The sequence below is a fragment of the Sphaerospermopsis sp. FACHB-1194 genome (genome assembly GCF_014696235.1).
Classification (GTDB): Bacteria; Cyanobacteriota; Cyanobacteriia; order Cyanobacteriales; family Nostocaceae; genus Sphaerospermopsis; species Sphaerospermopsis kisseleviana.
Genome location: NZ_JACJPU010000006.1, coordinates 57,672 through 110,617 on the forward strand (window position 1 = coordinate 57,672; position 52,946 = coordinate 110,617).

The following is a 52,946-nucleotide window of genomic DNA, read 5'->3' on the forward strand; positions in this document are numbered from 1 at the left end:
AGCGGCGGTAGGTTCGTTGATAATCCGTAATACTTCAATACCAGCGATTTTACCAGCGTCTTTGGTTGCTTGACGTTGGGAGTCGTTGAAATAAGCAGGAACGGTGATAACTGCTTGGGTAACGGTTTCACCCAGATATTTACTAGCGTCTTCTACCAGTTTGCGGAGAACTTTAGCGGAAATTTCTTCTGGTGCAAATTGCTTACCAGCACCGGGAGAATCTAGTTTAACGTTACCACTGCTGCTGAGAACTTTATAAGAAACTTCTGTAGCTTCGTTGGTAACTTCGTCAAAACGGCGACCGATGAAACGTTTTACAGAATAAAAAGTATTTTCGGGGTTCATCACCGCTTGACGTTTAGCGATTTGACCTACTAAATTATCACCATTTTTCGCAAACGCCACAACAGATGGTGTGGTTCTAAAACCTTCAGCGTTAGCAATTACAGTGGGTTTACCACCTTCCATCACTGCTACGCAAGAGTTAGTTGTACCTAAGTCAATTCCTACTACTTTTGCCATTTTGGGTGCTGCTTCCGTATAACTACAAATGAATGGGATTATAAAGGACTAAATGTTTGAACCTTATATTTGAACCTTATGTTTGAACCTTTTGAACCAACTGATTGAAAATAAGCAGTCAGTCCAGCATGGTTGCGCTAGTCTGGGGTGAAAACCACAAGTTACGCTGATATATATACTGAACTTATGTAGCCAGTCCATGAAGGGTGGTTTCCCGAACCTCCCGAACCTTGGATGGGACGGTTTATTTTAAAGGTTGTTTTTAGTTGGTTCATGGATTGAACTGCTGTTACTCTGAATAATGTATGAGAATTAATACGTTCAGGAATTGGGGTGAACCGTAATTTCTAAGTCGTATTTGCCGTCAAAGTGGGATAATGGTGATTGGTGACTGGTGATTGGTGATTGGTGATTGGGGAGAGAATAAATAATGATGGTAAATCAGCAACAAGTAGGTCAACATAATTAAAAGTAAAATAGAAGTGTATAAAGTGGACATATCCCTGATTTCTTAAAGAAGTTGGGGATATGGATATTACGTTTTTTCAGGTTCAGTTACTTAGCAAAAGTAAAATTTTCCCAGTGGCAATTTCCCAAATCTCAATTATCCATAGTGAAAACTGACAGCATATTTTACCGACTTTTTCAAGAGTTTCCGAGTATATTTTTTGAATTAATTGGTCAGAAAACACAAACCGCAGCGGCCTATAAATTCTCATCTGTGGAAATTAAACAAACCGCTTTTCGCATAGATGGGGTTTTTCTACCAAAACAAGATGTACAAAACCCGATTTATTTCGTGGAAGTGCAGTTTCAAGACGATGCGCGAATTTATTACCGTTTATTCTCGGAAGTTTTTTTATACCTACGTCAATATCAACCTCAAAATCCTTGGAGGGGGGTTGTTATTTATCCCAGTCGCAATTTAGATACAGCAGATACTCAACATTACAGTGAATTTTTCACCAGTCAGCGTGTCAGCCGAATTTATCTAGATGAACTGGGTGAAAGTGCATCTTTACCCATTGGTATTGCTACGATAAAATTAATCATCGAAGATGAAAACAAAACAATTACCACAGCTAAAGAGTTAATCAACAGAACCAAGCAGGAAATCAATCATGACAAACAACGACAGTTATTAGAATTGGTAGAAACTATCTTGGTTTACAAGTTTCCTAGAATGAGTAGAAAGGAGATGGAAGCTATGTTTAGTCTAAGTGATTTGAAACAAACAAAGGTTTATCAAGAAGGACGTGAAGAAGGACGTGAAGAAGGACGTGAAGAAGGACGTGAAGAAGGAAGCTTGGAAGCAAAATTAGAAGCTGTTCCTAGATTATTAGCTTTAAATTTAACTGTGGAACAAATTGCCCAGGCTTTGAATTTAACAGTTGAAACTGTGCAGAAAATTGCTGAAGGGATGCAAAATTAGTAAGTAATCAGTCATCAGTAATCAGCTATTATTTGGGATTGATGAGGAATTTTAGCTGATTGCTGACTGCTGATAGCTGAATGCTAGGATAAATCGGCAATTAATTTAATAACTCTTTCCTTTACCTCATCTCTGATACGCCGAAATGTGTCAATATTCTCACCTTGAGGATCATCTAATTGCCAATCTGCAAACACTTCTCTTAATAACCATTCCTGGGGTAAATTTACCCCACAACCACATAAAGAAATCACAGTATCAAAATCTTCTGGGTTAAAGTTTGTGAAAGGTTTAGAAGTTTGACTACTAATATCAATGCCCACTTCTAACATAACTTGTACAGTAATTGGATCTACTTCACTGGCTGCTAAACCAGAACTATAAACTTCTATTTTTCCCTGTCCCAAAGTTTTAGCAAAACCTTCCGCCATTTGGGAACGACGGGAATTTTTATTACACACAAACATTACTTTTTTCATGGTTTTTTAATTGATAAACAACCAACACAGAAGACACAGACTGGAAAAATCAAACCTGATATGTTTGATAACATCTAATACCAATTCTGTATGAAGATGCACAAAATTATATAACGAACCGCAAAGAACGCAAAGGACACAAAGTGAAGAGAGTTTTAGAGAGTTTTTGGAGTGGCTAAGTTTATTTTTTCTTTCATTGGTATGCTCCTGTTTTCTCCTAAATCTTGATCAACTAATTATTAGCACTAAAAACATTAATACAACGCGGATCTGGTAATGTCGCTTTTTCCGGTTCTCTGGGAAACCATGCTGCTGTGCGTTTACAAAATTCCACCAACATCAACATTACAGGAACTTCAATTAAAACCCCTACCACCGTTGCTAGTGCTGCACCAGAATTTAAACCAAATAACATGACTGCTGTGGCGATCGCAACTTCAAAATGATTACTAGCACCAATTAAAGCTGCTGGGGCTGCATCTTCATAGGATATATTTAATTTTAATGCGGCTACATAACTAATTAAAAAAATGAAATTAGTTTGGATAAACAAAGGAACAGCTATTAATAAAATATGCAAAGGATTTTTAACAATTAATTCTCCTTTGAAAGCAAATAGCAAAACTAAAGTAATTAACAAAGCTGAAATTGCCACAGGAGAAAGATATTTTAAAAATTGTCTTTCAAACCATTGTCTACCTTTATATTTAAAAATCCAATAACGGCTATACATTCCTGCTGCTAAAGGCAAACCAACATAAATTAACACCGATAAAACAATAGTTTGCCAAGGTACTGTTAAATCATTTGCTGCTAGTAACCATCGCCCCAACGGTGCATACAAAAATAGCATAGTTAAAGAATTAACTGCTACCATTACTAATGTATGACCTTGATTTCCATAGGCAAGATATCCCCACATTAAAACCATTGCGGTACAAGGCGCAATTCCTAATAAAATCGTACCAGCTATGTAGGAATTAGCTAAACTAATTTCACTACCTCTAATTATTTCTGTACCTGTAATTAATGGTTTAAATAACCAACCTAAAAAGAACTGAGAAAATACTACCATTGTGAATGGTTTAATTAACCAATTCATGACTAAAGTGAGAATTACAGGTTTTGGCGCACGCAGGGCATTTACAGCTTGGGTAAAGTCTATTTTCACCATGATCGGGTACATCATGAAAAATAAACAAATAGCAATAGGAATGGAAACTTGATAAATACTAATAGCGTCAAGTGTGACAGCAATACCTGGAAATAAACGACCTAAACCAATTCCTACTAAGATACAAATAAACACCCAAACAGTGAGGTATTTTTCAAAAAAGCTGAGATTGCTTTTAGCCTTGATTGGAGTTATATTGTCTCCGTGATGTAGATTCATATAGTCCTCCAAAACTCTAATAAATTCACAGCAACATTACACACTCAAGGAAATTAACATCTGTCACCTGTCAACTGTCACCTGTCAACTGTCACTTAATTTCTATTCTCCATCTCCACCTTTCCAAGCAATATTTTTACTAGGTTGGGGGTTAGGTAACTTGAGAGAAACTAAAGCTGCTGCTAAGACAAAAACCATTGATGTCCACAGACAACCAACTAAACCAAATAATTGATAAACTAAACCGGATAATACTGTACCTGCAAGACGACCACCGGAGTTAGCCATATAATAGAAACCAACGTTTAAGGCTACTTTATCATCATCAGTAAATGCCAAAACCAGGTAAGAATGAACTGCGGAATTAAAGGCAAATACCACACCAAATAAAAGTAGTCCACTAATAATAACTATATTAGCAGGTAAATTGATTTGGAGAGCAAGAGCGATCGCACAAGGAACAGCAGTTAAAGTAAATGTCCAAAACTGGATAGTTTGAGATTCCGGTGGACGACCAGAACCGAATTTTTGTAATAAATTAGGTGCTAAAAATTGCACAATTCCATAGCCAATTACCCAACAAGCTAAAAACCCACCCACTTGATAAAAAGACCAACCTAAAACCTCACGTAAAAATACAGGTAAACCCACTACAAACCACACATCCCGCGAACCAAATAGAAAGAACCTAGCCGCAGATAAAATATTAATTTCCTGACTTTTAGAAAACAGTTGACTAAATTTAACCTTCTTCTTAATTTTGCCCATACCCTGGGGTAATAATAAACCAGTGAACATAATTAAAAATAGTCCACCTGCCATAATTAACAAAGCATTGACAAAACCAAATACAGATAACAAAGCACTACCAACAAAAAAACCAACGCCTTTTAAAGCATTTTTAGAACCCGTTAAAACAGCCACCCATTTAAACAAAGAAGACTGGGCATCTTGAGGAACAACCAAACGAATAGCACTTTTAGAACTCATCTTAGTTAAATCTTTAGCAATGCCTGAAAATGCCTGGGCTACCATTACATAAAAAACTGCAAACCACTGCACCCACTCAGGATTTAAAAAAGACAACATTACCAAAGAAAAAACCTGTAAACCGATACCACTATAAAGAGTAACTTTCAATCCAAATTGCGAACCTATCCAACCGCCCAAAAAATTAGTAACAATTCCAAAAACCTCATAAAACAGAAATAAAAACGCAATTTGTAAAGGTGTATAACCGATTTTATTGAAATACAATAAAACCAACATCCGCAAAGCACCATCAGTAACAGTAAACCCCCAATAAGCCAGGGTAACTAAAGCATAATTTCTTAAATTTGCACCCGAACCAGTAGTAGAAGCCATGATTAAAATCTCTAATTTTCTTTGTCTCTCTGCGACTCTGCGTCTCTGCGTGAGAAAAAATATTTAGGGTAGGAAACCCACCCTTTAAAAACCATTATTTCTGCAAACTTAAAGCTACTTTTTTAGCTAATTCCGCCATCCGGTTAGCATAACCCCATTCATTATCATACCAAGCTAAAATTTTCACCTGAGTTTCATCAACAACCATCGTAGAAAGGGCATCAATAATGGAAGAACGAGGATCATCTTTATAGTCAATTGACACTAAAGGACGTTCTTCATAACCCAAAATTCCCTTTAATGGTTCTTGTTCGGAAGCTGCTTTCAATAAACCATTAATTTCTGCTATTGTTGTGGGTCTCACAACTTCAAAAACACAATCTGTTAAGGAAGCATTCAACAAAGGAACACGCACAGCTAAACCATTCAATTTACCATTTAATTCTGGATAAATTAAACCAATAGCTGTAGCTGAACCAGTAGATGTAGGAATTAATGAAAGACTTGTTGCCCTAGCCCGACGCAAATCTTTATGAGGTGCATCAACAATAGTTTGAGTATTAGTATTATCATGAATTGTGGTAATAATTCCATGCTTAATTCCTAAGCCTTCATGAATTACTTTGACGACAGGTGCTAAACAGTTGGTAGTACAAGAAGCGGCGGTTAAAAGATGATGTTTTTCAGCTTCATAAAGGTGATCATTTACCCCCATAACAATATTTAACGCCCCTGCTTTTACAGGTGCTGCAACAATTACTTTTTGCACACCTCTTTTGAAATAAGGGTTAAGAGTTTCTGGACTTCTAAACTTTCCTGAACATTCTAAAACAATATCAACTCCAAATTCTTCCCAAGGAACTTCACCAGGTTGGGAATATTCACTAAAAGTTAAGGGTTTATTATCAATAAATACTCTGTTTTCTCCAGCTTCAACTTCTTTTTCCCACTTTCCATGTACAGAATCAAATTTGAGTAAATGCGCTGCTGTTACTGCACCACCTTTAAGTTCATTTATATGTACAAATTCTATTTCTGGCCAACTCCAAGCAGCGCGAACTGCTAAACGTCCCATGCGGCCAAAGCCATTAATTCCTACACGAATTGTCATTTTAAAATTCCTTTTGTTTACGCAATAATTCCCCAATACTTAAATCAAATTGTGATTTTCCAGCAAATACTGTTCCGGCTTTACCGTTATGTAAATGCACATAATCAATTTTGTAGGCTTCCTCTGATAAAGGTACAGAACCTACAGAATTAACTATTGTTGGTGCTTTTTGTAAATAGAAATCTACAAATTTATAAATATCTCCCTGGTTTTGATTAGACCAAATATTTACATATATAAATAAAGGTCTAGACAGTGGTTGATATTTAGATTTTTCTACTGTTTCTTGTGATGGTAAAATTGCCCCTTTACCGTTATTAACAGCTACCACTTTTAATTTATCTTGGTTTTTTTCATAGTATGCGTAGCCAAAATAACCCAAGGCGTTGGGATCTTTGTTGATGCCTTCTACTAAAACATCGTCGTCTTCGCTGGCTGTGTAGTCGTTACGGCTGGCTTTTTCTTTACCAATTATTGCTTCTGTAAAGTAGTCAAATGTACCAGATTTTTTACCAGCACCGTATAAATTCAGAGGACGATCTGGCCAAGAACTACGTATTTGATTCCATTTGGTAATTTTTCCTTCGGCCGCAGCTTCCCACATTTTTTTTAATTCTGCTACGGTAATATCTTTTGCCCAGTCATTTTGCGGATGTACGGCAATGGTTAAGGCATCGAAAGCAATGGGTAATTCTATGTATTTGATACCATTCTTATTACACATTGCCATCTCCGCTTGAGAAATTGGTCGAGAGGCATTATTTATATCTGTTTTACCATCACAGAATTTTTCAAACCCTCCCCCAGTACCGGAAATGTTTACTTGTACTTGGGTGTTGTTTTTGGTGTTGGCTGTAAATTCTTTGGCGATCGCCTGGGTAATGGGATATACTGTACTTGAACCGTCAATTTTAATGATTGATACAGTCCCGGAAGTAGCGGCTGTTGCAGTTTGTGGTGACTGCTGAATATTGCTGGAAGTGTCAGGTGTACTGGTACAACTGCTGGCTAATGCTAACATTCCCACCGCTAGGACTAATCTTTGTGCCGTTGTTTTCACTGACTTTACCTGTCTGCTTGATAATATATCTTTGTATTCATCATTTCAAAAAAATTTGATATGTCAAGTAAGAGAATAGCATAATACACAAAAATTAATCAAAAAAAATTGATGGATTGGCTACTGAAGACTAGAAAGAGGTTTTGCCAGTGTTGCTTACTCACAACAAGAACGACGGGGAGAAAGTACAGAATTACGGTGAATATCGGCTAAATACTGTTCTAAAACCTGAAATTGAGGTAAGTTGAGACTATAATAAATCCAGCGTCCTTCTTGACGGGCATTAACGAGATTTGCTTCTTTGAGATTTTTCAGGTGAAAGGATAGTTTTGATTGACTAATATCTAAAATGTCGCATAGATCACAGACACATAGTTCACGCTGACGCAGTAATTCTATTACTTTAATTCTAATAGGTTCAGATAGGGCATGAAAGCCGGCGATAATGAAGCTAGGAGTTGTAGTTGTGGGGGTGATCATTAATTTCTCAAATACTAAAGAGGATTCCTATATAAAGATAGGACACAGTATAACCAATCAAGTTATATTATAAAAGTTATACAGTCTTTTGCCACAGTTTATGATCTGCTGCTTAAATCCAGAGTGTACCCAACCTATCAACCCTGATGATAACAAATTCTGTCAAACTTGCAGAACTCCCTTAATACCATTATTAATCAATCGCTTTCGGGTTTTGCGGGTGCTATCTACTGAAGGTGGTTTTGGTAGAAATTATTTAGCGGAAGATACTCAGAAACTGAATGAAACTTGTGTTATCAAGCAATTTGCACCCAAACAATCAGGAAGTTACGCATTAAAAAAAGCGGTTGAATTATTCAACGCAGAAGCTAAACTCTTACAAGATTTAGGTGAACATCCCCAAATACCTGCGCTGTTTGCTTATTTTGAAGATAACGGTTTTCTGTATTTAGTGCAGCAGTTTATTAAAGGTGAAAATTTATTCAATGAATTAACCCAAAAAGGAACATATAACGAAACTCAAATTCAAGAATTATTACTAGATTTATTACCGGTTTTAAAATTTATTCATGAGCGTGATGTAATTCATCGAGATATTAAACCTCAGAATATCATGCGCCGAGAAAGTGATGGTAAATTGGTGTTAATTGATTTTGGAGCATCTAAAGAATTAACATCTACAGTTCACACGCAAATTGGAACAACCATAGGTTCTTACGGTTATAGTCCTTATGAACAAATTAAGGAAGGTAAAGCTTATCCAGCTAGTGATTTATTTGCTTTAGGTGTAACTTGTTTTCATCTATTCACAGGAAATTCACCTTTTGAACTTTGGGCGAAAAATGGTTTTGCATGGGTGAATGATTGGCGGAAATCTTCATCTAATTCTGTGAGTAAGGAACTGGGGATAGTTTTAGATAAGTTGTTGAAATTTGATGTTAATGAACGTTATCAATCTGCGGATGAAGTTCTTAAAGATTTAGAAGTTCCAGAGACACTTGCAACCCGTCGTAATTTTCTCAAAAATACAGGTTTAGCTATTGGTAGTATCACTACTTTAGGGTTTCTAGCATCAAAGTTAATAGGTGGAGATTCTGGTAACGGATCAACCTCAAACTCAAATTCGTCAAACTCAAATTCATTAAACTCAAATTCATCAAATTCAAATTCATCAAATTCATCAAACTCAACTTCTCTCAATACTTTTAATTTTGAAGTTGTCACCACCGACGCATCGGGAAAAATCATCAATAAACGCAAATCATCTGCAAGATATTTTACAGAAGACTTGGGAAATAATGTCACTTTGGAAATGGTGGAAATACCAGGAGGAACATTTATGATGGGTTCACCGGAAACTGAAGCAAAACGAGATTCCGATGAAAGTCCACAACATCAAGTGACTGTTTCTGGTTTTTTCATGGGGAAATATGAAGTAACACAAAAACAATATCAGGCGATTATGGGAAGTAACCCTTCCTACTTCAAAGGTGAAAACCGTCCTGTTGAAAGAGTCAGTTGGGATGATGCGCTTGCTTTCTGTAAAAAGTTAAGTCAAAAAACAGGAAAAAAATACACTTTACCTAGTGAAGCACAATGGGAGTATGCTTGTCGAGCCGGCACGACTACACCTTTTTATTTTGGTGAAAGTATTACCCCAGATTTAGTAAATTATGATGGTAATTATCCCTATGGTTCTGCTCCTCAAGGAAAGTTTCTTCAACACACTACAGATGTAGGAACTTTTCCCCCTAATGTTTTTGGTTTGTATGATATGCACGGTAATGTAAGGGAGTGGTGTTTGGATGATTATGAAGATAACTATAATAATGCACCTATAGATGGTAGTTATTTGATTAATAACGTTAAAAAAAATAAACTGCTTCGTGGAGGTTCTTGGTTATTCAATGCTAGAAACTGTCGTTCTGGTGAACGTTGGAGATACTTCCGTGATACTAAGTTTAGTGAAGTGGGTTTTCGTGTAGTTTTGATTTCTAAGACTTAGTAAACAGTCAATACTGTTCGGTTAAGGATTTTTGTAGGTTGGGTTGAACAAAGTGAAACCCAACAAACACCTGTAAATGTTGGGTTTCGTTCCTCAACCCAACCTACCCAATCTCATGGTTTTGAGCTTAACCGACAAGTATTGAGTAAACAGTTGCATTTCTGTCTTATTTTCTATTACTGTATTTGTCATAATCAGGATGTCCAGGATTTAAGGATTTACTGGATTTTTGTCATATCTATTTTCTTCAATTATTTAATAAATTAGTGATTAAGATTCTGAAAATTTGATATTTAATGATATTCACTGATTCAGATTCATTGAATGAAATTATATTCATTTATAATCAATCATCAAAAATCTTGATACAGACAATTAAAATCTGAACGATAACAAATAACTCCCCATCCTGTAAATCCTAAAATCCTGGATATCCTGATTCAGAAAATTCAAATTATCTGCGTTCATCTGCGTTCATCTGCGTTTTCCATCCTGTAAATCCTCAAATCTTAGATATACTGATTCAGACAAAAATCATCTACATTTACCAATTATCAATTCCTATTCTCATGTTAAAATTAATTCAATGTATATTCTGGAGTTACTATGGAAAGCACTCAAGCAGTGATTAACCCCACTACTCCCACAAATCAAGATATTCATACACCTAAATTTACATTACCAGATCATACACAACTACCTGATTCAGATGGTACTTTCGTGAAAAACTTCCAGGAACATCCCCAAAGTATTGTTTTAACGAGTTCCATTGAACCAATATTACAAAAAATACATCCTGATGGTAACTATTGTATTGGACAGGATAGCGGTATTTATTGGCGGTTAACAGATCCACCAGAAAAAGGTGCAGAAGCTCCAGATTGGTTTTATGTACCTAATGTACCACCAAAACTGAATGGAGACTATCGGTGCTCCTATGTGTTATGGAAAGAATTTGTAGCACCATTAATAGCTATTGAATTTGTTTCTGGGAACGGGGAAGAAGAAAGGGATAAAACTCCTCCCAGTGAAACAGCAAAAGCTGGGAAATTTTGGGTTTATGAACAAGCAATTCGCATCCCTTTCTATGGAATTTTTGAAGCGAGAAAAGCGTTACTAGAAGTTTATCGTTTAGTAGATGGAAGTTATCAAAAGATCCAACTTAATGAAAGAGGACATTTTTCGATTCCTCCTATGGGTGTGGAATTAGGTTTAATAGAAGATGACGGTGTACCTTGGGTACGTTGGTGGGATGATGGGGGGAATTTGTTGTTAACTGGTGATGAAAGAGCTATTGTTGAAAAACAAGCTCGTTTAGAAGCTGAAGAAATTGCCCAACAAGCAAAATTAGCACAGCAACAAGCAGAAGAAATTGCCCAACAAGAACGACAAAAAAAGGAGAAGTTAGCAGCTTATTTAAGGTCTTTAGGTGTTAATCCTGATGATATTTAAAAGATAGGATAAGGGGTAGACACGGGGGCGCTACCCCTACGTTAATTATACAGAAACGACTGCTTCTTGTTGATAACAAATTCCTGCTTCTTTGAATCTTTGTAAAGCTTCACCCAAGCGATCGCAATCTGCAATTAAACTAATTCTCACATATCCTTCACCACCTGGACCAAAAGCATTTCCAGGAGTAACTACTACACCTGTTTTTTGCAGTACATCTAAAGCAAAATCTGTAGAACCCATACCGACAGGACATCTTACCCACAAATACATGGTAGCTTTACTTTTAGGAATATTCCAACCTAATTTTCCTAAACCATCTATCAAGAAATCTCGACGGGTGCGGTAACGAGTTTGCACTTCTTGTAAATAAGAATCTGGTAATTCTAAAGCGGTTTCTGCTGCTGTTTGTAATGCGGAAAAAATGCCATAATCTAAGTTAGTTTTTAAGGTTCTTAAACCTTGAATAATGTGACGATTTCCGACTACAAAACCAACCCGCCAACCTGCCATGTTATAAGTTTTTGATAAGGTGTGAAATTCCACACCAATATCTTTTGCACCAGGAATTTCTAATAAACTTGTAGGTTGATAACCATCAAAAGCTAATTCTGCATAACATAAATCATGCACTAACAGAATTTCATACTTTTTAGCAAAAGCAACAATTTCTTCAAAAAATTCACGGGGTGCGGTGGCTGCGGTGGGATTACTGGGATAATTGAAATAAAGAATTTTGGCTTTTTGTGCTACTTCTTCGGGAATAGAACTTAAATCAATTAACCAGTCATTTTCTTCCTTTAAAGTGATATTGTGAATGACACCACCAGCGATAATTGGACCACGAAAATGGACGGGGTAAGATGGGGATGGTACTAAGACAATATCACCAGGATTGATATAGGCGATCGCCAAATGTCCTAAACCTTCCTTAGAACCCAACAAAGGTAAAGCTTCACTATCAGGATCTAAAACCACATTGTAACGGCGATTGTACCATTTAGTAATTGCCTTGCGGAAATTAGCAGTACCTTCAAAGGGTGGATAACCATGATTAGCAGGATTTTGTAAAGCTTGCATCGCTGCTTCTATCACCGGTTGAGGTGTTGCACCATCAGGGTTTCCCATTCCCAAATCAATCAAATCTAAACCTTGTTCTCTTGCTTTTGCTTTGAGTTCATCCAATCTAGCAAAAACATAAGGCGGTAATTTCTGTATTCTTTCTGCGGGAGTAATCCAACTTAAACTCATTCTAAAAACCTCGGAATAGGTGATTGGTGATTGGGGATTGGGGATTGGTGATTGGGGATTGGTGATTGGTGATTGGTGATGCAATGAGAGGATTGTGGATTTTCGATTATATTTCATTAACTATCCAGAATCTAAAATCTAAAATTTTTCCCCCAGTCACCAGTCACCAGTCACCAGTCAACAATCACCCATTTTTCACTTTTAATTGATTTGGTGCAGTAGTAGAAACCATTGCGGCCATTAACTGTTCTAAAGCAACGGGAAAAGGTAATCTGTGAATATCAGAATTTGGTGCTAAAGTAATTTCTGCGGCTGTTTGCAATTCAGTTAAGGTAATATTTCCTAATCCCAAATCTGCTAATGTTTTGGGTAATCCAATCTCTGCATAAAACTTTAATAACTGTTGTCTTGCTGCATCTGCAAGTTGATTACTTTGTAGCATTTCTTCCAATCGCAGTTGTACTAAAATCCCATAAGCTACTTTTTCGCCGTGAATGCTACCATGTCCGCAGATATGAGTTAAACCATTATGTACTGCATGGGCAGCTACTGTACGACATTGTGCGCCACCTAAACCACCGATGACACCGGCTAATAATACGGTAGCATCTACAACTTCTCTCCATACTTCACTACCAGGAGATTGTAAAGCTGCTGCGGATTTTTGCAGTAAAATATCTCTTAAAACTCTTGCTTGTTGGACTGCGGCAATGATTAAAGTGTCTTGTAAATGTCCACTACTTACCGATGCTTCATACCATTTGGCGATCGCATCTCCAATACCTGCAACTAATGTCCTTTGAGGTGCAGTTTGAATCAAATCATAATCCAAAATCAGTAAATCAGGACAACGGCATAAACCCACATCATACAAAAACGCCCCTGATTCAGAATATACATTAGATAAAGCCGTCCACGCTGCACAGGTAGCCGCCGAAGTAGGAATTGTGACAATTGGTAATTGTAATTGATGGGCGACTAACTTAGCTGTATCTAAAGCCTTACCACCACCTACACCAATAATGATATCTGCTTTATGTTCCTTTGCAGCTTTGCGTAAAGCCTTTAAAGTTGCTTCACAGCAGTCTGCACCATAAGAACTAGCAACCGTATCTAAATTTTCAGCTTGGAAAATCGGTTGTAAACTTTCCTGAAAAATACTGAGAGTGCGATTTCCGGCGACAATTAAAGGACGAGTTCCCAAACGGGTAATTTCCACCACTGCGGAAGGGAGTACACCCCCACCCCGAATGACTTTAGCCGGAGCGATGGTCAATGTCAATAATGTACTAGCGGTTTGAGTAGACAAGGCTGGAGTAAAAGATTGATTAGGTATCATAAATAATATGTCAAAACTTGATATTCTTCATACAATCAGACTAATGATTCAGGTTTCTGGTAGCGACATCCATAGAAAGCTATTACTAATAGGGAAAATTCCTAAGTTTTAATATCTTAATATAAAATTAATCTTGATTGTATTGTAAGTCACAAAAAAATCTCTGGTTTGGTGAAAGGCGGGTGCAGTCAGGATCACACCTAATCACCAATCACCAATCACCATTTTAAGCTTTAGCTTCTGGCAATTGTGCAAATTTATCTAAGTAAACTTCTACGGACATTTCAGGATCTGCACGAGTTACCAAAGTTCGTTCTACCTTACCCAAGTAAACTGGTATAGATATTCCTGGTTCTGGGTGGATAATGGTACGGGCGCGAATTGTCAGTTGGTTGTTTCCGCCAGCACCTAAGCGCCCATAGGAATAAAGATTACTGGCAGCTTGGCGTAAAGTTGCTTCTAATTCTTCTGGGGTAATTTCTGGTGTTGTGGCAATTACCGCCTGGTTAGAACCGTTATCATAAACTAGGGTGTATTTAACAGCACCGGGAATGACTGTCCGACTCAGAGGTACTAAAGACAGGGAAAATAAACCTGCGGTTAACACGATCATAAAGCCGGTTGTACCCACCAGCCGAAAGCGTATACCCCATTTGAGGATAAAAGCCAAAATTGTCAGGACTGCAAATGCTATGGTAGCAATTCCTGACCATTGGGTGTATTGGAGAAAATCAGCTGTTGTAGGCATAAGGTTTTAATTACGGATATACCCATTTTACTAAAAAAATGGGTCGAAAGCCTTGCCCTTCTAAGGTGGGGGGTATGTCAATAGACCTCTCCAAAATAGAATGTATTAATTTGTCATAAGTTGTAGGGGTGAAGCTTATGGTAAAACGGAAGAAAAAACAAATGCAGTTTGATTAATTAAGATTGGTTAAATGGGCGTTAGGTCTAGTTAGCAGGAGGTACAAAGTTTTCATGTAACAAGCTGACGGATAGCTGTTCCCTGTTGATAACTGATACAAAAAATTATTGCCAATTCAGGTAAGCTGAAAACAGCAGTTTTCATCCTTAAAACCATGACAGTCAAACATCCCGCAATTTTAGCCTTAGACTTTGATGGAGTGATTTGCGATGGACTAATTGAATATTTTGAAGTAGCTTGGCGTACTTATTGTCAAATTTGGTCTTCTAGTAAGAAGACATCATCAGAAAATTTAGCTCAAAGATTTTATCGTTTACGTCCTGTAATTGAAACTGGTTGGGAAATGCCTGTTTTAATTAAAGCTTTAATTAATGGTTTTACTGATGAGGAAATTTTACAAGATTGGTTAAAAATTACCCCAGCAATTTTAACAGCAGATCATCTAGAAGCTAAAGAAATCATGAAAAAACTAGATGGTTTACGGGATGAATGGATAGCAACAGATTTAGAGGGTTGGTTAAGTTTGCATAAGTTCTATCCAGGGGTGATAGAAAGATTAAAATTAACTCTTGCAAGTGGAGTACAATTATTTATTGTCACCACAAAAGAAGGGCGTTTTGTTAAGCAGTTGTTACAACAAGAAGGGGTTAATTTACCAGATACAGCGATTTTCGGTAAGGAAGTAAAACGCCCAAAATACGAGACTTTACGAGAATTAATTTCACAGGAAAAAATTAAATATGAAAATTTATGGTTTGTGGAAGATAGACTCAAAACCTTAGAGTTAGTTAAACAGCAATCTGATTTAAAGGATGTGCAACTATTTTTAGCAGATTGGGGTTATAATACTCAACCAGAACGGGAAGCAGGACAAAATGATTCTCGTATTCGGGTAATTTCACTTTCTGATTTTTCTCAAGATTTTTCTCATTGGTAAATAATTGGTAAATATTAATTATCAGGTGACAGGTGACAGTAAGAAGATAATAGTAGTTCAGAAGTCAGGAGTAAAAATAAATCTTACCAATCATCAATCACCAATCATCAATCACCAATCACCAATCACCAATCACCAATCACCAATTATGCTTGATTTAACAAAATTAGCGGGACAAATGCAAGGTTTAAGTCAGCATCTTTCCGCAGAAGTTGCTGAAAGTAACCGCCGTTTAGAGTTAGCGAAGGAACACTTAAAACAAGCTTGTAAATGTCAACAAGAGTTAATGGAACGTCAAGAAAAATGGCGCGATCGCATTCTTTTTGCTAATGCTACACCCATCGAACCTTTAGAAACTTGTATTGATATTCCTGTTCCTCCTAAAGTTCATACTGTCATCGCTACCGATGGTTCACAAATTGCCCCTAACCATCATGAAATTGCTTATTGTTACTTATTAAATATTGGCAGAGTCGTTTTACATTACGGTCAAAATAAACACCCACTTCTCGATAGTTTACCGGAAGTATTTTATAAGCCAGAAGATTTATATATCGCTCGTCAATGGGGTTTAAGAACCGAAGAATGGATGAGTAACCGCCGTACAGCTTCGGAAATTACGGTATTATCTGAATTAGCTTGTAGTGTAAAAACCGAAGTTCCAGCTTTAGCAATGGTGGATGGTTCGTTAATATACTGGTTTTTAGATCAATTACCGATGGATGCACGCGATCGCATTTTACCCCCGATTTTAGCAGCTTGGCAACAATTACAAAAAGCCGAAATTCCCATCATTGGTTATCTTAGCGCCGCCCGTAATCTTGAATCTACAAACTTTTTACGGTTGTTAGCTTGTCCCTACCCCGTCCCTGACTGTATCAGTTATTGCCCAGATCAACTAGATCATGTACCATGTAGAAAATTTGAAAACCTGAGAGATACGACTTTATGGACAACCCAGCTAAAACCAGGACAAAGGGGACCCTTATGGCGCAGTAATAACAGGATTTTACAACTTTATGAAGAACAAACAATTTATTTTTGTTATGTTCACGTAGGTACGGAAATTTCCCGGATCGAGTTTCCTGCTTGGGTAGCAAATAGTTCTCAAATGTTAGATCAAGCATTAGGCTTAATGTTAGCACAAGTACAAAAAGGATACGGTTATCCTGTAGCAATTGCGGAAGCGCATAATCAAGCTGTAGTCAGAGGTGGCGATAAAAATCATTTCTTTGCGCTTTTAGAAAGGGAAATGATTAAAGCTGGTATAAAAAATGTTGGTATTTCTTACAAAGAAGCCAGAAAACGGGGAAGTATCGCGTAAAATAATTGATAATTGATAATTGATAATTGATAATGCGTAAGTCCTATTAATTTTGAAGATTGAGATCCCCGACTTCTCTTATTATTCTATTTTGAGAAGTCAGGGATCTGAATTTCATCTATCACCTATCGCCTATCACCTATCACCTATCACCTCTTTATCTACACATTAAATCGGAATAACATTACATCCCCTTCTTTAACAATATATTCCTTTCCTTCACTTCTCACTAAACCTTTTTCCTTTGCAGCATTCATTGAACCATGAGTGACTAAATCATCATAAGCAACGGTTTCTGCACGAATAAAACCCCGTTCAAAATCAGAGTGAATCACACCTGCTGCTTGAGGTGCAGACATTCCAGCATTAATAGTCCAAGCGCGGGTTTCTTTAGGACCAGAAGTGAAATATGTCCGCAAACCTAACAGAGTATAAGTAGCACGAATTAAAGATTTTAAACCGCCTTCTTTTACACCTAAAGATTCGAGAAAATCGGCTTTATCTTCCTCTGGTAATTCTACTAATTCTGCTTCCACTTGAGCAGAAACTATGACAACTTGAGCATTTTCTGTAGATGCAACTTCTCGGACTTTTTCTACAAATTCATTACCCGTTGCTAAGTCATCTTCAGAAACATTAGCAGCGTAAATAATGGGTTTATTTGTCAGTAGTCCTAACCCTTTAATAATGGCGGATTCTTCTTCATTTAAACTTACTTGACGGACTGATTTACCTTCATTTAAAGCTGCTGCTAATTTTTCCAAAACAGTAATTTCAAATTGTGCATCTTTACTGGTGCGTGCTTGTTTACGAGTGCGTTCAATGCGTCTTTCAATTTGCGCTAAATCTGATAAACCCAGTTCTAAATTAATAGTTTCAATATCTCGCACTGGGTCCACAGAACCGGCAACATGAATGATATCATCATTTTCAAAACAACGCACCACATGAACTATGGCATCAACTTCGCGGATGTGGGATAAAAATTGATTTCCCAAACCTTCACCTTGACTTGCACCTTTTACCAAACCAGCAATATCCACAAATTCCACACGCGCAGGTATAATTTGTTCAGAATTGGCAAGTTTGGCGAGAACATTTAACCGGTCATCTGGTACTGAGACAATGCCAACATTCGGTTCAATGGTACAAAAAGGAAAGTTAGCAGCTTCAGCTTTAGCGTTAGCGACTACAGCGTTAAATAAGGTTGATTTTCCGACGTTGGGAAGTCCGACTATTCCGGCTCTTAGCATTTTAGATTTTTAGATGTTGAACTGCAATTATAGGATAATTCAAACAGGTTTCGGGATGGTTTGGGGAATGGGTCCGGGTACTGTTTGCGGTATGGGTTGGGGTATGGTTTGGGGAATAGGTCCGGGAACGGGTTCTGGTACTGGTTCTGGGAACGCAGGAGGAATGTTTGGTTGCGGGGGTGCTTCGGGTTTTGGTAGGGGTTGGGGTTCGGGTATGGAAATGGCACAGGGATAAGTCATGGTCATTTTGGCATGATGCGACTTTCCCAAGCTAGATGATACCTTAATTTATTGGCATCTTCCTAAATGGTTATACTCAAATTTTAAGGATCACGATTTTCCCACAATTCTAATAACCCAACTGTTCCTACAAAAAATGTATAAACTGCATATTTGATGGGGTTGTGATTTTTAGCAGGTGCATAAATAACGGCGATGATTCCTTCAATAAAATGCGCTGCTAGGGCAATGTGAGCAAGGATTAAAACGGGATTTAATATAGTTGGTAATTGGTGGCTAGTTGTGATTGTTTCGATGTTCCATATTTCTAATCCCATTCCCGCAGTAATTAAGGGGATGGAGATAAATTTGATGATGGTGAATAGTTTTTGTTTGCTAGATTTGATGTCTTTAAAGTTCATGTTGTTTGATTTTTTCAACTAAGAATATTCTACATTTTATCTCATTAAATTATTTATTAATTCATCAATTCTTAAAAGCTCCTGAGTAATTTGCTGTACCGTATTTAGTTCAGTTGCCGGATCAGGGGAAACGCATCTAAATTATCTTGACAAAATACCATATTAGTGAATTGAAAATAGAAACAAAGCGATACCTTCGGTAAGCTACCGCCAACGCACTTCCATTATCCCTAAAAACAGTGATACCTACGGTGAGCTTCGTTAAAGCACCTGAATCATATCTAAAATGGAGACTTTGTATTGCAAAACGATTCAACAAGATACTACTATTTTAAATTTCTCCGCTTATTTCAAAAAACCTGTTTTGGGTTTATCCCAGATTAGGTTTTAAGATAGGAAAAAGTTCAACAATATGTTCTGACTTTAATCAAGATTATCAATATTAAGTGTCTAAATCAGTTTTCAGTGACGAATACAATCAGTTTCGCAAGATGCTTATAGATGCTCGCAAAGTTGCTAATCTTACTCAAGCAGAGTTGTCAGCAAAACTAAAACGTCCACAATCTTATGTATCTAAGTATGAACGTGGTGAACGTCGTCTTGACGTAATTGAATTTTTAGAATTAGCTCAAGTTCTAGAAATAGATCCTCTAACTTTTATTGAAAATTTGCTCACATACACTAAAGGAAGGTAGTTATTCTAATTCAAATTACTGATTTTAATGCAGCTAATACTCTTATTAATAACCATTACAATACGGAGTGGAAAGAGATTGAAACTGTATTGACTGCAATGCCTTTACATATTAAAGCTTCAAGTCAAGCTAATAAAAAAGGAGAACCTATTTTTGATCCCGTAGGAACAAATTTATATATTACAAATTATCTCAATAAATCAGGGTGGAATGTATTACCAATTCCCAATCAATATAAGTTTTTTGGTAAAGAAATTGACCTGGCAAAAGCCGGATTAGTAATTGAAAATCAGTTTTCTAATTATCCATTTTTGCTTAACAACACAGCAAGAGTAGAATTTTTATTTCAGAAACAAATTTTATTGGCAGGAAACCCTATTAAATTAATAGTTATTATCACTAAATCTCAAGTATTTCCTTCTGCTAATAGTTCATTGTACTACGAACAAGCAGTTAAACAGTTACTAGCACTCGATGAAATTGCATTGTTTAAAATACCGATTAGAGTAGTTGGTTTATTTGAAAATACAAATACAATTACATCAGCTATTTGGACTGAATATGGAAAAACTACTGCTCGAAATATTGTCACACAATATCAACGTCAATACCAAATAATTCCAGGGCGGAAAAATAATCAGTATATATTTCAGTTGATATGATAAATATACAAATATATATTTAGTCATTTTGATGATTTATTTTTAAATATTCTTTATTGACTCCATAATTGAAGTTCGATTTGTTCAACTTTTTCTGTTTGCTCACTTGTTTTATTTTGCAACTTGTTTTTTTTGGTATTGCCATTCAATTTTGGATCTGTAGGAACTTGTTCATTTCTCAGAACTGCTGCAAAAGCAGCTTCTTCATAGAATAATCTATCTTCCATCTCTTGTAAGTGATATTCTTCAGGATAAATTTTAGCTTGGCTTCGTTCTGAAGGTCTATTTCCTATTTGTAAATCAAACCTAAATTTTTCAATAGGTTCTCCAGTTTTTTCCACATAATCACGGAGAGTTTTTAAATTGGGGAAATATCCATTTTCATTTGGTTTACCACTGAGACGACGTAGAGCAACTTCATGATATTTTGGTTCAATCTCTGTCCCGATAAAATGACGTTCATAATCTCTAGCTACTACTGCTACAGTACCAGTACCCATGTAAGGATCTAATACAATATCATTTTTATCAGTTGTGGCTAATATAATTCTAGCTACCAAGTCTTCTGGAAACTGACAGGGGTGTATAGTTTGTTCTTCATGGTTATGTTTAACATTACGAAAAAGCCAAATATCACCAGGATTTTTACCATCTGGATGACATGAAAGTTCACCCTTACGACTTCCACGATAATGTTTTTTGTTTTGATATTTTTGGGGAACTCTAATAGCATCTAAATTAAATTTATAATTATCAGATTTACTAAACCAGAGAATTGTTTCATGTCTACAAGAAAATTTTTTTTGTGCGTGTAGACCATGCTGTCTAGCCCATATAATACGATTACGAGGAATTAAATTACAAGATTCAATAATAGGAAAAAACCGAATATCCAAAGGAATCAACATTCCTTTATCAGCAAAAGCTCCAACTTGCCAAAATAAAGAACCTGTTTTTTTAAGAATCCTAGCACATTCTTTTAATACTAATGTCTGTTCTTCTAAATAAATGTTCAGGGCTTGTTTTGATTCATATTCTTTACCTAAATTATAGGGAGGTGAAGATACAACTAAATCTACACTTTCGTCTGGTAATTTACATAGCATTTGTAAGCATTCTTCTAAAAGAATTGTATCTATGGGTATGTTATTTAACTTAATCTTCACTTTCGTACTTACCTCATAAATAAGCATATAAATCCATAATAACTTATTTTACGTTATTAGTAAAGTGTCATTTTGTGATTTTGAAGGTGAGTCTATCCAGACCCACCCTAACCTAAATTATACCAAAGCTGCTTCTCCTTACTAACTACCCTACCCTCATCCTCAAAACCGGCAATTTGCTCACATTAACAACATACTTTTTACATCTTCTAAAGACATTGAAACACTATCTTTATCTTCTTCCTTAGCATCTCTCAAATCTCGTAAATCTTCCAAATCTTCTAACAATTCCTTAATCTTCAAAAATTCCTCATAAGGTAAAACAGCAAATTGTTTTTCACCATTTTTTATTAAAAACTCAGGATGTAATTCAATCATTTTTTTAACTCCTATTACTCATAAGCTTTACTACGATGCTTAACCCTATACACGATTATAGTTTGTTCTTCTAATTCAAACAAAACTCGATAATCACCAACTCTTAAACGATATTCTGGAGTAAAATTTGTTAAGTGCTTCATATCTCCTTGTAAATCTTCTTGCATTGCTTCAATTTTATTGATAATGCGTTCTCTGTCATTTACAGAAATTTTCTGTAAATCTTTAATCGCTTTGGGTTTAAATTCTATTTGGTACTGCACATATTTTAACCTTTTTCAAAACATTAAGGTGAGTTCATCACAGACCCACCTTAACCTAAATTATACTAACAAAGTTTTCCTTTATTAAGCCACAGCAAACTCTGTAAACTTCCGAGTTTCTGGATCATGAAAAGCTAAAACAATATCTTCTTTTGGTACACCTTCCCTTAATAATTCATTTGCAATACCTTCCTCTGTCCAGTCTTCTTCAATGTAAATTTTATTGTTTTTAATTCTTACATGAACATGAGTTGATTTGAGTCTTTTATCTTCTTTCCAATCAACTGTTAACCAAAGATAATGATCATGGTTTTCATCAAATACTAAACAGGTTTCAGAATTATAATCAGGTGATTGATGAACTAATTGATCATATTCTGTAAGGATTTTCTTGATTAATTCTCGGTATTTTATGATTTTATCCATGATACAATTTCCTCCTTTTTATCATTAAAAACAATAAAATTCATTTGATGGCGTTGAATTAATGCTTGAATTGATTTCCTTTGAAAGAAAGTATTAAAGACTGAATTTTTTATTCCTAAATAAAGTTCATAATCTTTGTGAGAAAGTTCGAGAAAGTCACGATAGAGAAGATATTAACCTAAAGCATTTTGAAAATCATTCATTGGTGAAGGATTGATAAAACTTTTGATTTCAACAACAATTCTCCGGTTTTTTTGTTCTGCTAATAAAGTTTTTTCTGCTAATAAATCAGCATAAAGGTTATCATCTTCATATTCAAGTGTATAAGAATCAGCTAAAATTGTCCAACCATCTTTGATTAAAGCATTTTTAACTACATCGTGGTAGATGTCTTTCGCTGGCATTTTTACCCTGTATGTTAAGTAGTTATTTTGGCTAGTTAATATAATTATACTAATTTATTTAATAGGCGATCGCACTTCATTCTACTTATATTAAACAGCGATACCTTCGGTAAGCTACCGCTAACGCAGTTCCATGATCCCTGAAAAAAGCGATACCTTCCGTAAGCTACCGTGATCGCTCTCTCATCCTACCTACATCAAACAGCGATCTTGACCTCTCCCCCAACCCCTCTCCTGCAAGGAGAGGGGAGTAAATCTTCCTCCCCCTTCCCTCGTAGAGAAGGGGTTTGGGATGTTGGAGGAATGCGATCCTACTTAAAATTACAATAAATATATTGACACATAAATTACATCTGTGATATACCTGATTCTATCATATCTAATTTAATCAAATCTACTAGGGGGTATTTAATGTCAAATTTTGGATATTACTCTATTAAAAATGCTCTCAGCAAAGCTTTAGAATCTTTGCCAGATTGGAAAAGTTTAAACCCCTTTGAGAAAGGACAGCAAATTGATAAATCTTTTAAATCTCTCTTGAAAGATTTAATGGAACAATTTAAAATGAAGCCTGGTGTTGATTATGTTGATAATTTAGGCGATACTGAACCAATTACAGATTTTGTTGCTTTGTCACCAAAGGCAGATGATTTAATTCAAGGATTGTTAACTGGTAAAGTAGTAGCTATTTCAGAACATAGTAGAATTAGCAAATTAGGTAATCAATTTACTGTTAAAGCTCATTTTCGTGATCTGAGAAAGTCAGCTTAAATAATATTTATTCAATTTGTTGTCTGATATTTTAGACAATGCAAAACAAACTATATTCCAACAACTTAACAGGTAACATCAATGTTTGCAGAAAAGCCGAAATATTTTGAAGATGGAAATTTTATCTACGAGTGTAAATCTTCTCCTGATAATTTAAATAGTCCTATTAATCAAGGTAGTCTCAGAAAATGGATTAATGACTTAAAGAAGGTCTTAAAAAGAAGACAACCTACCGGCTTTCGTTATATATTTCCTGTGAATCGGTTAGATGAAAATAACAAAAGTCTTTTAGAACAACTGAAAACAGAATTTCCCAAGATAGATATACAATATTATGATTGTGATTCAGTTGATAGACTTGTAAAATCCCTGGAAAAAGTCAATAGTTTACCTGAATTAGTTGAATATATTAAACAAGCATAGGAATTAATATTTATGTCTCAATCTCTTCATTTTGCAAAACTTAAATCTTTTACTGAAGAGTTTACCAAAGATAGAAAACATGATGATATTTTACAAGAGTTAAAGAAAACTTTGGAGAAAGAAGAAACCGAAAATATTGATGAAACACTAGACAGTAAATTTACTGAAGATATAGAGACTGAATCTGTTATGATAAATGCCTCTATACCCGAAGTAAGTAAATTACTCACACGTGAATCAGAAATTTTATTACACCCTAAATCACAACATTACTTTGTTAATGAAACAATATGGGAGGTTATAAAAGAAGTTATTTTTAAAGAATCTAAACAAGTTGAACAAAAGGAAGATTTTTTTAGCATAGCAGAAGACTATGTAAAACTTAAAGAATATTTTGACAAAAAAATGTTAGTTTTTGAGGCTTCATAAATTTAGATAGTGGCACAGGCTTCTAGCCTGTGAACCTGCTAAAATCAACCCTGTGAAAATCCAAAAATCAACCCTGTGAAAATTTAAAAATCAAGCCTATAAAGTATTTTTAATTCTTTTTAGTGGATAACAGGCAGGATGCCTGTTCCACAATTCAAAATTAAATTATTTTAACTAAAATTCCTCCCATAAAAAACGATAATCTTCAGGAGTTTCTACTAAATTAGCTTTAACCGGATTTTCCCGAATATAATTCCAAGTATTCACAAACTCTTGATGATTTCTCATTATCCGATCATATCTTTCATCTTGCCACACAATGCCAATATGCTTCATAACTTTGGGAATTTGCTTAGAACTATAACTTTTAATGCTATGTACAATAATGCTTAAAGACCAATATTCATTTTCTGATTTAGATAAAGGCTGCATTAACCAATGAACATGATCTGGCATAATTGCTAAAGCAAAAGTACGATATCTAATTTGATTTTGATTTTGATTTTGACTAGCATCAAAAAATAAACAACAGTTTAAAACTGTTTGCCTTGCTTCATTATTTAATTCTAACTTATCCCAAGTTTTAAAAGTGACAAAATAAACAGATCCCGCTAATTCCCAATGGGGTAAACATCTTTTTTTGATGTCTAGTTCTGGATTATTTTCCACAGGTAAAAGTTTAGATTTTTCTATTTCCATAGTTTTCAGATGATGTTGTTCATGATATTTACAGTATATCTAAAGTCACATAATTATAGTTAATTAAGTTAAGTGGCACAGGCTTCCAGCCTGTGAAAATGTGAAAATCAGACCTGTGAAATGATTAAGTTTAATTCTTGTAAGTAGAGGTTCTTCGGTACTTTTTATGGAGAACCCAGTTCAAAATCATTGAAAGCCTTATTGTGTCGGCATTTCATTGAAAATATTGGGGCATAATCGTTTATGACCTTTACCCCGTAAGGGTTTTGTTGTTATCAATCTTCGATTACCATAAAATCTACGCAAGAACCTAAGTAGATAACAGGCAAGATGCCTGTTCCACAGTATTTTACTATATATTTCAGGTGAGTCCCTTCCTCAATTCATAGATTTATGATTGTTTTTCCTGTTCCTCAACTAACAAAAATTCATGTAATTCATTGATGGAAATAGGAGATTTATAAACATTATCTTCTGATTTATAAACATTTTCAAAAGATTCAATTGCTTCCTTTAATTTATTAACTGCATCTTCTTGAGTATCTCCCTGTCCAACAATACCATTTTCTAAACACAACCCCACCCAATAACCGGAACTTTGTCTGAGAACAACTGTGTAAAAGTTCATTTTTGTTTCCCTATAGATTAAATTTAGGATCAAGAGAAAGTATTAAGCAATAGCAAACTCTGTAAACTTCCGAGTTTCAGGATCATGAAAAGCCAAAACAATATCCTCTTTTGGTACACCTTCCCTTAATAACTCCGTTGCTATTCCTTCCTCAGTCCAATCTTCCTCAATATAAATCTTCTCATTTTTAATTCTCACATAAACCGAAATTGCTTTCACTCTTTTACGATTTTTCCAACCAATATTAAACCAAAGATATTGACTTCTTTGATCATCAAACATTAACACCTCATCTATATCAGGATCAGGTACTTGTGCCGAAATTCTTTCATATTCAGTGAGGATTTGTTTGATTATATTTTGATAATGGTTTAATTTGTCAACTATTAAAATATTTTTTATTTCTGTTAATGATACTTCTGTTAAACATACTGAAAGATTATCTTTCTCATTAGCATCTTGTATATTTTCCAAATATGCTAATAATTCCTCAATCTTCAAAAATTCCTCATAAGGTAAAACAGCAAATTGCTTTTGACCATTTTTTGTTAAAAACTCAGGATGCAGTTCTATCATTTTTTCACCTCTTTATATCCATAAGATTTTATAAACTAATCATCTGCTAAAGTTTCCAACTCATCAGAAATCAAATTTTGCCAATCTTCATCACAATGGGAATGTAAATGAATTGATGCTACTAATAATTCTGAAAATATTTTACCCTTTTGGCGATCGCTTAACTCAGAAAGTTGTAATTGATTAACTAAAGAAAGAACATTTTGGCATTCTTCCTGTAATTCCAGGAGTAACTGGTTCAATGTAGAATTTTCACTGCTGATTTTTTGATTTGCGAGTTTCATTAGTTTTTACCTAACCTTTTTAACGCTTGTTTGATACCTTGTTCAAAAGCTATAATTTCCTTTTCCCAATGGTTAATTAAACCTGTGTCTGGAAATTCTTTCTCTAATTCTAGCCTAATTTTTTCTTGGTGTTCAGCAATACGAGATTCCAAAGATGATATTGCTTTCTTAAAATGACTCTTCCCCATACAATATAACTTATAAAGTCCAGGTGAGTCTATCAAGACCCACCCTAACCTACATGATATCAAAAAAAGCCTGTTATTATTAAGCCACAGCAAACTCTGTAAACTTCCGAGTTTCAGGATCATGAAATGCTAAAACAATATCTTCTTTTGGTACACCTTCCCTTAATAACTCATTTGCAATACCTTCCTCTGTCCAGTCTTCTTCAATGTAAATTTTATTGTTTTTAATTCTTACATGAACATGAGTTGATTTGAGTCTTTTATCTTCTTTCCAATCAACTGTTAACCAAAGATAATGATCATGGTTTTCATCAAATACTAAACAGGTTTCAGAATTATAATCAGGTGATTGATTAACTAATTGATCATATTCTGTAAGGATTTTCTTGATTAATTCTCGGTATTTTATGATTTTATCCATGATACAATTTCCTCCTTTTTATCATTAAAAACAATAAAATTCATTTGATGGCGTTGAATTACTGCTTGAATTGATTTCCTTTGAAAGAAAGTATTAAAGACTGAATTTTTTATTCCTAAATAAAGTTCATAATCTTTGTGAGAAAGTTCGAGAAAGTCACGATAGAGAAGATATTAACCTAAAGCATTTTGAAAATCATTCATTGGTGAAGGATTGATAAAACTTTTGATTTCAACAACAATTCTCCGGTTTTTTTGTTCTGCTAATAAAGTTTTTTCTGCTAATAAATCAGCATAAAGGTTATCATCTTCATATTCAAGTGTATAAGAATCAGCTAAAATTGTCCAACCATCTTTGATTAAAGCATTTTTAACTACATCGTGGTAGATATCTTTCGCTGGCATTTTTACCCTGTATGTTAAGTAGTTATTTTGGCTAGTTAATATAATTATACTAATTTATTTAATAGGCGATCGCACTTCATTCTACTTATATTAAACAGCGATCGCTCTTCCATTATCCCTGAACACAGTGATACCTATGGTGAGCTTCGCTATCTCTCTCACAAACCATAACCAAACAGCGATCGCCTTAATTAATTCTGGTAATATTGTATTTCTGCGGTATTAGTTTCTGAAGACAATTTTAGTTTATGATCACCTTGTCTTGATTTGTCAGGAGGTTAAATAGGTTGTCGTCTGATGAGCTAGAATATATGTAGATTGTTGAATCTGATATTATTGATGATACAGTCGAGGTAGGTAGTGGTTGTGAGTGGAGAGGTACAGGAAGCGAACCGCAATGGGATAATCCCAAATCAACTAAGGCTTATGATCATATTATCCGTCATCATGGTGCAAAGTTAAAACCTAGTAATTTACAGGGTAGAGCATCTAGTAAAAATCAAGATCAAGGACAATGGTTAAATGATCAAGATTGGTTGAAATTGGAAAAGTTAATTCCCAAGTATTATGGAAATTATACTATTAAATTTAATCGTCCCATTGGTAGAGTATATCATACTGATGGCAGTGTTACAGAAAACGTAATTTATGCTCTAATTGGGAGAAATCCAGATGGTACAATTAAATATGCTTATCCGATAGTAAAGCCTAAATAAAATTAATAAAATTAATAAAATTAAGGAGTAATAATAATGAATAAAGTTGAGCAATTTAAAATCAGATTAGCAGAACGAAATTTAGAAAATTTTGCTGATCCTCCTGACGATCCTTTAGGAGAATTATCGCCTTTTGAATTAGGGTTAAGAATGTTCTGTTATGAATATGATCATAAAGTGATTGTAGAAATAGGGGAAACAAAATTTAATGTATTTTTTGACCCAGATATTTGTATGTTATTAGAGGAGAGATTAGCTGAACACATAGGAGATTTACACAGGGGTAAAACTATTCGTTTGGACTTTGTTGAAAGTTATTGGATCATGATTAAATTTGTACCTGTTGGTAATGAAATTAGTTGTTATTTAAGGGAGGTTGGTTATTCAACTGAGGAAAGATTAGTGATGTTGAATAAACAGCAAGTTGTGGATGAATTAAGGCGGTTTTTAACTGAATTGATGGATATGGCTGCTAATTTGGGTTATGTTAGTTTGGAGGATAAGGAGGAATTTATTAAACCTGCTTTTAGTGATTCCAAGGTTTTGGTATAGCGATCGCACTTCATTCTACCTACATCAAACAGCGATCGCTCTTTCATTATCCCTGAAAATAGCGATACCTACGGTAAGCTATCTCTTCGAGTCCCGTCAGGGATACGCTAACGCACCTGAACCATACCCAAAATGGCGATCGCATCCCATAATTTCCAAAAAGCAATGTATACTTTTATCCTGCGAGACTTTATATACCCTAACTATTTTCACTATTTTGCACATTAATCTGTAAATACTCTTTATTTGATATATAAGTTTCTACATTTTTTAATATTTCTCTTAAATAACAAATAACTCTTTTTTGAATCTTCAATAACTCATCAGCAGTAGCATCTCTACCAACTTCCTCAAATGACTTAAAACCATGTCCTAAATCATTTCTATTAGTTTTAATTGTCAGTAGATCAATCCCATCTCTAGTTTTGCTCTTATTAGTTTGGTATGAAAAACCATAAATTTTGGCAGTATTTCTTATTTCTTGTGCATCTACATTACCTGAAAATAGTCTTTTCTTATTTTCTTTCTTCACCAGAGCATCAAAGGTAACTGATACAATATCAACCGAAATATTTCTAAGATTTATCAAAAGAGAATCTGTTGATTGAATATCTTTATCCCTGACATGATTAATAACAATCTTTTTAATTTCTTCTCTCACGTCATCGAAAGAAACTCTTTGAGTTTTTAATTCATCAAAAATTGTTTCAATTGCATTACGCATTGTAGCTTCTACTAGGTTGTAGAGTAACAAATATCCTGTCGCTTTAAGAGTCTTTTCTAAATCATCATCTATTGGTTTTGTTTTGATATTGTTAGAATTACCCATACTTAATTGAATTGAACCTTGATCTAGGTTTTTTAAGAAGTAAAAATATTTACTAACTTCTTTGGCGCGTTCATCAAAATTTTGAAATAATGTACTTTTCATGAATTACCTAAAAGCTGATCACGAACATATTCAATACGACGAATGACTTTATTTTGAGAACTACTAGCATCAGATTTAGTTAATTTTTTAAAATCATCAGAATCTAAAAAAGCAGTAGATTTTGGCACTAAATTGGGATTTTCTCTTAACGCCAAAGCAATACCTACTGTAATAGATTCAAACTTAATTCTAGTTGTAGGTTCATAGCAGTCCTTAGTTTTTCGATAAATATGTAAAGAATTGGAGCAATATTTTTCTATAAATTCTAACATCACATAAAATTCATTTCTCATATCATTTATTTTTTGTAAATCAGATTTATTTTCCTGCTTTAAATATTCATCCAAAAATTCATGAACTTTGTTATCAAACTTGCCATAATTTTGATAATTATTTAAAAAGGCAAAAAAACGTAATACATATTCTTGTGGATCTCTTTTGTTAATTTCAGTGTCAGTAAAGGAACATAAATCTCTAAACAGTTGATTTTTTGAAAGTTCTTCAATTAAATCAAGACACTTTCCTGGTTGACCTCCTCTACGTTTCTCCATTGCGTTTAATTCAAGACTTCCAGTATTAATTCTCTCGAAAAGATCCCTTCTAATCTCTTCATCTGCTTCTTCTGTTAATTGAATCATTCTAATAGTAGTTCTGTTAAAACGTCGTTGGCGTGGTAGTGGTAAATCTTGAAAAGTAAACCCATTCAGATGTTGTAATTTTTTAAGATTCTGTAATTGTAGTTGGTTTTTAATAAACTTAGATAAAGTACGAATACGTTGCGTACCATCTATAATTTCTAAACGGGCTAAATCCTCTGATCCTGATATATCCGCAACAAAAATATAAGGTATTGGTAAGCCTAACATTAGAGATTCTATAAATTTTGATTGTTTATCTTCATCCCAAGACATTTCTCTTTGATAATCTGGAATAAAAATTTCATTTTCACCTTCCTCTTTTCCATCTAAATATTTTTGAACAATTATCTCAATGGGGTATTCTAAAGTGTTGTAGTCAACACGCTTTGTTTTTTCACGGATTTCTTGTTCCGCATTTTCTTTGCGTTGATCTGTAATTTCTATTTGAGTTACCATATTTGACAATTTATTTTTGTTAATGTTTACAATTAGAGTTTTTTGATTGAGTGAATTAATTACATTTTACCACTGAAATAGGTGAATTTAGCTAGAGTAAAAAATCTTAATAATTGATGATTGAATATCAACGTCTTAAAATCAAGGTGAGTCCATCAAGACCCACCCTAACCTAAATTACACCAAAGCCGCCTGTTCCTCCTTACTAATTACCCTACCCTCATCCTCAAAACCAACAATTTGATCAAAATTCAAATAACGATACAAATTATCCGCAAAAGGATGGATTTTCTCACCCACAATATCCAAATATTCCTGCACATTAGGAATACGCCCCAACAACGCACAAACTGCCGCTAATTCTGCCGATCCTAAATACACTTGTGCGCCATTTCCCATGCGATTATTGAAGTTACGAGTAGAGGTAGAAAACACAGTAGTATTATCTTCCACTCTCGCCTGATTTCCCATACACAAACTGCATCCAGGAATCTCAGTTCTCGCTTTTGCACCTACGAAAACATCATACACACCTTCTACCTTTAATTGGTGTTCATCCATTCTTGTAGGTGGTGCGATCCATAACCGCGCTTTTACCTCTCCTGCACCTTCTAAAACCTTGGCAGTTGCCCGATAATGTCCGATATTTGTCATACAAGAACCTACGAAAACTTCCTGTACTGGATCATTCGCAACTTCCGATAATAACTTAACATTATCCGGGTCATTGGGAGCAGCAACAATTGGTTCTTTGATTTCATTCAAATCAATTTCAATTATTTCTGCATATTCCGCATCTCCATCGGCTGATAATAACACAGGGTTGGCTAACCATGCTTCCATTTTTGCTACTCTTCTCATGATGGTTCGCGCATCAGAATAACCCCGTGCTACCATATTTTTTAACAGGGCAATATTTGACCGCAAATATTCGGCAATGGTTTCTTCACTCAATTTAATTGTACATCCAGCACAAGAACGTTCTGCGGAAGCATCTGTTAATTCAAATGCTTGTTCTACTTTTAAATTGGGTAAACCTTCAATTTCCATGATCCGTCCAGAAAAAACATTTTTCTTGTTCTTTTTCTCGACGGTTAATAATCCTTTTTGGATGGCAACATAAGGAATAGCGTTAACAATATCTCTCAAAGTTATTCCTGGTTGCAATTCTCCTTTAAATCTCACTAAAACTGATTCTGGCATATCTAAAGGCATTACACCCAATGCACCTGCAAACGCAACTAACCCAGAACCCGCAGGAAAGGATATACCCAAAGGAAAGCGCGTGTGAGAATCTCCTCCTGTTCCCACTGTATCCGGTAATAACATCCGGTTTAACCAGGAGTGAATGATACCATCACCAGGACGCAAAGCTACACCACCACGAGAGGAGATGAAGTCTGGTAATTCTTGATGGGTTTTAATATCCACTGGTTTGGGATATGCTGCGGTATGGCAGAAACTCTGCATTACTAAGTCTGCACTGAAACCTAAACAAGCAAGTTCTTTTAACTCGTCTCTTGTCATCGGTCCTGTAGTGTCCTGAGAACCGACTGTAGTCATAATTGGTTCGCAAGATGTCCCCGGACGTACACCGGGTAAACCACAAGCCTTCCCGACCATTTTTTGCGCCAATGAGAAGCCTTTTCCGGTGTCTGCTGGTTGTTGGGGACGAATAAATAATTTGCTGGGTTCTAAACCCAAAGCTTGACGGGTTTTGTCGGTGAGGGTACGTCCAATTAATAGGGGAATGCGTCCACCAGCGCGAACTTCGTCTAAAATGGTGTCAGGTTTGAGGGTGAAGGTGGCAATCACTTCTCCTGCTTTGGTAATTTGTCCTTTGTAGGGGTAAATTGTGATTACGTCACCGGTTTCCATTTTGGTAACATCGCATTGTATGGGTAATGCACCTGCATCTTCGGCTGTGTTAAAAAAGATAGGTGCGATCGCCCCACCTAAAATATAACCTCCGGCTCGTTTATTGGGAACAAAGGGAATATCATTACCTAAATGCCATAATACAGAATTGATTGCAGACTTACGAGATGAACCGGTACCGACTACATCACCGACGTAAGCAACAGGATGTCCTTTTTTCTTCAAGTCTGCAATGGTTTCTAAACTTCCCGGTTGACGGGTTTCTAACATTGCTAAAGCGTGAAGGGGAATATCAGGACGGGTGGTAGCGTGGGTTGCGGGTGATAAGTCATCGGTGTTAGTTTCTCCAGGAACTTTGAAAACCGTAACGGTGATAGCTTCGGGGAGTGTGGGACGAGAAGTAAACCATTCTGCTGCTGCCCAAGAGTCTACCACTTTTTTGGCGTATTTGTTGGTTTTTGCTAGTTCTAATACATCATGAAACGCATCATAAACCAATAAAATTTTACTTAATGCTGTGGCGGCGCTTTCTGCTACAGAGGAACTGAGTAAATCAATTAATGATTGTACGTTATAACCGCCTACCATTGTACCTAGTAATTCTACTGCTTCTAGGGGAGAAACTAGGGGACTGGTAATTTCTCCTTTTGCAATAGCTGTGAGAAAACCTGCTTTAACGTAAGCTGCTTGATCTACTCCGGGGGGTATGCGATCGCGTAATAAATTTAATAATACCTCTTCTTCGCCTTTAGGTGGATTTTTGAGTAATTCACATAATTCTGATGTTTGTTTTGCGTCTAAAGGAAGGGGGGGAATACCTAATTGGGCGCGTTCTTGGGTATGTTGTTGATATTCTGCTAACATGATTTAGCTTTTCTCCTGCTATGTCTTGTTTTCTTTATTTTATTGTAAAAGAATTGTTACAGGAGTTACTGGTAAACGAATTTGTCAGATATAAACAGTTTATAGTTTATAATCAGATTATTAAAAATTTTACTAAATTTAACTTTTATGTCAGCCAGGGATACTTACCATGAAGCAATTAAAAATGCCTTAATCAAAGATGGTTGGATGATTATTCGTGATCCTTATACTATTAAATATGAGGAGATCCAATTATTTGCCGACTTATTAGCTGATAGAACTTTAGAAATTGAACGCAATGGACAACAGATTATTGTGGAAGTGAAGAGTTTTATCAGTCGTTCACCCATGCGTGAATTGGAAACAGCTTTAGGGCAATATATTATTTATCGTACCTTATTAAAGGTCATTCTTCCTGAAGCTAAAATTTATTTAGGAGTAAGTCGTGGTATTTATAAATCTTTCTTTTTACAAAAAGCGATTTCGTTTATTATAGAAGAAAATGGTTTAAGATTAATAGTTGTTGATTTGAATAAGGAGGAAATAATTCAATGGAGAAATTAAATCTATATCGCAATGTGATCAAGAAAATTCTCACAGAATATGAACAATTAGCATCACAAACACCTAATCCTGAAGGTGTTGATAGTATATTAGCATTTGATGAACAAAGAGATCAATATCTTTGGTTTCAAACAGGTTGGCAGAATGATCATAAAATTAGAGGTATTACTGTTTATGTGAGAATTAAAAATGAGAAAATTTACATTGAGGAAGATTGGACAGAAGAAGGTATTGCAACTGAGTTATTAAGGGAAGGTGTACCAAAGGAAGATATTGTTTTAGCTTTTCATGATCCTGAAACTCGGAAGTTTACAGAATTTGCTGTGGCTTAGGTTTTAATAATGTAGGTTATGATAGTGACACACAATATTTTTAATGAGTAATATCAACTGCGGTAGCAATATAAGTGAGTAGTAAAACTTGCTTGACAACCAATAAAAACATGATTGATTGTAATTTTTGTAAAACACTAAAGTGAGGTAATTATGAAAGTTGTTTGGAATTGTTTTTTAAAACTCTTTATTATCTTTTTTATGCTTTCTACATCGTTGATTATAATAGGTTTAGATTTTTATTATTACATAATTGGATTACTGATTATGTTAATAATATTTTCTTTGCGTTTATGTTTGGTTCATGATTGTAAAACTGGATGGGAAAACGGCAAAGATATATTCAAATCTTATATTAGTTTTGGTATAATAATTGTACGTAAAAATTGGGATTTTTGGACTAGCTTGTTAACATCAGAATTAATATAAAAATCTAGGACTTACGCACTGTACAAACTCACCATCATCTGCATGAACGAAAATCCGTCGTTTCAGGCTTTTGGCGATTAACTTCCGATCAATAGCGAACTGCTTGCAGCAGTGCTTCGCTATCGCTCAAAAATCATCAAAAAATCATGTTAAAGTACCCGAAACCCATACCCCATATTTGGTTGATCCTGTCAATGCGTAAGTCCTAAAATCATAAAAAGGTAGATGTATCTTTATCTACGCTTTTAAAAAAAAATATAAGAAATATTAAATTTTTATGATATGTGGCAATTAATTTTTGTTAATCGAGGTATAATACTTTATTGTCAAAATCAAATTTTTAACTTGTAAATCTAATGAGTAATGGGTTAATACAGTTAACATCTGCTGAAATTAGACATAAAATAAATCATCAGAAACTTTTTGGAGTAGATGATTTGTTTGAGTATCTTTTTAATTTCTGCAAAATCTGTTTAACAGCAGATCAAAAGCAAATTGAGAATTTTAGCTACTATGATTTAACACCATCAGTTTTACTTTATGGTGTTCCTAATACTGGTAAAACAACGCTATGTTATTCATTGTTTGATAAGTTAAAACGAGAAGTTACCCCTGAGATTAACTTTTATTATATTGATATAGGACGGATGCTTGATCCAGCTTTAGGTCAGTCTTCACGTAATATAGGAGATATTTTTGATGATTTAAAAAGTAAATGCAAAAAAGATTCTTCTGTATTTTTATTATTAGATGAATTAGATACTTTTTGTATGAGTAGAAGTAGAACTCAAGAACATGATGCTATCAGAAGAGCTATGACAACTCTCATGCTAGAATTAGATAAACTTCATCCTAGTAAAGATAACAAACTTTTGATTTTTGGAATTACCAATATTCCACAGTCAATTGATACAGCAGTTGTGAGGCGATTCTCTTTAAAAAAAGAGATGCAGACACAAATGGATGTAACTTCTTTTAACAATTATTTAGAAGTTTTGGGTGATACAATTAAATATTCTCCTGCTCTAGAAATCAAAAAACAGCTATATGATCTTTATCAACAAAGAAATTTAACTGCGGGGGATGTAAAGAATTTTTACAAAGAGATTTATATTGATTTTTTATGCAAAAATGTGGAACAAAGTCTAATTGAAAAGAAAATCATAGAACTCTTTTCACAAGGGTTTTCAACTTCTGAACATCTTGCAGCAACCAAAAAGGAGCTAATTGGTAATGACTGATCAAACTGATGAAGATAAGATGATGGAAAGACTACTCATTCATAAAAATATGATTGGCTGGTTGATTAAAAAACTGAAAGCAGAAGGAATTGAATGTCAAAGAACTACTGGTAATGATCCTAATGGAGATATATTATTGATTAATCCTGAAGATGAACCGAGAGTACAAGAAATGATTCGGAAAATACAACAAGAGTATAATCAATAATTACCTTATGAAATATATTGAAATAAAAGCCCGAAAAACAACTCTTTATCCAGGGGATGTAAAAGCAATTATATCCAAAGGTTGTGTCAGTGGAGTATTAACCACAGGTAGAATTTCAGATAATGCCAAAAAACTTTTAGATCAAGCTGGTATTGCTTGGGCTGAAAATATCGAAGAAAGACAATTTTTAGAATCTGAAGCGGAGGAATTTGAATAATGTTAGACATTAAGTTTTACAGCAAAAATGGTGAATTACCCATTACCATTGATTTCCAGCCTGAATTTTCTGAAAGACTTGCTAAATCAGATTTTTCAGAAATAGGAACATCCCGCAAACAAAAAATCAATATAGAAGATGGAGAAGCAGATGATATTGAAGTAGTTGATTTGGATAAGGGTAAAATCAGTAATCGAACAAGATTAATAGATTTTTTTAAAGAAGCAATTGTTGAAGAAAGTATAGCTATGCTAGAGAAATTAGGTGAAGGTGATACTCTACCCTCAAAAGAGGAATATAAGCAACAAACTTATACTCTGAGAAAGTTTCAGCAAATACTAAAAGTGTTAGAAAATTCTCAATATTCTTATCTACAAAGAGTTACTTAAAGTTATCGTTAACTTTTGGTGGTGATAAATAATGGTGCGTTAATTTAACGCACCTTAACACTAATATAAAAAATAATCCCATCCTGTAAATCCTTAAATCCTGGACATCCTGATATGGCTACGCCACGCTACGCTATCAGACAATATGCTATAATCAACCTAATGATTTAGGAGTAAAATCAATGCTACAAATCAATAAAAACTACGTATTAGATCAAAATCAAAAACCAATAGCGGTACAAATTCCTATTACCGAATTTGAACAAATAGAAGAAATCTTAGAAAACTATGGATTAGCAAAACTCATGGAAGAAGTAGAAACTGATGAAATTCTCTCTAAAAATGAAGCTATCCAATATTTAAACTCACTGAAAAATAACAATGTGGAAAGTTGAATACACCAAAAAATTTCTAAAAGAATTAGCTTCTTTACCTCAAGATATACAATCTCGAATAGAAGCAATTGTTTTTACTGAATTAGAAATAGAAAACCCCTTTGAATTAGCTTATCTTGGTAAAATGAAAGGTTACAAAGATAAATATAAAATTAGAGTAGGAGATTATAGAATCGGTTTAACTCTTAATCAAGAAACTCAAACTATTTTATGTCAACGAGTTGCACATCGTAGCGAGATATACAAAATATTTCCTTAAAACAAGAACTCAAAACTTATCAAGAGGGTTAAAACAATGGAAGATGAATTAAGAGACGAATATGATTTAAAAAGTCTCAAAGTTAGGAAGATGGGAGCAAAACGTAAAAGTTTTGGTAATACAGTCATCAAACTAGATGCAGATGTAGCAGAAATTTTTCCTACTGCTGAATCAGTTAATGAAGCACTGAGATTTTTAATTAGAATCACCAGAGAAAATCAAGTTACATTATAAATTAAATTCGGTAGGTTGGGTTGAAAAAACCCAACTTTTTTAAATCCTGAAAATCCTTAAATCCTGGACATCCTGATTCTGACAACCAAAATCAAGTCTGAAAACCCAATATTGTCATCAATTCCATCAAAGAAATAGTTAGATCCCAGACTTCTGGAAAAAGTCAGGGATCTGATGATAGTCGAAAGTTGTCTAGGAATTAACAGAAATCAACCAAACCAGTTAGAAGGTTGAAAACCTGGTTGAATTGTTTCACAAAGGTGTTGACTAATAAACTCTGCTTTTGCTTGCATGATTGAAAAAATCCCTTGGTGAATCAAGTTTTGTAGATGTAATTTTTGTTCTAAAGGATTACGGGATAACTTGTGATTGAAAAAACTCTCTTTGGGATTTTCAGCTAATAATATTTGACTCTCAGAAACTCGACTATCAACACCAGGAAGACGATCAATTACAAAAGAAATTAGCTCTTGACGTAAATCAGGAACTGCAAAAACCTGTTGATAAGGTTGGTAGGGGTATGTATGCAAAACACTTTCAATTTCACTAATAACAGATTGCTGTGTTAACTTAACTACGGTTTTCATTTGTTCTTATCTCCTTTTCCATGCAAATAAATGATTGGTGCAACAAAACATTTATCTCAATAGCAATTTGGTAATGATAAGCAGTGATCACCCTTTCCCACACCATACCCGACACCCCCAATTCAAGATTTAATCTTGGCAAGATATCAGATGATTCAAAGTTGATGATATTTAGTTGTAATTTATACCTATTTAAAGATGTTATTTTCAAATAGGAATCCAGCTACTGCTTAATTACCGATGTTAGAGCTATACAAATATAATTATTTCATATTTACGCTATTTTGGTGAAAAACTACACAAAACGCAGCATAAACTATTAGGGATCAATTTTATTTACCTTTATTTACAAAAAATTTTGTTAATTATGCTTAACCTGAAAGTAAAGTTAAACTCACAATAAGATTTACATTACCTCTGATATTATTTCTATATGAAGCTGCTCCTAATTATGCCCCCGTCTGTGGGCTTATTTTGTCTTTCCCCAGAATTATATTCTGAGGGAAAAATTAAAGTGTAATTTACATATTAAAAAAATCTTAAAAAGTCCACATCTTCCATCAATAGATGTTGCAGTTGCTGATCAATTTCAGCAGCAGCAGCTAATCCCGAAACCATTGCTCCTTCTACCAAATTTCCGCCACACCAATCACCACAACAAACTAAAGGTAAAGGAGTATTGGCAGATAAACAAGGTATATCTAAAGGAGTACGAGGAAAAGCATAACGCCAACGATGTACTTGCATCCATTGAGGATTTTCTAACCAGGGAAGTGCTAAATTTTCTGCTGCTTTTTGCAACATATCATTACCAACAGGTTGTAAATCTTGGGTTTCTAGATGTTGTTGAGCGAACTTGGCGCTACTTTGTAACACAAAATGCGGTGGTTGTGATTGGGGACGCTTGCTACTATCGAATCCAATCCATGCTAAATCAGCATGATCATTAAAAGTTAAAGCTTTCCAATGGGGTAAGGGTTGAGAGTTGGGGGAAAATCCCGCCATGACACTAATACAAGGGTAAAACTCAACAGAATGCAAACTATCGAAAAAATCAGCACCCAATAAACTTTTACCCAAAGGCGCTAATAAATCTCCAGCTTGGGGTGCAGGAATAGCAACTATTAAACCCTTGGCGTTTAATTGTTCATTATTGTCTAAAGTAAGACACCAAGCATTTTCTTTGGTAAGATTAATCTTGATCACACGCTGATTAAATAAAATCTCTAAACCAGGAGTGAGAAATTTAGCAATACTGCTCATTCCCTCTGGTGCAACATAACGCGGACTACAGTTTGCTGGTTGAGATATACCTTCAGTGATGGAAAATTCATAAACTATATCTGTCCAGATTTTCAGAATTTGCCGATTTTGCAATAAATCCACAAATTTACTGAATAATTCACCCTTAGGTTTTAGATAACAAGCACCATGATCAGCCCAAGTTCCCTGTAAACGCCGAGTAGCAACCCTTCCCCCCACACCACGAGATTTTTCCACCACTAAAACCCCATAACCAGCTTGACGTAACCGCTGGGCGCAAACTAAACCAGATATACCCGCACCAATAACCGCAATATCAGTAAGATGAGAATTTGACATATTTCACAATTCAACCTTGACAATAACTATTAAAAGCTAATAGTAGAATAGGGTACAGACTAGCAGCATGGAAGGGAGGATGGGAAATTGGATGAACTAAGGGCGGTACTAGAGTTAGCCACCGAAGAAGAACTACAAGACTTAACAGCTATTCTGTTTAGTCGCAAATTTAATCCCCTAGATTATGTTCACACACCCGAACCCATCGTAGTGCAAAGCCAAGATCGTCAAGCTTGGTTAGATGCAATAGAAAACCGCTTTCGCTTTTTAGCGGCTGATGGGATCACGGTATTACGGGGGCGCACTGATCAAGTAACTTACCGACAAGCATTAATTCAAGTATGTAAATATTTGAAAATTCCTTATTATGACGATTTAGCAACCATTGATTTAGAAGCAGAGGTATTTTTGCATCTTTTAGGAAAGGTGTGGAAAAAATTGCCAAAACAAGAACAACAAAAAATTGCCACTAAAATACAACGTCAGTTATTATCATCAGAGGAGCAAAAACCATTACCTCTGTCATTACAAAAAGATCCTTTAGGATTAATTTTCAAAGGTGGTAGTGCTTTAGCTGTAACTTCCGTGATTCAGCCTTATGTACTTCAACAAATTGCCCGTCAATTTGCCATTCATTTAGCTACCTATCAAGTAGCCAAAGAAGCCGCAATTACAGGTACACAAGTAGCCAGCAAACAGTTTCAAAGCTATGTCACAGCACAAATGGCGCGAAGGGGAATGACTGTAAGTGCAGCCCGATATAGTGCAGTTCGCACAGTATTTGCTGTTGTCGGACCAATGATGTGGGCTTGGTTTTTTGCTGATTTAGGTTGGAGAGCGATCGCTACTAACTATGGTCGCATTATTCCTACTATTTTCACCCTCGCGCAAATTCGTCTCACCCGTGCAGAATGTTGGGAGTTAGCTTGAACAAGGCTTTTTATCATCCTGATTTTAGTTTGCAACCTGCGTGGAACAGTCTTCAATTTGGGTTGCTTGTTTTCCCTGTCAATCCATTTTTGGGGGCTGTAACTATTTGTTTGGCATCATTAATAACTTGGGCGAAAAAATACCGCACCATTAGCCAAAAACCCCTACACAAAGGATTTGCAATTTTAAGTTTATTGTTGTTGATAACTACCGGGTTTGCCTCTCATAAATTAGAGGCTTTCCTGGGTTTATTCAACTTATTACCTTATTTTTTTGTATTTGCCGGATTAACTTCCCTAATTCAAACACCTGCTCAATTATGGCGAATAGCTTGGATTATGATCATAGGTTCTTTACCTGTGGTAATTATCGGTTTTGGACAATTATTTTTAGGTTGGAGTTTTAAAATACAATTTCTTTGGGTGTTAATAGATTTGACAATTGCCCCCGGAGGAGATCCACCCGGACGTATGGCTTCTGTGTTCATGCACGCCAATACTTTAGCCGCTTATTTGGTGACAATTTTTATTTTGGGTTTGGGTTTATGGCTAGACAATTATCAAAAACTCCAACAAAAAATCCCACAGAAAATCACAACTAATTACCATCCCATTATTTTCTTAACAATAACAGTAATTGCTAATTTCTTAGCTTTGATTTTAACCAACTCTAGAAATGCTTGGGGAATAGCGATTATTACCTGTTTAGCTTATGCTTTATATCAAGGTTGGCGGTTAGTTGTCGCTGGTTTTTTGAGTATTGCCACTAGCATATTGTTAGCAGCTTTTGCACCAGAAGCGATCGCTCAATTTTTCCGTCGTTTCGTTCCTTATTTTATCTGGGCGCGGTTAAATGATCAAATGTACCCTGATCGACCAGTAGCATTAATGCGAAAAACTCAATGGGAATTTGCTTGGAATTTAACACAACAACATCCCTTTACAGGTTGGGGTTTACGCAGTTTTAGCGGACTTTATAAAACCAAAATGCAGATAGACTTAGGTCATCCCCACAACTTATTTTTAATGTTATCAGCAGAAACCGGTTTAATTACCACTTTGTTATTTTGTGGGTTACTAATTTGGATTTTAATTACTTCTAGTCAAATTCTATGGAAATCAGAATCTTTAGAACCAGAAAACAGAATCATCTTTTTTAGTTATTTATTAGCCTTTATCGGTTGGATAATATTTAATACAGTCGATGTCACAACATTTGATTTACGGTTAAGTACATTATTTTGGGTATTTTTAGCTGCCCTATGCGGTGTATGTTATCAGTATAAGTCACGTCATCATACCAATTCTATGTGAGGTTGCGCTATATTTCCGTAGGGGCAATTCATGAATTGCCCCTACCATGTATAATTTGTTGTAATTTGAAAACAATCGTTACAATACTTAATTTAATCGTGTAAATATTTACTATCTTCCATCCAATGAACATAACTAATTTGTTGACACATACAAGCTTGAAGATAGCGGAATTTATCTAACATTTTATTACCCCATTCTTGAGGAACAGATACAAGTTGTAAAATTAGATAAGCGATGAGACTGGCATAAATTTGTATGCCAATACCATTAACATTTTTGGTAATTAATTTATCTAGTTTTAGGTGCATCTTTAAGAATTTCCATAATAATTCAACTCCCCAACGTAAACGGTAAATATCCCTGATTTCATCATCTGTAACTGCTGCCTCTCCATCTGACGGTAAATTCGTGACTAAGCGAAATTCAGTTTTAGTTTCTAAATCACAAAAATTAACTACCCTATAAGCGGGAGCATCACTCGCTGAACCGATTTTGACTAATCCAGTTCCCGATTCAAATTCTAGTTTCCAATTATTCTTAATTCGCACTACAAAATATTTGTCTTTTTGCACTAATTCCTGCATAAAATTTAGTCCCGCAAAACCTCTATCCATTACCCCAACAGCATCTTGCGGTAAATTAGACATCATTGATGAACCAAATTTATAATCATGATTATGTCCAAAATTTATCAAATTATCTTCTGGACTTCCTGTTGACAGATTGAGGGAACTAAAAAGTTTTACTTGATGATGTCCTAAAACCCATAGTAACTTACTTGTTAAGGTAATTACTGTAGAATCAATTGGACAAATGGCGTATTTATCATGTAACTTTTTGTGAGCTTTTTTCTGGACTAATTTATTCAATTGATGATAAATCTTTTGGAAGATTTCTTGATTTCTGTGTGTGTTAGCCTTGGAAAAAGTCGAAATCCTTACATCAATCCCTGTATTGTTTAATCTTTTAAATAAGTCCCTCATACTTGTTAAACTATTATCCAAGGCATAACCCAACCAACACTCAACTTAAAGACGGGTGTTCAAAACCGGATAATCATTTTTTGGCAAGGATTTGAGGATGTCTTTGACAATCTTGGGAAATGAATTTATAATCATGATCAAATCAATATTTTGATATAGCTTGCTCAAATTTTAATATATTTTGGGCTATTTTTATCACAGATTTCTTAACATTCAACACTTCTGGACTAAACCATATGAATAGTAACGTATTAGAATTTACCATTTATAAGCTGATAGCCCCCAATAACTCCAAGGATAAAGAATTAAGTGAATTATTTATTTCTTGGACTACTCAATTGACTTTCGATCAAAAAATAGCTGTAACCCTATTCCTAACATATATCAAGGAGAATTTTGAATATCTTTCAAATGATGCTAATGAAGCACTTGAAAGTTATTGGAATAACTCCAAGATAATCAATTACTGATTTTATGATGATATTTTTTGGTATGCGATCGCTTTTGGGGATGTGGAGAGCGATCGCTTTTTGGGATGAGGAAGGTGCGATCGCTTTTTAGGGATGTGGAGGTGCGATCGCTTGTTGAGGATGTGGGAATGGGCGATCGCTTTTTAGGGATGTAGGAATCGCTTTTTGTGATGTGGGAGGGCGATCGCTTTTTGGGGATGTGGAGGGCGATCACTTTTGGGGTGTGGAGGGGCGATCGCTTTTTTGGGATGTGGAGGAGCGATCGCTTTTGGGGTGTGGAGGGGCGATCGCTTTTTTGGGATGTGGAGGAGCGATCGCTTTTTGGGGATGTGGAGAATCGAGAACTAATCATCTCTATTTCCACGAGTTAAATAACGGACTTCTTCCAATAAAATATTAAATCGCTGATCGCTTTCAGCTTGTCTTTGTTTGATCAATTCCATTTCACGCTGATTTTGAGCAGCTACTTGTAGCAATGCTTGAGCTGTTACTCTCAACCCATCTATGCTATCTTTAACTTCAGTTATACTTTCCCTAACTTCAGTCACACTTTCTCGCAACTCAGTCACACTTTCTCGCAACTCAGTCACACTGGAAGCCAAATCATCAAGCATTTCATCATTCCACCGTTGTACACTCATAGTATGTTCTTAATATTGCAATTAAACTAATATTCTAATTATACCAAAGATATCGCTTGTTTGGGAATGTGAGAGGGCGATCGCTTGTTGGGGATGTGGGAATGCGATCGTCCCAGTGCTGACTTGTCAGTTCGCTCTCAATGGAGAAATTTTTGGAATTAAATTAATCTGTTAAAATTGGTTCAGGTAAACAACTCCAAATGTAAAATCAATGAAAATTAAAGCTATTATTTATCCTGCCCAAGAAGGGGGTTACTGGGCTGAAGTACCTGCACTTCCTGGTTGTATAACAGAAGGGGATACAATGGAAGAATTAATTAATAATCTTCAAGATGCTATACAAGGTTGGCTAGAAGTAGCAAATGAAATTCAAAAACCAGATCCAATCTCACAAGTGATTGAAATTGCAGTATGAAATCAATTTCTGGGAAAAAATTATGTAAAATTGTTGAGAACAAAGGTTGGATTATCAAAAAAATTACAGGCAGTCACCATATTTATGAAAAACCTGATGAAAGTAAAATTATTTCTATTCCTGTACAATCAAGATTTAAAACTTGGGACTTTAAAATCAATCATGAAGATAGCTGAATTGGTAGAAGATGATTTGTAATTAATCTTTGTTGTGTAGGCTATAACATACGTTAGTCTTAGAGGGCGTTTGAAAACTTTACCGAAGGCGATCGCTGTTTGGGAATGTGGAGGGCGATCACTTTTGGGGATGTGGGAGGGCGATCGCTGTTACAATTAAAGAGATTTTGGAGGGTATGAAGCGATGATAGTTACAGCAATTAGACCCGTAACAATCGAAGAGTTTTTGCAATTACCAGAAACAGAACCTGCTTCCGAATTTATTAATGGACAGATCATACAAAAACCGATGCCTCAAGGGGAACATAGTCAACTTCAGATTGACCTCTGCGAAAGAATTAATCAAATTGCCAAACCTCAAAAAATCGCCAAAGCCTTTCCCGAACTACGCTGTGTTTTTGGTGGATTAGCGATCGTTCCTGACATAGCTGTATTTCGTTGGGAGCGAATTCCTCGATTGTCGTCAGGACGGATTGCCAATCGTTTTGAAATTTATCCCGATTGGGCGATTGAAATTCTCTCGCCCGATCAAAAATATAAACAAGTCCTAGCCAAACTATTACACTGTGCCGAGTATGGGACGGAATTGGGATGGTTGCTAGATGCTGAAGATGAAAGCATTTTAGTTGTAGATAGCGATCGCCGAGTGAGGGAATTTAAAAATAGTGATCGTCTGCCTGTTCTTACAGGGATTTCATTAGAGCTAAACGTTCAAGAAGTCTTTAGCTGGTTGATTTTTTGACAGGATTGCTTTTGGGGATGTGGGGAGGGCGATCGCTTTTTGGGATGTGGGAGGGCGATCACTTTTTGGGATGTGGGGAGGGCGATCGCGAAGCACGACCTAAAAATCATTTGCTAAAATAGAAGTAACTTAAAGTTACAGGAAAAACAAATAAATGATCACTTTAGAAATGGCGATCGCTAAAATTAAACAATTACCTCTTGAACAGCGCAATGAAGTAATTAAATTTATCGAGTTCTTAGAATTTAAAGCAGGAAACATTGATCTTGCTTCCCAAGAAACAAAAACTACAAAAAATTACCCACTGAGAGGAAAACCTATTACCATTGCTAATGATTTTGATGAACCTTTGCCGGAACTTTGGGAAGCATTAGCAGAATGATTTTACTAGATACCCATATTTGGCTATGGTTACTTCACGATCCTAGTCAATTATCACAAGCAGCATAAGCAGCTATTGAAAGTGAAGAATCTCAAAATGGCTTATTAGTTTCCGCTATTTCTGTTTGGGAAGTAGCAGTTAAATCTAGTGTCGGTAAATTAGTTTTGCCTTTACCCATTGATGAATGGTATCAGTTAGCGCAAACTCATTCAGGTATAATCATAGAACCTTTATCACCCATAGATGCAATTGCCAGTACACAGTTACCAGACAATTTTCACAAAGATCCAGCAGACAGAATTTTAGTTGCTATTGCTAGACGTTATGAAATTCCCCTTGTTACCTGTGATGCCAAAATTTTAAATTATCCCCATGTAAAAACGATTTGGTAAATATGCGATCGCTGTTTGGGATGTGGAGGAAGTGCGATCGCTTGTTGAGGATGTGGGAATGGGCGATCGCTTTTGGGATGTGGGGGGGTGATCGCTTTTTGGGGTGTGGGAGTGCGATCGCTTTTGGGATGTGGGGGGGCGATCGCTTTTTGGGGATGTGGAGAATCGAGAACTAATCATCTCTATTTCCACGAGTTAAATAACGGACTTCCTCCAATAAAATATTAAATCGCTGATCGCTTTCAGCTTGTCTTTGTTTGATCAATTCCATTTCACGCTGATTTTGAGCAGCTACTTGTAGCAATGCTTGAGCCGTTACTCTCAACCCATCTATGCTATCTTTAACTTCAGTTATACTTTCCCTAACTTCAGTTATACTTTCTCGCAACTCAGTCACACTGGAAGCCAAATCATCAAGCATTTCATCATTCCACCGTTGTACAGTCATAGTATGTTCTTAATATTGCAATTAAACTAATATTCTAATTATACCAAAGATATCGCTTGTTTGGGAATGTGAGAGGGCGATCGCTGTTTGAGAATGTGGGAGTGCGATAGCGAAGCGCTCCGTAGGAATCGCTTTTGGGGAAGTGAGAAGTGCAATCGCTTTTTGAGAATGTGGAGGAGTGCGATCGCTTTTGGGATGTGAGAGGGTGTTTGAAAAGTTTTGGATCGTGATTTTAGGCACTTCATGATCCCCCCTAACCCCCCTTAAAAAGGGGGGAACTAGAGTCAAAGTCCCCCTTTTCAAGGGGAATTTAGGGGGATCTAGAAATAGTTGATACACCATCAGCGACTTTTAAAACATCCTCTGATGCTTTCAGGAATGGTAAAGGAAATAAACTGAGGTATAATAGAACTAACAAGCAAATAAAGACTAGGAAAATAGATATGATTACAGTAGAATTTCAAACCACTATTGAAAATGGGATGATCAAAATTCCCGAACAGTACCAACAACAGTTAAAACAACCCAATATAGTTAAAGTCACTCTTCAACAAGACACTTCTGAACAGTCTGGAAATTACCTCCAATATTTATTAGAACATCCGTTAAATATAGAAAAATTAACTCCAATGAAACGAGAAGAAATTTACGAAAACGAATAAAAAAATGACATTTTTAGATTCAAATATCTGGATATATGCACTTAATCAGAGTCAAGATATCCGAAAACATCAAATTGCTAACCATCTAGCCACACAAACAGGACTTTATTTAAGTACCCAGGTAATCAATGAAGTTTGTGTAAACTTAATCAAAAAAGGAAATTTTTCTGAAAATCAAATTCAAAATCTTATTCAAGGTTTTGATCAAATTCATCATATCATTGAACTTGATTTGAATATATTGTTAACAGCATCCACATTAAGAACAAAATATTTATTCTCATTTTGGGATAGTTTAATTATCGCCAGCGCACTATCAGTTAATGTGAATCAACTCTATTCAGAGGATATGCAACACGGTTTTACAGTGGAAGGATTACAAATTATTAATCCTTTTCTCTAAGCGATCGCTTTTTGGGATGTGGGAGGGCGATCGCGAAGCACGACCTAAAAATCATTTGCTAAAATAGAAGTAACTTAAAGTTACAGGAAAAACAAATAAATGATCACTTTAGAAATGGCGATCGCTAAAATTAAACAATTACCTCTTGAACAGCGCAATGAAGTAATTAAATTTATCGAGTTCTTAGAATTTAAAGCAGGAAACATTAGACATGATATAATACAAAAATAAATCATTTTATAAGTATTTAATAATGATTGAAAGTTTATATCTTGATACCAGTGTTATTGGCTATCTTACAATTAGACCAAGCACTAATCTAATTACTGCTTCAAATTCAGTAATTACACAAAATTGGTGGGATACTCGTCGGCAAAATTTTACTCTATATATCTCGGAAGTAGTTTTAGAAGAATTAGCGAGAGGAGATCAAGAAATAGCTACTAAAAGACTAGAGCTAATAAGTGAATTACCATTATTAGCAATCAATGAAGCAGTGGAAGAATTAGCCCAGCAATTTCTGATAAAAAGCAATCTTCCTCCTAAAGCATCTGATGATGCTTTGCATATTGCCTTAGCCACTGTTTATAAAGTAGATTATTTGTTAACATGGAACTGTAAACATATCGCTAACGCACAAATCCAGAAAAAACTCTCACAAATTAGTATTCAATCTGGATATGAACTACCAACAATTTGTACACCCTATGAACTTATGGGAGATTAACAATGTGGAAAGATGAAGTATTAGAAGAAATTTACAAAATTCGAGAAGAACACGCTAAATCTTTTAATTATGATTTGCATGAAATTTGTCAAGATTTAAGGAAAAAACAGGTAGCTAAAAACAGAAAAATTATTACTCAACCTCTCATCAAATCACTATCCTAAACTAAGTTTTGGTATTGAGGGGGCGATAGCGCAAGTGCTGACTTGTCAGTTCGCTTTTTGGGGATGTGGGGAGGTGCGATCGCTTTTTAGGGATGTAGGAATCGCTTTTTGTGATGTGGGAGGGCGATCGCTTTTTGGGGTGTGGGAGGGCGATAGCGAAGCGCTCCGTAGGAATCGCTTTTTGGAGATGTGGGAGGGCGATCGCTTTTTGGGATGTAAGGGGCGATCGCAAAACTTCAAAAAGAACGATACCATTAAATTAAAATAAGTCAAACTAATTAAGTACAGCCATGAAAACATCAGCATTCCAGAAAGCTATTGAGTCAGTCGAAATTTTATCAATAGAAGATCAAGAAATATTACTTAACCTTCTGCAAAAAAGACTGCACGAAGCAAAAAGAACCAAACTATCTCAAGAAATTACAGAAGTTCGTCAGGAATTTTATGAAGGAAACTTTCAATTTGGTTCAGTTAATCAATTCTTAGGAGAACTTGATCAACCATGAACATCGCTTGGACTCCTAAATCATTGCGTTCTTTTAAACGTCTAATCCGAAAATATCCAAATCTTCGACCTCTGATTGAACAAACTTTATTGCAATTAGCTGAAGATCCTTTTTATCCTAGTTTACGTACTCACAAACTAAAAGGTGAGTTAGCTAATGTCTGGTCTTGTTCAATTGACTATAATTATCGTATTTTGTTTGAATTTGTTGAAAATACTGAAGACCAACAAGAAGCTATTTTGTTGCTCAATTTGGGAACTCATGATGAAGTATATTGATACGAAAGTGCGATAGCGAAGCCCACTGAAGGTATCGCTTTTAGGAGATGTGAGAGGGCGATCGCTTTTGGGGATGTGAAGGGGTGATCGCTTTTGGGATGTGGAAGGTGCGATAGCGAAGCGCTCCGTAGGAATCGCTTTTAGGAGCATCAGAAGTAACTGAATTTCACCTAGCACTTGGTCAATGTCTCAATTACCGTTCAGCTTTGAAATTGACTGAACCTGAGCGGATGCTGTATTTAGCTATTCCCGTAGATGTTTATAATGAGTTTTTTAGTGAAGATTTATTCAGAGAATAATTACTGAGTATGAACTAAAATTACTAATTTTTAACCCAGAACAAGAGGAGATTGTGATATGGAGAGACTAAATTACAAAGAAATAGTCCAAAAAATTCTGGAAAATCATGTAAAAAATAGCTTCCATAGTCAGACAGAAGTTAAATTAATATTTGATACAGAGCGTGATAGATATCAAGTTCTTAATCTTGGTTGGCAAGATTTAACGCGAATATTTGGATGTATTATTTATATAGAAATTAAAGACGGTAAAATTTGGATTGAACGCGATGGAACGGAAATAGGAATTGCTAATGAATTAGTAGAAGTTGGAGTTCCTAAACAAGATATAGTTTTAGCATTTAAAGCTCCATACAAACGGAAATTTACTGAGTTTGCAGCTATTTGAATCTTATGTAATTCAGGTATTTAATGGTGATCGCTTGTGATTATGGGCGATCGCTTTTTGAGAATGTGGAGGAGTGCGATCGCTTGTTGGGAATGCGATCACTCATCTACCATCTATGATTTGTAGGGGTTTAGCAATACTAACACCTTGCATTTTTGGTAAAAATAGGTTTATAATTAATTATATGTAATTATCTTCAAAAAGAAAATAATGCTAACTACATACACTGCCAAATATACAAAAGTTAATAGCGGCTATATGGGACAACTGATTGAATGGCAAGAAGTTATTACTGAAGGAGAAACCTTAGAAGAATGTAGAATTATGTTACAAGATGCTCTCAAAGAAATGATCATTGCTTATCGTCAACAAAATAAAGAAATTCCCACAGGAAGCTCTTTACTTGAACAAATTCCGGTAGAAGTTTGATTATGTCAGTAAAACGAAAAGATTTAATTAAATATTTAGAAGAAAACGGATATTATTTATTACGGGAAGGTGGAAATCATTCGATTTATACTAATGATCTAAAAACTATTCCTGTCAAAAGACATCGCACAATTGATCGCATTACGGCAAATGCAATTTGCAAACAAGCAGATTTATTACCTAAGTTTTAAATATTACCGGATCTCTCATGGGACGCTTTGCTATTCAGAGAATAGTAGGTATCGCCTTTAGCGATCGCTGTTTGGGGGATGTGGGGGTGCGATCGCTTTGATAATGAGGGTTTTGCAGGTGCGATCGCTTTTTGGGATGTGGAGGGGCGATAGCGAATCGCTGCTGCAAGCAGTTCGCTTTTTTTGGATGTGAGAGAGCGATACCTACGGTAAGCTACCGCTAACACCAATAGCTCATCAAAACTTTTGCAATTATAATTGTTAACAACCCAGTAAGTTATATTCGCAGCTATGAATAACGCATTACAATATATTTGTGATTCAGAAGGGCCAACAGTTTCCGTAGTTGTACCCATTGCCCTTTGGCAAGAAATAATGGCTGAGAGAGAAACCGCTTATCTATTAAGCAGTTCAGCCATGAAAGCAAGATTACTTGCAGCTAGAAAACGTCAAGAAGGAATTTCTTTGGAAGCAGCCTGTGAAAAACTTGGAATTTGATATGGATGCTTTTGAGGACTTAGCTTGGTGGATCGAAACTGATCGTAAAAAAGCATTAAAAATCATTAAACTAATTCGTGAAGTACAACGTAATCCATTTGAAGGCACAGGACAACCTGAAGCCCTAAAACACGATCTATCTGGCTGCTGGTCAAGGCGAATAGATCAAGAACATCGTCCAATACTATTCGGTTAACGAAATTTTATACTTAAACAACCTATTGTATAAAAACAACAAATTGTTGAAGATGTTGGGTTTCGTTCCTCAACCCAACCTTGTATCTTAGAGGAGGTTGCATCTTGCCCGCTAAACTGATGTGGAAATGCTTTAACCTGCCATTTCCTCTAATACCTGCCTGATAGTATCCGTTGGTACTTCGTCTGTCACTTTAACTGCACCTATTTGGGTAGGTAACACAAACTGCACTTTCCCAGATTTGACTTTTTTATCTAATTGCAAAGCATCAATAATCGCTGCAATATCTAAACCTGCTGGTAATTTTGTCGGTAAACCTGCTTTTTTAATCAGTGCATTTTGACGTTCTGTGTCGGCTTTTTGCCAAAGTCCCAATTTTACAGCAATTTCCCCTGCTGCTATCATGCCAATACCCACAGCTTCACCATGTTTCAACAAGCGATAATTGGTTAAACTTTCCACCGCATGGCCGATAGTATGACCATAATTCAAAATTGCCCGCAGTCCAGATTCTTTTTCATCTTGACTGACAACATCTGCCTTCGCTTGACAAGAATGAGTTAATATGTAATTTATCAGGTCGGATTTTACATAGCGGAGTTGGTCAAGGTGCTTACTCGCTTCCAATTGAGTAAACAATTCAGCGTCCCAAATTACGCCGTACTTGATCACTTCCGCCATTCCCGCCCGAAATTCGGCTACTGGTAAGGTTTTCAGGACTTCAGGATCTATTAATACTAAACTGGGTTGGTGAAATGCACCGATCAAGTTTTTACCTTGAGGATGGTTAACGCCGGTTTTACCACCTACAGATGAATCTACCATTGCTAATAAGCTGGTAGGAACTTGGACAACATTAATTCCTCTTAACCAAGTAGCAGCAGCAAACCCAGTCATATCACCAACCACACCACCACCTAAAGCGACCATCGTTGAGGAACGTTCTAACCGATGTTCTAAGGCCACATCATAGATTTTTTGGATGGAGTTTAAAGTTTTGTAGCGTTCTCCAGGGGGGAGGTTGTAGTGAAC

78 protein-coding genes and 4 pseudogenes (2 of these 82 cut by a window edge) are annotated in these 52,946 nt (G+C 35.5%); 43 read left to right on the plus strand and 39 right to left on the minus strand.

The features are described from left to right. Together dnaK and H6F45_RS26920 are read right to left on the minus strand one after the other, a co-directional pair. Window positions 1-522 carry the start of a molecular chaperone DnaK gene (gene dnaK, locus H6F45_RS05410; RefSeq protein ID WP_096571762.1) on the minus strand. 1,389 nt of this gene lie to the left of the window's left edge, so the window shows 522 of its 1,911 coding nt (coding positions 1-522); its start codon is at window positions 520-522; its stop codon lies beyond the left edge, outside the window. A gap of 364 nt (window positions 523-886) precedes the next feature. Then, on the minus strand, window positions 887-1,021 hold the full coding sequence (locus H6F45_RS26920; RefSeq protein WP_265586209.1) for a hypothetical protein: 135 nt from the start codon (window positions 1,019-1,021) through the stop codon (window positions 887-889). A 114-nt stretch (window positions 1,022-1,135) separates the two neighbouring features. Here H6F45_RS26920 and H6F45_RS05415 point away from each other — a divergent pair, with 114 nt between their 5' ends. Further along, on the plus strand, window positions 1,136-1,954 hold the full coding sequence (locus H6F45_RS05415) for an Rpn family recombination-promoting nuclease/putative transposase (RefSeq protein WP_190346681.1): 819 nt from the start codon (window positions 1,136-1,138) through the stop codon (window positions 1,952-1,954). 83 nt (window positions 1,955-2,037) lie between these two features. On the opposite strand, the gene arsC is transcribed toward H6F45_RS05415, so the two are convergent. The 6 genes from arsC to H6F45_RS05445 form a co-directional block, all read right to left on the minus strand. Next, on the minus strand, window positions 2,038-2,433 hold the full coding sequence (gene arsC / locus H6F45_RS05420; RefSeq protein WP_236103952.1) for an arsenate reductase, glutathione/glutaredoxin type: 396 nt from the start codon (window positions 2,431-2,433) through the stop codon (window positions 2,038-2,040). A 232-nt stretch (window positions 2,434-2,665) separates the two neighbouring features. After that, complete coding sequence (gene arsB / locus H6F45_RS05425; RefSeq protein WP_137666018.1) at window positions 2,666-3,826, minus strand: ACR3 family arsenite efflux transporter; 1,161 nt, start codon at window positions 3,824-3,826, stop codon at window positions 2,666-2,668. A gap of 102 nt (window positions 3,827-3,928) precedes the next feature. Continuing rightward, window positions 3,929-5,191 (minus strand): organoarsenical effux MFS transporter ArsJ, encoded by a 1,263-nt coding sequence (gene arsJ / locus H6F45_RS05430; protein WP_137666017.1) that lies wholly within the window; start codon window positions 5,189-5,191, stop codon window positions 3,929-3,931. A 94-nt stretch (window positions 5,192-5,285) separates the two neighbouring features. Continuing rightward, window positions 5,286-6,302, minus strand: a complete 1,017-nt coding sequence (locus H6F45_RS05435) for an ArsJ-associated glyceraldehyde-3-phosphate dehydrogenase (RefSeq protein ID WP_190346682.1) — start codon at window positions 6,300-6,302, stop codon at window positions 5,286-5,288. A 1-nt stretch (window position 6,303) separates the two neighbouring features. Next, on the minus strand, window positions 6,304-7,362 hold the full coding sequence (locus H6F45_RS05440) for a PstS family phosphate ABC transporter substrate-binding protein (protein ID WP_190346683.1): 1,059 nt from the start codon (window positions 7,360-7,362) through the stop codon (window positions 6,304-6,306). A 156-nt stretch (window positions 7,363-7,518) separates the two neighbouring features. Beyond that, window positions 7,519-7,842, minus strand: a complete 324-nt coding sequence (locus H6F45_RS05445) for a metalloregulator ArsR/SmtB family transcription factor (protein WP_190346684.1) — start codon at window positions 7,840-7,842, stop codon at window positions 7,519-7,521. Window positions 7,843-7,942: 100 nt separating this feature from the next. Between H6F45_RS05445 and H6F45_RS05450 the strand changes: the two genes are divergently transcribed. Next, complete coding sequence (locus tag H6F45_RS05450) at window positions 7,943-9,847, plus strand: SUMF1/EgtB/PvdO family nonheme iron enzyme (protein ID WP_190346685.1); 1,905 nt, start codon at window positions 7,943-7,945, stop codon at window positions 9,845-9,847. Window positions 9,848-10,453: 606 nt separating this feature from the next. After that, the gene (locus H6F45_RS05455; RefSeq protein WP_190346686.1) at window positions 10,454-11,299 is read left to right on the plus strand and encodes a Uma2 family endonuclease; all 846 of its coding nucleotides are present in this window, start codon (window positions 10,454-10,456) and stop codon (window positions 11,297-11,299) included. A 45-nt stretch (window positions 11,300-11,344) separates the two neighbouring features. On the opposite strand, the gene H6F45_RS05460 is transcribed toward H6F45_RS05455, so the two are convergent. Then, entirely contained in the window at window positions 11,345-12,550 is a 1,206-nt protein-coding gene (locus H6F45_RS05460; RefSeq protein WP_190346687.1) for an aspartate aminotransferase, read from the minus strand. A 65-nt stretch (window positions 12,551-12,615) separates the two neighbouring features. Here H6F45_RS05460 and H6F45_RS05465 point away from each other — a divergent pair, with 65 nt between their 5' ends. Further along, complete coding sequence (locus H6F45_RS05465) at window positions 12,616-12,759, plus strand: hypothetical protein (RefSeq protein WP_190346688.1); 144 nt, start codon at window positions 12,616-12,618, stop codon at window positions 12,757-12,759. On the opposite strand, the gene H6F45_RS05470 is transcribed toward H6F45_RS05465, so the two are convergent. Together H6F45_RS05470 and H6F45_RS05475 are read right to left on the minus strand one after the other, a co-directional pair. Further along, a complete protein-coding gene (locus tag H6F45_RS05470; protein ID WP_190346726.1) occupies window positions 12,735-13,886 on the minus strand; it encodes an iron-containing alcohol dehydrogenase family protein in 1,152 nt (383 codons plus the stop codon). The two genes, H6F45_RS05465 and H6F45_RS05470, sit on opposite strands and share 25 nt — an antisense overlap. 229 nt (window positions 13,887-14,115) lie before the next feature. Next, window positions 14,116-14,637: a Ycf51 family protein gene (locus tag H6F45_RS05475; RefSeq protein WP_096571754.1), complete on the minus strand. Its 522-nt coding sequence runs from the start codon at window positions 14,635-14,637 to the stop codon at window positions 14,116-14,118. Window positions 14,638-14,968: 331 nt separating this feature from the next. Between H6F45_RS05475 and H6F45_RS05480 the strand changes: the two genes are divergently transcribed. Together H6F45_RS05480 and H6F45_RS05485 are read left to right on the plus strand one after the other, a co-directional pair. Beyond that, entirely contained in the window at window positions 14,969-15,751 is a 783-nt protein-coding gene (locus H6F45_RS05480) for an HAD hydrolase-like protein (protein ID WP_137666010.1), read from the plus strand. Between the two features lie 148 nt (window positions 15,752-15,899). After that, complete coding sequence (locus H6F45_RS05485; RefSeq protein ID WP_096571752.1) at window positions 15,900-17,075, plus strand: DNA double-strand break repair nuclease NurA; 1,176 nt, start codon at window positions 15,900-15,902, stop codon at window positions 17,073-17,075. Window positions 17,076-17,236: 161 nt separating this feature from the next. Here H6F45_RS05485 and ychF read toward each other — a convergent pair whose 3' ends face one another. From ychF to H6F45_RS05500, 3 genes are all read right to left on the minus strand, one after another. After that, the gene (gene ychF / locus H6F45_RS05490) at window positions 17,237-18,328 is read right to left on the minus strand and encodes a redox-regulated ATPase YchF (RefSeq protein WP_096571751.1); all 1,092 of its coding nucleotides are present in this window, start codon (window positions 18,326-18,328) and stop codon (window positions 17,237-17,239) included. Between the two features lie 39 nt (window positions 18,329-18,367). Continuing rightward, the gene (locus tag H6F45_RS05495) at window positions 18,368-18,568 is read right to left on the minus strand and encodes a hypothetical protein (RefSeq protein ID WP_190346727.1); all 201 of its coding nucleotides are present in this window, start codon (window positions 18,566-18,568) and stop codon (window positions 18,368-18,370) included. 83 nt (window positions 18,569-18,651) lie between these two features. Further along, window positions 18,652-18,969 (minus strand): hypothetical protein, encoded by a 318-nt coding sequence (locus H6F45_RS05500; RefSeq protein WP_190346689.1) that lies wholly within the window; start codon window positions 18,967-18,969, stop codon window positions 18,652-18,654. Between the two features lie 446 nt (window positions 18,970-19,415). On the opposite strand from H6F45_RS05500, the gene H6F45_RS05505 reads away from it, so the two are divergent. After that, window positions 19,416-19,664: a helix-turn-helix transcriptional regulator gene (locus H6F45_RS05505; RefSeq protein ID WP_347237707.1), complete on the plus strand. Its 249-nt coding sequence runs from the start codon at window positions 19,416-19,418 to the stop codon at window positions 19,662-19,664. A gap of 98 nt (window positions 19,665-19,762) precedes the next feature. After that, the gene (locus tag H6F45_RS05510) at window positions 19,763-20,326 is read left to right on the plus strand and encodes a restriction endonuclease (protein ID WP_096571747.1); all 564 of its coding nucleotides are present in this window, start codon (window positions 19,763-19,765) and stop codon (window positions 20,324-20,326) included. Window positions 20,327-20,379: 53 nt separating this feature from the next. Here the strand turns inward: H6F45_RS05510 and H6F45_RS05515 are convergent, their stop codons facing one another. The 5 genes and pseudogenes from H6F45_RS05515 to H6F45_RS05535 all read right to left on the minus strand — a co-directional run bounded on the left by H6F45_RS05515 (window position 20,380) and on the right by H6F45_RS05535 (window position 22,963). Beyond that, a complete protein-coding gene (locus H6F45_RS05515; RefSeq protein WP_201277676.1) occupies window positions 20,380-21,492 on the minus strand; it encodes a site-specific DNA-methyltransferase in 1,113 nt (370 codons plus the stop codon). Between the two features lie 180 nt (window positions 21,493-21,672). Continuing rightward, window positions 21,673-21,870, minus strand: coding sequence for a prevent-host-death family protein (locus H6F45_RS05520; RefSeq protein WP_096571745.1), 198 nt, complete (start codon window positions 21,868-21,870; stop codon window positions 21,673-21,675). 14 nt (window positions 21,871-21,884) lie between these two features. Next, complete coding sequence (locus H6F45_RS05525; protein ID WP_190346691.1) at window positions 21,885-22,133, minus strand: type II toxin-antitoxin system RelE/ParE family toxin; 249 nt, start codon at window positions 22,131-22,133, stop codon at window positions 21,885-21,887. Window positions 22,134-22,217: 84 nt separating this feature from the next. Next, window positions 22,218-22,559: a XisI protein gene (locus H6F45_RS05530; protein WP_096571743.1), complete on the minus strand. Its 342-nt coding sequence runs from the start codon at window positions 22,557-22,559 to the stop codon at window positions 22,218-22,220. Then, window positions 22,544-22,963 (minus strand): annotated as a pseudogene (locus H6F45_RS05535) (XisH family protein). Before H6F45_RS05535 ends, H6F45_RS05530 begins: the two are co-directional and overlap by 16 nt. Before the next feature lie 411 nt (window positions 22,964-23,374). Between H6F45_RS05535 and H6F45_RS05540 the strand changes: the two are divergent. The 3 genes from H6F45_RS05540 to H6F45_RS05550 all read left to right on the plus strand — a co-directional run bounded on the left by H6F45_RS05540 (window position 23,375) and on the right by H6F45_RS05550 (window position 24,586). Further along, a complete protein-coding gene (locus H6F45_RS05540; protein WP_096571742.1) occupies window positions 23,375-23,734 on the plus strand; it encodes a hypothetical protein in 360 nt (119 codons plus the stop codon). Between the two features lie 81 nt (window positions 23,735-23,815). Further along, window positions 23,816-24,157 carry a hypothetical protein gene (locus tag H6F45_RS05545; RefSeq protein ID WP_096571741.1) on the plus strand — a complete coding sequence of 114 codons (342 nt, stop codon included), beginning with the start codon at window positions 23,816-23,818 and terminating at the stop codon, window positions 24,155-24,157. Window positions 24,158-24,169: 12 nt separating this feature from the next. Then, entirely contained in the window at window positions 24,170-24,586 is a 417-nt protein-coding gene (locus tag H6F45_RS05550) for a hypothetical protein (RefSeq protein WP_096571740.1), read from the plus strand. A gap of 174 nt (window positions 24,587-24,760) precedes the next feature. Here the strand turns inward: H6F45_RS05550 and H6F45_RS05555 are convergent, their stop codons facing one another. The 7 genes and pseudogenes from H6F45_RS05555 to H6F45_RS05585 all read right to left on the minus strand — a co-directional run bounded on the left by H6F45_RS05555 (window position 24,761) and on the right by H6F45_RS05585 (window position 27,786). Continuing rightward, on the minus strand, window positions 24,761-25,285 hold the full coding sequence (locus H6F45_RS05555) for a transposase (RefSeq protein WP_096571739.1): 525 nt from the start codon (window positions 25,283-25,285) through the stop codon (window positions 24,761-24,763). Between the two features lie 391 nt (window positions 25,286-25,676). Further along, the gene (locus H6F45_RS05560; RefSeq protein ID WP_190346692.1) at window positions 25,677-25,913 is read right to left on the minus strand and encodes a type II toxin-antitoxin system HicB family antitoxin; all 237 of its coding nucleotides are present in this window, start codon (window positions 25,911-25,913) and stop codon (window positions 25,677-25,679) included. Window positions 25,914-25,955: 42 nt separating this feature from the next. Then, on the minus strand, window positions 25,956-26,300 hold the full coding sequence (locus H6F45_RS05565) for a XisI protein (protein WP_347237708.1): 345 nt from the start codon (window positions 26,298-26,300) through the stop codon (window positions 25,956-25,958). Window positions 26,301-26,524: 224 nt separating this feature from the next. Continuing rightward, complete coding sequence (locus tag H6F45_RS05570; protein ID WP_190346693.1) at window positions 26,525-26,773, minus strand: hypothetical protein; 249 nt, start codon at window positions 26,771-26,773, stop codon at window positions 26,525-26,527. After that, window positions 26,773-26,925, minus strand: coding sequence for a hypothetical protein (locus H6F45_RS05575; protein ID WP_242052558.1), 153 nt, complete (start codon window positions 26,923-26,925; stop codon window positions 26,773-26,775). The genes H6F45_RS05570 and H6F45_RS05575 overlap by 1 nt, the downstream gene beginning before the upstream one ends. A 115-nt stretch (window positions 26,926-27,040) precedes the next feature. After that, window positions 27,041-27,382 (minus strand): XisI protein, encoded by a 342-nt coding sequence (locus H6F45_RS05580; protein ID WP_137669229.1) that lies wholly within the window; start codon window positions 27,380-27,382, stop codon window positions 27,041-27,043. Then, a pseudogene (locus tag H6F45_RS05585) lies at window positions 27,367-27,786 on the minus strand (XisH family protein). Before H6F45_RS05585 ends, H6F45_RS05580 begins: the two are co-directional and overlap by 16 nt. 752 nt (window positions 27,787-28,538) lie before the next feature. On the opposite strand from H6F45_RS05585, the gene H6F45_RS05590 reads away from it, so the two are divergent. Further along, complete coding sequence (locus tag H6F45_RS05590; protein ID WP_137669227.1) at window positions 28,539-29,054, plus strand: hypothetical protein; 516 nt, start codon at window positions 28,539-28,541, stop codon at window positions 29,052-29,054. Window positions 29,055-29,253: 199 nt separating this feature from the next. Here H6F45_RS05590 and H6F45_RS05595 read toward each other — a convergent pair whose 3' ends face one another. From H6F45_RS05595 to acnB, 3 genes are all read right to left on the minus strand, one after another. Beyond that, on the minus strand, window positions 29,254-29,985 hold the full coding sequence (locus H6F45_RS05595) for an MAE_28990/MAE_18760 family HEPN-like nuclease (protein ID WP_190346695.1): 732 nt from the start codon (window positions 29,983-29,985) through the stop codon (window positions 29,254-29,256). Beyond that, window positions 29,982-31,079 carry a DUF262 domain-containing protein gene (locus H6F45_RS05600; RefSeq protein ID WP_190346696.1) on the minus strand — a complete coding sequence of 366 codons (1,098 nt, stop codon included), beginning with the start codon at window positions 31,077-31,079 and terminating at the stop codon, window positions 29,982-29,984. Before H6F45_RS05600 ends, H6F45_RS05595 begins: the two co-directional genes overlap by 4 nt. A gap of 177 nt (window positions 31,080-31,256) precedes the next feature. Further along, window positions 31,257-33,821 (minus strand): bifunctional aconitate hydratase 2/2-methylisocitrate dehydratase, encoded by a 2,565-nt coding sequence (gene acnB / locus H6F45_RS05605; RefSeq protein ID WP_190346697.1) that lies wholly within the window; start codon window positions 33,819-33,821, stop codon window positions 31,257-31,259. A gap of 147 nt (window positions 33,822-33,968) precedes the next feature. Between acnB and H6F45_RS05610 the strand changes: the two genes are divergently transcribed. From H6F45_RS05610 to H6F45_RS05650, 9 genes are all read left to right on the plus strand, one after another. Further along, a complete protein-coding gene (locus H6F45_RS05610) occupies window positions 33,969-34,385 on the plus strand; it encodes a XisH family protein (protein WP_137666305.1) in 417 nt (138 codons plus the stop codon). Next, entirely contained in the window at window positions 34,373-34,717 is a 345-nt protein-coding gene (locus tag H6F45_RS05615) for a XisI protein (RefSeq protein WP_137666304.1), read from the plus strand. Before H6F45_RS05610 ends, H6F45_RS05615 begins: the two co-directional genes overlap by 13 nt. A gap of 785 nt (window positions 34,718-35,502) precedes the next feature. Then, window positions 35,503-36,387 carry an ATP-binding protein gene (locus H6F45_RS05620; protein ID WP_137666303.1) on the plus strand — a complete coding sequence of 295 codons (885 nt, stop codon included), beginning with the start codon at window positions 35,503-35,505 and terminating at the stop codon, window positions 36,385-36,387. Continuing rightward, window positions 36,380-36,595 (plus strand): hypothetical protein, encoded by a 216-nt coding sequence (locus H6F45_RS05625; RefSeq protein WP_137666302.1) that lies wholly within the window; start codon window positions 36,380-36,382, stop codon window positions 36,593-36,595. Before H6F45_RS05620 ends, H6F45_RS05625 begins: the two co-directional genes overlap by 8 nt. 7 nt (window positions 36,596-36,602) lie before the next feature. Further along, a complete protein-coding gene (locus tag H6F45_RS05630) occupies window positions 36,603-36,812 on the plus strand; it encodes a hypothetical protein (protein ID WP_168359197.1) in 210 nt (69 codons plus the stop codon). Further along, window positions 36,812-37,201 carry a hypothetical protein gene (locus tag H6F45_RS05635; protein ID WP_190346698.1) on the plus strand — a complete coding sequence of 130 codons (390 nt, stop codon included), beginning with the start codon at window positions 36,812-36,814 and terminating at the stop codon, window positions 37,199-37,201. Before H6F45_RS05630 ends, H6F45_RS05635 begins: the two co-directional genes overlap by 1 nt. Window positions 37,202-37,383: 182 nt before the next feature. Then, entirely contained in the window at window positions 37,384-37,596 is a 213-nt protein-coding gene (locus H6F45_RS05640; RefSeq protein WP_190346699.1) for a hypothetical protein, read from the plus strand. Continuing rightward, window positions 37,583-37,855 carry a type II toxin-antitoxin system RelE/ParE family toxin gene (locus tag H6F45_RS05645; RefSeq protein WP_190346700.1) on the plus strand — a complete coding sequence of 91 codons (273 nt, stop codon included), beginning with the start codon at window positions 37,583-37,585 and terminating at the stop codon, window positions 37,853-37,855. Before H6F45_RS05640 ends, H6F45_RS05645 begins: the two co-directional genes overlap by 14 nt. 36 nt (window positions 37,856-37,891) lie before the next feature. Then, on the plus strand, window positions 37,892-38,089 hold the full coding sequence (locus tag H6F45_RS05650) for a hypothetical protein (protein ID WP_190346701.1): 198 nt from the start codon (window positions 37,892-37,894) through the stop codon (window positions 38,087-38,089). 209 nt (window positions 38,090-38,298) lie between these two features. Here the strand turns inward: H6F45_RS05650 and H6F45_RS05655 are convergent, their stop codons facing one another. Next, complete coding sequence (locus H6F45_RS05655; RefSeq protein ID WP_190346702.1) at window positions 38,299-38,676, minus strand: hypothetical protein; 378 nt, start codon at window positions 38,674-38,676, stop codon at window positions 38,299-38,301. A 528-nt stretch (window positions 38,677-39,204) separates the two neighbouring features. Continuing rightward, the gene (locus tag H6F45_RS05660; RefSeq protein ID WP_137666296.1) at window positions 39,205-40,278 is read right to left on the minus strand and encodes an FAD-dependent oxidoreductase; all 1,074 of its coding nucleotides are present in this window, start codon (window positions 40,276-40,278) and stop codon (window positions 39,205-39,207) included. 87 nt (window positions 40,279-40,365) lie between these two features. On the opposite strand from H6F45_RS05660, the gene H6F45_RS05665 reads away from it, so the two are divergent. Together H6F45_RS05665 and H6F45_RS05670 are read left to right on the plus strand one after the other, a co-directional pair. Beyond that, the gene (locus H6F45_RS05665) at window positions 40,366-41,208 is read left to right on the plus strand and encodes a YaaW family protein (protein WP_137666295.1); all 843 of its coding nucleotides are present in this window, start codon (window positions 40,366-40,368) and stop codon (window positions 41,206-41,208) included. Further along, window positions 41,190-42,521: an O-antigen ligase family protein gene (locus H6F45_RS05670; protein WP_190346703.1), complete on the plus strand. Its 1,332-nt coding sequence runs from the start codon at window positions 41,190-41,192 to the stop codon at window positions 42,519-42,521. The genes H6F45_RS05665 and H6F45_RS05670 overlap by 19 nt, the downstream gene beginning before the upstream one ends. A 92-nt stretch (window positions 42,522-42,613) precedes the next feature. Here H6F45_RS05670 and H6F45_RS05675 read toward each other — a convergent pair. The 3 genes and pseudogenes from H6F45_RS05675 to H6F45_RS05685 form a co-directional block, all read right to left on the minus strand. Beyond that, window positions 42,614-43,642 (minus strand): annotated as a pseudogene (locus tag H6F45_RS05675) (IS4 family transposase). Between the two features lie 324 nt (window positions 43,643-43,966). Next, a complete protein-coding gene (locus H6F45_RS05680) occupies window positions 43,967-44,329 on the minus strand; it encodes a hypothetical protein (RefSeq protein ID WP_190346704.1) in 363 nt (120 codons plus the stop codon). After that, window positions 44,322-44,618, minus strand: a complete 297-nt coding sequence (locus H6F45_RS05685; RefSeq protein ID WP_028091146.1) for a hypothetical protein — start codon at window positions 44,616-44,618, stop codon at window positions 44,322-44,324. Before H6F45_RS05685 ends, H6F45_RS05680 begins: the two co-directional genes overlap by 8 nt. A gap of 211 nt (window positions 44,619-44,829) precedes the next feature. Here H6F45_RS05685 and H6F45_RS05690 point away from each other — a divergent pair, with 211 nt between their 5' ends. The 6 genes from H6F45_RS05690 to H6F45_RS26385 all read left to right on the plus strand — a co-directional run bounded on the left by H6F45_RS05690 (window position 44,830) and on the right by H6F45_RS26385 (window position 46,725). Next, window positions 44,830-45,033 (plus strand): type II toxin-antitoxin system HicB family antitoxin, encoded by a 204-nt coding sequence (locus tag H6F45_RS05690; protein ID WP_028091145.1) that lies wholly within the window; start codon window positions 44,830-44,832, stop codon window positions 45,031-45,033. Then, window positions 45,030-45,209 carry a type II toxin-antitoxin system HicA family toxin gene (locus H6F45_RS05695; protein ID WP_242052559.1) on the plus strand — a complete coding sequence of 60 codons (180 nt, stop codon included), beginning with the start codon at window positions 45,030-45,032 and terminating at the stop codon, window positions 45,207-45,209. Before H6F45_RS05690 ends, H6F45_RS05695 begins: the two co-directional genes overlap by 4 nt. Window positions 45,210-45,393: 184 nt before the next feature. Beyond that, a complete protein-coding gene (locus tag H6F45_RS05700) occupies window positions 45,394-45,951 on the plus strand; it encodes a Uma2 family endonuclease (protein ID WP_137666291.1) in 558 nt (185 codons plus the stop codon). After that, window positions 45,948-46,073, plus strand: a complete 126-nt coding sequence (locus tag H6F45_RS26925; RefSeq protein ID WP_268932391.1) for a hypothetical protein — start codon at window positions 45,948-45,950, stop codon at window positions 46,071-46,073. Before H6F45_RS05700 ends, H6F45_RS26925 begins: the two co-directional genes overlap by 4 nt. 32 nt (window positions 46,074-46,105) lie before the next feature. After that, window positions 46,106-46,333 carry a DUF2281 domain-containing protein gene (locus tag H6F45_RS05705; protein ID WP_137666290.1) on the plus strand — a complete coding sequence of 76 codons (228 nt, stop codon included), beginning with the start codon at window positions 46,106-46,108 and terminating at the stop codon, window positions 46,331-46,333. A gap of 116 nt (window positions 46,334-46,449) precedes the next feature. Then, the gene (locus H6F45_RS26385; RefSeq protein ID WP_347237709.1) at window positions 46,450-46,725 is read left to right on the plus strand and encodes a type II toxin-antitoxin system VapC family toxin; all 276 of its coding nucleotides are present in this window, start codon (window positions 46,450-46,452) and stop codon (window positions 46,723-46,725) included. On the opposite strand, the gene H6F45_RS05715 is transcribed toward H6F45_RS26385, so the two are convergent. From H6F45_RS05715 to H6F45_RS05725, 3 genes are read right to left on the minus strand one after another with little or no spacing between them, the layout of a single operon-like run. Further along, on the minus strand, window positions 46,693-46,905 hold the full coding sequence (locus H6F45_RS05715; protein WP_190346705.1) for a hypothetical protein: 213 nt from the start codon (window positions 46,903-46,905) through the stop codon (window positions 46,693-46,695). The two genes, H6F45_RS26385 and H6F45_RS05715, sit on opposite strands and share 33 nt — an antisense overlap. After that, on the minus strand, window positions 46,898-47,173 hold the full coding sequence (locus tag H6F45_RS05720; protein ID WP_137666287.1) for a hypothetical protein: 276 nt from the start codon (window positions 47,171-47,173) through the stop codon (window positions 46,898-46,900). Before H6F45_RS05720 ends, H6F45_RS05715 begins: the two co-directional genes overlap by 8 nt. Window positions 47,174-47,194: 21 nt before the next feature. Then, entirely contained in the window at window positions 47,195-47,413 is a 219-nt protein-coding gene (locus H6F45_RS05725) for a hypothetical protein (protein ID WP_190346706.1), read from the minus strand. A 203-nt stretch (window positions 47,414-47,616) separates the two neighbouring features. On the opposite strand from H6F45_RS05725, the gene H6F45_RS05730 reads away from it, so the two are divergent. From H6F45_RS05730 to H6F45_RS05780, 12 genes and pseudogenes are all read left to right on the plus strand, one after another. Continuing rightward, window positions 47,617-47,835 carry a hypothetical protein gene (locus tag H6F45_RS05730; protein WP_096571719.1) on the plus strand — a complete coding sequence of 73 codons (219 nt, stop codon included), beginning with the start codon at window positions 47,617-47,619 and terminating at the stop codon, window positions 47,833-47,835. A gap of 4 nt (window positions 47,836-47,839) precedes the next feature. Next, the gene (locus H6F45_RS05735; protein ID WP_190346707.1) at window positions 47,840-48,238 is read left to right on the plus strand and encodes a PIN domain-containing protein; all 399 of its coding nucleotides are present in this window, start codon (window positions 47,840-47,842) and stop codon (window positions 48,236-48,238) included. 99 nt (window positions 48,239-48,337) lie between these two features. Further along, window positions 48,338-48,469, plus strand: coding sequence for a hypothetical protein (locus H6F45_RS26930; protein WP_265586230.1), 132 nt, complete (start codon window positions 48,338-48,340; stop codon window positions 48,467-48,469). A gap of 22 nt (window positions 48,470-48,491) precedes the next feature. Then, on the plus strand, window positions 48,492-48,965 hold the full coding sequence (locus H6F45_RS05740; RefSeq protein WP_137666284.1) for a type II toxin-antitoxin system VapC family toxin: 474 nt from the start codon (window positions 48,492-48,494) through the stop codon (window positions 48,963-48,965). Between the two features lie 2 nt (window positions 48,966-48,967). Continuing rightward, window positions 48,968-49,129: a hypothetical protein gene (locus H6F45_RS05745; protein WP_190346708.1), complete on the plus strand. Its 162-nt coding sequence runs from the start codon at window positions 48,968-48,970 to the stop codon at window positions 49,127-49,129. A 34-nt stretch (window positions 49,130-49,163) separates the two neighbouring features. Continuing rightward, on the plus strand, window positions 49,164-49,397 hold the full coding sequence (locus H6F45_RS05750) for a hypothetical protein (protein ID WP_190346709.1): 234 nt from the start codon (window positions 49,164-49,166) through the stop codon (window positions 49,395-49,397). Between the two features lie 22 nt (window positions 49,398-49,419). Further along, window positions 49,420-49,635: a hypothetical protein gene (locus H6F45_RS05755; protein WP_027400994.1), complete on the plus strand. Its 216-nt coding sequence runs from the start codon at window positions 49,420-49,422 to the stop codon at window positions 49,633-49,635. Further along, complete coding sequence (locus H6F45_RS05760) at window positions 49,632-49,913, plus strand: type II toxin-antitoxin system mRNA interferase toxin, RelE/StbE family (protein WP_137666283.1); 282 nt, start codon at window positions 49,632-49,634, stop codon at window positions 49,911-49,913. The genes H6F45_RS05755 and H6F45_RS05760 overlap by 4 nt, the downstream gene beginning before the upstream one ends. A gap of 194 nt (window positions 49,914-50,107) precedes the next feature. Then, window positions 50,108-50,212, plus strand: a pseudogene (locus H6F45_RS26390) (element excision factor XisH family protein); the annotation flags it as partial. Window positions 50,213-50,270: 58 nt separating this feature from the next. Further along, window positions 50,271-50,600: a XisI protein gene (locus tag H6F45_RS05770; protein WP_190346710.1), complete on the plus strand. Its 330-nt coding sequence runs from the start codon at window positions 50,271-50,273 to the stop codon at window positions 50,598-50,600. 210 nt (window positions 50,601-50,810) lie between these two features. Continuing rightward, window positions 50,811-51,029, plus strand: coding sequence for a type II toxin-antitoxin system HicB family antitoxin (locus H6F45_RS05775; RefSeq protein ID WP_002765634.1), 219 nt, complete (start codon window positions 50,811-50,813; stop codon window positions 51,027-51,029). Between the two features lie 2 nt (window positions 51,030-51,031). After that, window positions 51,032-51,220, plus strand: a complete 189-nt coding sequence (locus H6F45_RS05780; RefSeq protein ID WP_002765632.1) for a type II toxin-antitoxin system HicA family toxin — start codon at window positions 51,032-51,034, stop codon at window positions 51,218-51,220. Here the strand turns inward: H6F45_RS05780 and H6F45_RS05785 are convergent. Next, window positions 51,217-51,450 (minus strand): hypothetical protein, encoded by a 234-nt coding sequence (locus H6F45_RS05785; protein ID WP_190346711.1) that lies wholly within the window; start codon window positions 51,448-51,450, stop codon window positions 51,217-51,219. The two genes, H6F45_RS05780 and H6F45_RS05785, sit on opposite strands and share 4 nt — an antisense overlap. Before the next feature lie 61 nt (window positions 51,451-51,511). On the opposite strand from H6F45_RS05785, the gene H6F45_RS05790 reads away from it, so the two are divergent. Beyond that, a complete protein-coding gene (locus tag H6F45_RS05790) occupies window positions 51,512-51,718 on the plus strand; it encodes a prevent-host-death protein (RefSeq protein WP_190346712.1) in 207 nt (68 codons plus the stop codon). Then, window positions 51,699-51,914 (plus strand): Txe/YoeB family addiction module toxin, encoded by a 216-nt coding sequence (locus tag H6F45_RS05795; protein WP_322743365.1) that lies wholly within the window; start codon window positions 51,699-51,701, stop codon window positions 51,912-51,914. The genes H6F45_RS05790 and H6F45_RS05795 overlap by 20 nt, the downstream gene beginning before the upstream one ends. Before the next feature lie 132 nt (window positions 51,915-52,046). On the opposite strand, the gene aroB is transcribed toward H6F45_RS05795, so the two are convergent. Continuing rightward, window positions 52,047-52,946: the 3' portion of a 3-dehydroquinate synthase gene (aroB, locus tag H6F45_RS05800; protein WP_190346713.1), read on the minus strand. 198 nt of this gene lie beyond the right edge of the window; the window shows 900 of its 1,098 coding nt (coding positions 199-1,098); its start codon lies beyond the right edge, outside the window; its stop codon occupies window positions 52,047-52,049.

What these genes read in the sequence shown, in the direction of transcription:
- H6F45_RS05690 (WP_028091145.1), top strand. Translation starts at nt 44,830, where the DNA reads ATGAAAATTAAAGCTATTATTTATCCTGCCCAAGAAGGGGGTTACTGG.
- H6F45_RS05545 (WP_096571741.1), top strand. Translation starts at nt 23,816, where the DNA reads ATGTTTGCAGAAAAGCCGAAATATTTTGAAGATGGAAATTTTATCTAC.
- H6F45_RS05495 (WP_190346727.1), bottom strand. Translation starts at nt 18,568, where the DNA reads ATGACTTATCCCTGTGCCATTTCCATACCCGAACCCCAACCCCTACCA.
- H6F45_RS05580 (WP_137669229.1), bottom strand. Translation starts at nt 27,382, where the DNA reads ATGGATAAAATCATAAAATACCGAGAATTAATCAAGAAAATCCTTACA.
- H6F45_RS05670 (WP_190346703.1), top strand. Translation starts at nt 41,190, where the DNA reads ATGTTGGGAGTTAGCTTGAACAAGGCTTTTTATCATCCTGATTTTAGT.
- H6F45_RS05455 (WP_190346686.1), top strand. Translation starts at nt 10,454, where the DNA reads ATGGAAAGCACTCAAGCAGTGATTAACCCCACTACTCCCACAAATCAA.
- H6F45_RS05730 (WP_096571719.1), top strand. Translation starts at nt 47,617, where the DNA reads ATGATTACAGTAGAATTTCAAACCACTATTGAAAATGGGATGATCAAA.
- H6F45_RS05600 (WP_190346696.1), bottom strand. Translation starts at nt 31,079, where the DNA reads ATGGTAACTCAAATAGAAATTACAGATCAACGCAAAGAAAATGCGGAA.
- H6F45_RS05745 (WP_190346708.1), top strand. Translation starts at nt 48,968, where the DNA reads ATGTGGAAAGATGAAGTATTAGAAGAAATTTACAAAATTCGAGAAGAA.
- H6F45_RS26930 (WP_265586230.1), top strand. Translation starts at nt 48,338, where the DNA reads ATGATCACTTTAGAAATGGCGATCGCTAAAATTAAACAATTACCTCTT.
- H6F45_RS05570 (WP_190346693.1), bottom strand. Translation starts at nt 26,773, where the DNA reads ATGAAACTCGCAAATCAAAAAATCAGCAGTGAAAATTCTACATTGAAC.
- H6F45_RS05740 (WP_137666284.1), top strand. Translation starts at nt 48,492, where the DNA reads ATGATTGAAAGTTTATATCTTGATACCAGTGTTATTGGCTATCTTACA.
- H6F45_RS05485 (WP_096571752.1), top strand. Translation starts at nt 15,900, where the DNA reads ATGCTTGATTTAACAAAATTAGCGGGACAAATGCAAGGTTTAAGTCAG.
- H6F45_RS05635 (WP_190346698.1), top strand. Translation starts at nt 36,812, where the DNA reads ATGTTAGACATTAAGTTTTACAGCAAAAATGGTGAATTACCCATTACC.
- H6F45_RS05760 (WP_137666283.1), top strand. Translation starts at nt 49,632, where the DNA reads ATGAACATCGCTTGGACTCCTAAATCATTGCGTTCTTTTAAACGTCTA.
- H6F45_RS05620 (WP_137666303.1), top strand. Translation starts at nt 35,503, where the DNA reads ATGAGTAATGGGTTAATACAGTTAACATCTGCTGAAATTAGACATAAA.
- H6F45_RS05550 (WP_096571740.1), top strand. Translation starts at nt 24,170, where the DNA reads ATGTCTCAATCTCTTCATTTTGCAAAACTTAAATCTTTTACTGAAGAG.
- H6F45_RS05460 (WP_190346687.1), bottom strand. Translation starts at nt 12,550, where the DNA reads ATGAGTTTAAGTTGGATTACTCCCGCAGAAAGAATACAGAAATTACCG.
- H6F45_RS05790 (WP_190346712.1), top strand. Translation starts at nt 51,512, where the DNA reads ATGAATAACGCATTACAATATATTTGTGATTCAGAAGGGCCAACAGTT.
- arsJ (WP_137666017.1), bottom strand. Translation starts at nt 5,191, where the DNA reads ATGGCTTCTACTACTGGTTCGGGTGCAAATTTAAGAAATTATGCTTTA.
- H6F45_RS05695 (WP_242052559.1), top strand. Translation starts at nt 45,030, where the DNA reads ATGAAATCAATTTCTGGGAAAAAATTATGTAAAATTGTTGAGAACAAA.
- H6F45_RS05555 (WP_096571739.1), bottom strand. Translation starts at nt 25,285, where the DNA reads ATGGAAATAGAAAAATCTAAACTTTTACCTGTGGAAAATAATCCAGAA.
- acnB (WP_190346697.1), bottom strand. Translation starts at nt 33,821, where the DNA reads ATGTTAGCAGAATATCAACAACATACCCAAGAACGCGCCCAATTAGGT.
- H6F45_RS05595 (WP_190346695.1), bottom strand. Translation starts at nt 29,985, where the DNA reads ATGAAAAGTACATTATTTCAAAATTTTGATGAACGCGCCAAAGAAGTT.
- H6F45_RS05445 (WP_190346684.1), bottom strand. Translation starts at nt 7,842, where the DNA reads ATGATCACCCCCACAACTACAACTCCTAGCTTCATTATCGCCGGCTTT.
- H6F45_RS05475 (WP_096571754.1), bottom strand. Translation starts at nt 14,637, where the DNA reads ATGCCTACAACAGCTGATTTTCTCCAATACACCCAATGGTCAGGAATT.
- H6F45_RS05715 (WP_190346705.1), bottom strand. Translation starts at nt 46,905, where the DNA reads ATGATTAGTTCTCGATTCTCCACATCCCCAAAAAGCGATCGCCCCCCC.
- H6F45_RS05540 (WP_096571742.1), top strand. Translation starts at nt 23,375, where the DNA reads ATGTCAAATTTTGGATATTACTCTATTAAAAATGCTCTCAGCAAAGCT.
- H6F45_RS05625 (WP_137666302.1), top strand. Translation starts at nt 36,380, where the DNA reads ATGACTGATCAAACTGATGAAGATAAGATGATGGAAAGACTACTCATT.
- H6F45_RS05655 (WP_190346702.1), bottom strand. Translation starts at nt 38,676, where the DNA reads ATGAAAACCGTAGTTAAGTTAACACAGCAATCTGTTATTAGTGAAATT.
- H6F45_RS26920 (WP_265586209.1), bottom strand. Translation starts at nt 1,021, where the DNA reads ATGTCCACTTTATACACTTCTATTTTACTTTTAATTATGTTGACCTAC.
- H6F45_RS05480 (WP_137666010.1), top strand. Translation starts at nt 14,969, where the DNA reads ATGACAGTCAAACATCCCGCAATTTTAGCCTTAGACTTTGATGGAGTG.
- H6F45_RS05660 (WP_137666296.1), bottom strand. Translation starts at nt 40,278, where the DNA reads ATGTCAAATTCTCATCTTACTGATATTGCGGTTATTGGTGCGGGTATA.
- H6F45_RS05610 (WP_137666305.1), top strand. Translation starts at nt 33,969, where the DNA reads ATGTCAGCCAGGGATACTTACCATGAAGCAATTAAAAATGCCTTAATC.
- H6F45_RS05685 (WP_028091146.1), bottom strand. Translation starts at nt 44,618, where the DNA reads ATGAGTGTACAACGGTGGAATGATGAAATGCTTGATGATTTGGCTTCC.
- H6F45_RS05560 (WP_190346692.1), bottom strand. Translation starts at nt 25,913, where the DNA reads ATGAACTTTTACACAGTTGTTCTCAGACAAAGTTCCGGTTATTGGGTG.
- H6F45_RS05775 (WP_002765634.1), top strand. Translation starts at nt 50,811, where the DNA reads ATGCTAACTACATACACTGCCAAATATACAAAAGTTAATAGCGGCTAT.
- H6F45_RS05650 (WP_190346701.1), top strand. Translation starts at nt 37,892, where the DNA reads ATGGAAGATGAATTAAGAGACGAATATGATTTAAAAAGTCTCAAAGTT.
- H6F45_RS05630 (WP_168359197.1), top strand. Translation starts at nt 36,603, where the DNA reads ATGAAATATATTGAAATAAAAGCCCGAAAAACAACTCTTTATCCAGGG.
- H6F45_RS05700 (WP_137666291.1), top strand. Translation starts at nt 45,394, where the DNA reads ATGATAGTTACAGCAATTAGACCCGTAACAATCGAAGAGTTTTTGCAA.
- H6F45_RS05590 (WP_137669227.1), top strand. Translation starts at nt 28,539, where the DNA reads ATGAATAAAGTTGAGCAATTTAAAATCAGATTAGCAGAACGAAATTTA.
- H6F45_RS05450 (WP_190346685.1), top strand. Translation starts at nt 7,943, where the DNA reads ATGATCTGCTGCTTAAATCCAGAGTGTACCCAACCTATCAACCCTGAT.
- arsB (WP_137666018.1), bottom strand. Translation starts at nt 3,826, where the DNA reads ATGAATCTACATCACGGAGACAATATAACTCCAATCAAGGCTAAAAGC.
- ychF (WP_096571751.1), bottom strand. Translation starts at nt 18,328, where the DNA reads ATGCTAAGAGCCGGAATAGTCGGACTTCCCAACGTCGGAAAATCAACC.
- H6F45_RS05755 (WP_027400994.1), top strand. Translation starts at nt 49,420, where the DNA reads ATGAAAACATCAGCATTCCAGAAAGCTATTGAGTCAGTCGAAATTTTA.
- H6F45_RS05520 (WP_096571745.1), bottom strand. Translation starts at nt 21,870, where the DNA reads ATGATTGAATTACATCCTGAGTTTTTAATAAAAAATGGTGAAAAACAA.
- H6F45_RS05645 (WP_190346700.1), top strand. Translation starts at nt 37,583, where the DNA reads ATGTGGAAAGTTGAATACACCAAAAAATTTCTAAAAGAATTAGCTTCT.
- H6F45_RS05435 (WP_190346682.1), bottom strand. Translation starts at nt 6,302, where the DNA reads ATGACAATTCGTGTAGGAATTAATGGCTTTGGCCGCATGGGACGTTTA.
- H6F45_RS05780 (WP_002765632.1), top strand. Translation starts at nt 51,032, where the DNA reads ATGTCAGTAAAACGAAAAGATTTAATTAAATATTTAGAAGAAAACGGA.
- H6F45_RS05770 (WP_190346710.1), top strand. Translation starts at nt 50,271, where the DNA reads ATGGAGAGACTAAATTACAAAGAAATAGTCCAAAAAATTCTGGAAAAT.
- H6F45_RS05615 (WP_137666304.1), top strand. Translation starts at nt 34,373, where the DNA reads ATGGAGAAATTAAATCTATATCGCAATGTGATCAAGAAAATTCTCACA.
- H6F45_RS05510 (WP_096571747.1), top strand. Translation starts at nt 19,763, where the DNA reads ATGCCTTTACATATTAAAGCTTCAAGTCAAGCTAATAAAAAAGGAGAA.
- H6F45_RS05640 (WP_190346699.1), top strand. Translation starts at nt 37,384, where the DNA reads ATGCTACAAATCAATAAAAACTACGTATTAGATCAAAATCAAAAACCA.
- H6F45_RS05705 (WP_137666290.1), top strand. Translation starts at nt 46,106, where the DNA reads ATGATCACTTTAGAAATGGCGATCGCTAAAATTAAACAATTACCTCTT.
- H6F45_RS05720 (WP_137666287.1), bottom strand. Translation starts at nt 47,173, where the DNA reads ATGACTGTACAACGGTGGAATGATGAAATGCTTGATGATTTGGCTTCC.
- arsC (WP_236103952.1), bottom strand. Translation starts at nt 2,433, where the DNA reads ATGAAAAAAGTAATGTTTGTGTGTAATAAAAATTCCCGTCGTTCCCAA.
- H6F45_RS05735 (WP_190346707.1), top strand. Translation starts at nt 47,840, where the DNA reads ATGACATTTTTAGATTCAAATATCTGGATATATGCACTTAATCAGAGT.
- H6F45_RS05500 (WP_190346689.1), bottom strand. Translation starts at nt 18,969, where the DNA reads ATGAACTTTAAAGACATCAAATCTAGCAAACAAAAACTATTCACCATC.
- H6F45_RS05680 (WP_190346704.1), bottom strand. Translation starts at nt 44,329, where the DNA reads ATGATTAGTTCTCGATTCTCCACATCCCCAAAAAGCGATCGCTCCTCC.
- H6F45_RS05530 (WP_096571743.1), bottom strand. Translation starts at nt 22,559, where the DNA reads ATGGATAAAATCATAAAATACCGAGAATTAATCAAGAAAATCCTTACA.